Origin of the sequence: Halorubrum sp. AD140 (assembly GCF_034497445.1) — an archaeon.
Classification (GTDB): domain Archaea; phylum Halobacteriota; class Halobacteria; order Halobacteriales; family Haloferacaceae; genus Halorubrum.
On sequence record NZ_JAXRUU010000014.1, the window covers coordinates 1 to 53,553 of the forward strand.

Here is a 53,553-nt window from a genome sequence, read left to right on the forward strand (position 1 = left end):
GTTTTCGGTTCCGAGTTGAGTGTACTCAAAATCTCCTGTGCCGACCCGGATGAGAGGACCTGTAGTATCTCAGTTGGCTCGTCTCGGTTGACAACGATGTTCGTTTGTTCACGGGGAGCGTGGGTGACTGGGGGCTGGTGTGGGAAGGCGCTTGCCATAGATTTGATGAGGGTTTGACGGGGGAGTTTTGTTTGTTCGGTTCACTCCGAACAAACGAATCAAACGATTTAATACTTACGGATTTCATAACCAAAGTATGACTCAACAGAGTACCCAACACGTAGTATGGACACCATCCACCTATGAGTGAAGATGATCGCGCCGTTGCGCGCGAGCGGGTTATCGAGTCGATGGAGCAGTCGGCAGAAGTCTACGGTCTCAGCCGAAGTGCGGGCCGCATCTACGGTGTGTTATACTTCTCCGAAGACCCACTTTCAATCCCAGAGCTCGTCGACGAGACAGGCTACGCGAAATCAACGATCAGTAACGTCACTCGTACCTTGACGCGGATCGGGCTCATCCATCGTCGATCCTCGGCGGGCGGCGGACGACGCGTTAAGTATGCGGCTGAGCGAGAAATTTGGTTCATTCTACAAGACGTGTTCCAGCAGTACATCCAACGGGAGATCCAAACGACGTTACGAACAATTCAACGCGCACAAGCACAACTCCCTGACGAGAGCGAAACCGAGGCCGAACGGATCGAAGAGCTACGAGAGACGTACGAGGATCTCCAAGAGATAGCCTCCCTCGCGTCGGACTTCACCGCTGCAGAACTCCGAGATGCCCTCGAATCCTACGATCGATAGTCACCAGTACACGGTGTACGTACAGGTATCGTCCCCGTCACGACGACACGTGTCTCCAGTTTCCTCAATAAAGACGAACGCATCGACAGACGCGTACTGTCTAGCGACACCACGGATGAGTCCTCGGTCGAACGGACAAGGGTACGGATTGTAACACGTGAGCTCGCCCGCTCGATCCTCTATCTGCTCAAACTCGTAGGAGCCGATGTCGCCCCCACGATGATTCTGTTGATAGGCATCATCGATCGACTGGAGCCCCTTAGGAACGGTATCGAAGTCGTTCGGCCACGTGGCGACTTCCGGCAGCTGTTCGCCAAGGCGATCGAGGACATGCGGCTGTAGCTCCTCAGCAATCGTCTCAAAGGTATCCAGCCAGGTTTGCTGCGGATACCACTCTTCAGGATCCGGATCCGTGATTCCTTCCGCAGCAAGTGCTTGGAGTGCCCGCTCCTGATAGGTTTCAGAAAACCGTCCCATTGCCTTTTCGACGACTGTGAGGACCGTTTGACCGTTCACCTCTACGCCTTGGTCAAACGCTTCATAGGTGGCCATTATGCGTACCACCAACTGAATCAGGAAAGTAACTTCGATATGTGAGCGCGCTACGCGACAATTGAGGACGCTTTCAGGTCGTTTCAAGTCGAATATATACTCGCCCCCAGAGCGCCGCATCCATCCCGTACCAGTAAAAGTAGATCATCGGCCAGATGATGATCCATCCAACGATTGTTAATAGTGAAGCACCAAGCAGCAATATAGCCACGATGCCGCCGATCCCGTTGATGACGAGCACATAGAGGAGAAAGCCGTATAGATACGTGGTTGTCGTGAGCTGTTCAATGAGGATCGATGGGTTGTAGGCTGTTTTCCAGTCGTCGGTGACTGAATAGTTCATATAGATGCTGGGGTACACGTAGAAGCCAGCGAGAGCAACGAGGAACGCAAGCGCGTCATGAACTTCTGCGGCGAGGAATATAGCTAGTGCGTAGACGATTGTGGCAGGCAGCAAGACGAGAACCAGTTTCACGCCGTCTACAAGTAGTCCCCACCAGTCGTCGAATGCGGGTGGTTCGACATCGCCGCGACCTGCTGCTCGCGTTAGACGGAGGAAATATCCTGCGGCGATGAACAGCGGAATAATCAACCAGAGGAACAGGATCATGACTCCACCGACGAGTACTGTCTCCCACCCATCACGGCTAGGATAGAGCACAGAAAAACGAAGCAAGCCTTCGTCAGCAGTCGATGGATCTGGGGACTCCCCCGTAACGGTCTGTTCAGAACTCATAGGCAACCCAACGGTCCACGTGATAAAAACGGTCTCTGAAGTTCAAAATCAAATTGAATCAAGTTGTCCCTCATTATAGAACACTTGACTAGGAGTTGTGTCTACCTTTTTAACTAGGTTATCTAGTCCAACGAATCTGCAAGTGGTTCGGCTTTCCCGTGGAAATATTTTATACCAATCGAGATTTCTTTGACACATGATCCCCCCGCTCTCACCCGCTGCGCGACAATTCCTTGTATTCGTATTTGGAGGGATATACGCTCTGTTGAGCTTTTTTCGACTCAAGGGAGATGGTCTTATTCTATGGGGTCTATTGTGGGCACTGCAGTCGGTATCGCGCTCCTTGCCGGTCCGGTTGTCTGGGTTGTACGTGACCGATACTCGGAACAGCGCCGAGAGCGTTTGACATTGGTGGTGTTTGGTATCGCTATGATTGTCTTTCCTCTCACACTCGGGCTTTTGCTTGCGTTCGGAATCCCCCCATTTATATCGTCATTTGACGCCCTCATTGTTGGGAGTTATATTGGACTACTCTTTGCTCTCATAGCGGAACACACGGTCTTTCCTGAACGGTTACGAGCGGACAATTAGAAACTGGACTACTAATTCTACATGTACATACTGTCTTGACCGATCCCCGAGGAGCAACACAAGTGTGCTAACTTTTCTAGAACATCCTGTATATGAGTTAAAATCCGATATGACCCTTCCCCGTGTTTATGCTCTAATGGGACCGGAAACACGATATGACCCTCCAACTTGGGCGAGCGATTAGCGATGGGATCAAGCGAGTACTCACGCCAACCGGTGGGGTACTTCTCGTTGGGTTTCTCGCATTTCAGTTGTTGACACAGGCATCGATCAACACGGCAGTTATCAGCTTCTTTCCGGCTGGCCCGGCAGGCGAAATTGAAGCAGCCCTCGGAATGACACTCCCCGTCTCGGGTACTGTTGCTGGTGGCCTATTCGTCGCGGCCGTCATTCTCAGCTCCGCGTATTTCGTCGTCCTTTCTCGGGCATTCACTCGCCCCAAAGCGCAGTTATCAACCTTCCCGAGTGATCTCTACACGCGGCGCATGGGACGGGCCACGCTTTCGCTGTTCGTCGGCGGGCTCATTGTCGGCCCCGCTATTATGATCGGATTCGTATTGTTGTTCTTTCCCGGCATATTCCTCGCAGTCAGTTTCCTGTTCTTCACGTTCGCGATCGGCGTTGAGGATCGGGGAATCGTCAGTGGACTCAAACAGAGTTGGGGACTGTCACGCGGGAACCGATTGAAGCTCGCTGTCCTCGTCATCCTTGCTGGCGTCATCGGAGCCATCAGTGGTATCGTCGGAACTCTCTTCGACATTACCGACGCAGCGGTCGTCGGAGAACTCATCGTGAACACGCTCAATAGCATCCTCTTCGTCCTGCTGTACGGGATTATTGCTGCGGCCTATCTACAGGTACAAGGCGACAGCTCAGACCGAGTCGAGACGAATCGGGTTTCAGAATCGCTCGATAGCATCGGGAACTAATCAACAGTTCACTTCTACTACTATCCGATGAAGAAGCCGATAGCCGTCAACGAGAGTAGTTCTCTTGAGCGAGGATATAAAAGAATAAGATTAGGCACCTAATCGGACCATACATATGCCCTCCATCTTTGACAGTCCAGCCATTCGCTATGGCATTAGCTTCGTTAATGCCGCGGTCATCGCCATCATCGCGTTCCTCTTCCTCGAAGGCACGATTCGTTGGATCGCACTCGGGATTGCTGCGCTTGAGGTGATCGTCACCCCTCAAATACTGAAACACGCGGAGTAATCGCTCACAGAGATTCGACAGTAGAATCTCGTGTACGAAACGTTAGAGTGTTCGGATAGATGGAAGTCACGATATGAGGAGCTCCAGTTAGAATCACGAAAGGAACAGGTATTCTGGTCGGCATTTATCTCGCAGAAATCACATACGGCGGCTACGAGTATGAGCGATTATCCAGTACACCTACAGGTCAGGTTGACGGGTCATGTCCGTATACTTTTCGGGATCGACTCTGAAATCCTATTCATCAGACATATTTTCGCATAAAACCGCCGGTCGCTGAAGATTGTAGATGTACCACATCTTAGCCGTTATTCCCCTACCTATGCCACTCTTACGAAGATTTTATGCTGGCTCTCAGTTGTTTTGAGAATTGTATGTCCCCCTCGCTCCTCAACACTGTACCATCGGCGTGGCGAGTCGCGCTCATTGGCACGCTCTCATCGCTACCTGTTGCAGCCGTAATCAATCAGCTGCCACACTCGGAGGCAACACTCGGTGGCGGTATTATGATAATCGGTGCGTTTATTTCGGGAGTCATCGCCGTAATCCGTGCCACGGACCCGGGTGCTGCCGGACTCCGCACTGGCTTCATTGGAGGTGTCTTGGCGGTACTCACCTTCATCGTGACCGTAATCAGTACTCCGACCGGTAGCCCGATTGTAGTATGGCCGCTCTCTAGGGTTGTGTTCTGGGTCTTCGCTGTCGGACTGGGGTTGTGCATCGCCCCCGTCTTCGGTCTAGTCTGTGGCCGTGCCGGTGGGTGGGTGGCAAATACCGTTTGCTTGCAATTGAGGACCAGCGCGAATACGTCATAATCTACCGCAAACCGTGGCCCATACGCTCTTTATTGACCGGTTCACAAGTCCGCTATATTGACTGTAGCGGAGATTAATGTGTCATTTTAAATGAGTTTCACCGAATCGATCAGATCGGATCGTACCGCCGTTTTATATATTATCTTCGTGGTGATATGTAGTATGGCCCTCCTCAAGCCCTTCCGAGAAGCCGCGCGACTCCGCCGCAAGCAACCGATACTGTCCGTCCCGATACCGATCCTCGCCGTCCTCCAGGCCCGACAGCTGTGCTTCGCGGCACTCGATCCGGTACTCTCTCTCGGTGGGATAGCCGAAGAACGGTTCCAATCGGACGCGACGACAGCAGCCTGTCGCTCCAATGGGTTGGACAACCCACACCTCTCTCATTGATGTTGTACACGGTCGCCGGAATCGGATTCATCGCTCTCAGTCTTGCGATCGGCTGGTACGGACTCCGACCGCTCGTGGTCGTCCCGCGTGTCCTCCATGCCAACGTCCAAGACCCAAGCGAGGTGACGGACACCGGCTCCTTCGTCGTGTGCCGCGGCGTTGCGAACGAATCGAGCGAGATCCTCACGGCTCCATTCACGGGGTCTCGGTGTCTCGGCTTCGAGTTCGAGGTCACCGAACGGCAACCGTTCGGGATCGGGATCCCGTGGTTTCACGCTCATCTTGACGACGGCGTGGCGACGCGTCCGTTCACGCTCGACAGTCCGACCGGAACTCTCGGCGTCGTCCCGTCGGCCAAACGGTTCGCGCTTGATACGGAATCGACGGTTATCACCGTCAGTACCAGTGAAACACCACCCGAGCGTATCCAGCGGTTCGTCGACATCCGAGATGAACTCAAACCCGTTGCGAGATGGATACGGATTGTCCCGGGCCTCGGCACGCGGCGCTACGTCGAACGACGGATCGTCCCCGGCGAGGAATATCGTATTGCGGGAGTCACGGAACGCCGGCAGAACGAAATCGCCCTCGCGGGTGACCTCATCATCACTGATCGTTCCCCGAGACGGTTTGCGTTCGCACGTCTTCGGAAAGCCGTGTTCCCGACGGTGATCGCGCTGGCTTTCGTGGCTGTCGGATTCGGAGGCATCGTCTTGTGACCGACTGCAGTACGAAACCAACCACCTCACCCGTCCGATGACACGAAACACAGACGCCATCGAAACGCACGGACTGACGAAACGATTCGGGACCGAGGTCGCCGTCGACGGGCTCAATCTCACCGTCGAACGCGGCACAGTGTACGGCTTCCTCGGACCGAACGGCGCTGGAAAAACGACGACAATGCGGATGTTGACGTCGCTGACGCGGCCGACTGACGGCGAGGCGTGGATCAACGGGAATCCCGTCTCGGATCGTGATGCCATTAGAGCATCAATCGGCTATCTCCCCGAGGAACCGCCGGTTTTCGATGAGCTCACCGGACGTGAACAACTCGAATACTTCGGTCGGCTTCGTGATCTCTCCGCCGCCGAGATGGAGACTCGAATCGCGGACTGGTTGGATCGATTCGATCTCACTGACGATGCGGACAAGCGGATCGATGACTACTCGAAGGGGATGCGCCAGAAGATCGGGCTGATTCAGGCACTGTTACACGAACCCGATGTCGTGTTCCTTGACGAGCCGACCAGCGGCTTGGACCCGCGGGCGGCCCGGACCGTCCTCGACGTCATCGCGGACCTGACCGACGCCGGCCACACGGTGTTCCTCTCGACACACATCCTTTCGGTCGTCGAGGAGCTCGCGGATGTCGTCGGCGTCCTCTATGAGGGCGACCTCGTTACCGAGGGCTCACCCACGGCACTGACGGCGCGGATGGAAGCCGAGGAGGGAACGACCCTCGAAGACGTGTTCCTCTCGGTCACCGCCGAACGCGGACCGGCAGCTCCCGACTCGACTACCGGAGAGACCGGAGACGCTACGCCCCGACAAGACGTGCGCGTCGAGGACGACGAACCGGTCGGGGACCGATGACGCGGGCGCAACGTCCGCGGCTCATTGCTCGGATCGAACTCCGGCGTCGCTGGCGGACGATGAAAGCGAATACGACGCAGCTGTTGGCGCTCGCGTTCGCAGCGGTCATGCTGCTTCCGTTCTCGATTGGTGGGGTGTTCGGAGCGTACCTTGTCGGTGGGTTCGTTGCCGGAAGCGAGACTGAACCGCTCATCGAATGGGTGCGGATGGCGTTTGTCTATGGCTGGACCTTCGTGGTCGGGTTGGGGGGATATCGCGCGTACGCCGTGGCGCTTCGCCCAGACAACCTTGACGGCTTGTTGACGACGGTGTCACACCGGGACGTGATTGGTGGTCTCGTCCTCGCCGAGTTCATGCTTTGGGTGGCGTTCTTCCTCACAGTTGGAAGTGCCGTTACGGTCGCATTCGCTGTCGGTGCCGGCTCACTACTCACGATCCCCACCCTGTTGCTCACACTCTGTCTCATACTCGTGACCGGAATCCCGGCAGGCTTCCTCCTCGCGCTGAGCGTTCGGAACGCTGGTGTTCGCTCGCGGCTGCTCAGCCGCCTTCGTACGCTGTTTCTCCTGTTGGTCGGTATCGGGTACTTCGCGCTGATCTTCACGAACGCGTTCGCATCGGTTCTGGAACCGATCTATCGAGTACTCGCACCGACGCCGATCGACTGGTTCGGCGACCTCGCGGCATTGGGGCTCGGTATCGGGGCGTCACCGTTCAGAGCGATCGGCGCAGTGGGATTCACGGCAGTGTTTGTCGGTGTAGCGGGGTTGACCCTGTACCGACTCTCGGAGTGGCTCTGGTACGCTGACGGTGTTCACATCACCCATAAGCTCGAGCGGTCGGACGACGACGCTTCACAGTTCGACGGACTCGCACGAATTCTCTCACAGCCAGTGTTCGGTGTCGTCGCAGTCGACTGGAAACGTGCCCGCCGGTCACCGATCTCGCTGTCGTTCGCGTTGTATCCCCTGATCGTCCTCGCCGGCCCGATTGTCACGGCCGCCCAAACAGGGGAGATCGGAACCGGGCTTCCGTTGTGGATTATGTTCAGCGGTACGTGGGTTGCCGGGTCGTTGTTTGCACTTAACGTGGTGGGACAGGAGGGGGCAGCACTCCCTGTCACACTGCTCTCGGAGGCTCCCGAGCGCTCGCTCGTCGTCGGACACGTCCTCTCCGGTGCCCTCCTGATAGCGCCGATAACCGTCGCAGCGACCGTTATCGCGGGCCTTCTGAGTCCACATCCGGTCCCGGTTGTTGCGAGCCTCGCCGTGTCAGCGCTCGTCTTGTCGGCCGTGTCAGGTGCGATCGGCACCGGGATCGGTGTCGGATTTCCGCGTTTTGAGGCCGTCAGCGTCTCTCGAAGCACCAAAGCGATCGTGCCCAGCGCATTCGCGTTCGCAATCTACTCGGTCGCGGTGCTCGTCGTTGCACTCCCGACCATCATCGCTCACTCTGGAACTGCTGGCCACGCGATCGCCTCGGTCGTCGGCGTCGAGCGGTTCGTGATCGGTCTCGGTGGGACGCTCGTTTCGGCGGTACTCGCGTGTCTCGTCGGTATCGTCTCGATGTACGTCGCACGAGACCGTGTTCGAAACTATCGTCTCGGGTGAGCGACGAACGCATCAACTCTACCAGAGATAGCAGGGCGACGAGACCCCCAATCCCAATACCTTCCAGCTGAATATCTGTCCACGGATGGTCCCCTACTCCGTTCTTACAGCCGGCTTCCTCATCTGCGGTGCGTTCACCGTTGTCCTCGGAACCGTTCACTTCGCTATGCCGTGGCTACTGGACTTCGACGGCGCGATACCAACCGAGGGAGACTCATTGCGTCCGCTTACGCTGCTCGTCGTCACGTACCAGACGAAGCGATCGGATATCCGTGGCATCGCTCAGATCATGAACCACGCCGTCAGTTACACCCTGGTTTCGATCGGACTCGTCGATTTACTTGCCTCGCGCTGGCGTGCGGCGTGGTTCGCGCCGTACCTGCTCGCGTGGATCGCCGGCTGGTGGTTTCTCCGTGCGGCGACGCAGCGTCACATGGGCTCCCGACCGGGCGATTGGTTAGTCGCAGCGGGGTTCACGCTCATCGGCCTGTTCCATCTTGTGGTCGCCGTGCGTTAGAGAAGCCGGTCGCTGACGTCCTCGTTGGGTATCATACACTGGTCTTTCCGTTCGAACCAGTCGGTGCGATTGTTGGCGACAACGTCGTACAGAGAATCGCGGACCCTGCTCGGAATAAGCCGACTGATGCGTACTGCGCGATACGGGCAGCCGAGCAGTTCCGCAACGCGGATTGCGGCGTCCGATTTCGTATACAGTCGATCTCCTTCGACGAGCATGAACGAATCGAACCCCTCCGTCGGTAGGCCGTGCCGAGTCAACAGATCTTGTCCCGCGTCGGACTGTAGCGCGGCGAATCGAAGTCGCCCGTCAGAGTTCCGGGGAATCAGAAAGGCAACAAGCCCGTTACAGAGATTACAGACTCCGTCGAACAACACAACCGCCTCGTTCGACCCGACACCCGTCTCATCGTCCGTCTCAGTGGTCATCCCGTGTTCTCCCGCAACTGTTTGCTCCGAGATGCGACGACATTGAGCCCCGGGCTGTAGTAGTACACGGGCTCTTCGTCCGGACGCGCGAAGCCGTCGGCCCGCAACAGTGTATCGGTTTCGACAGTTGCGGCGGCCGGGTACAGCGTCCACGTGTCGTGATCGACATCGGTGTAGCGGATGGACCCGTCGGGCGCTTCGGTGTAGAACCGATAGCGCTCGACGAGGAACTCCGCCAATGAGTCCGTGGGGGCGTCGAAGGGTTCGCCGGTCGGCCAGTAGGTGGCTTCGTAGTGGCCGGGGCGGGCACCAGGATGGCGTCGCCGGCTGGTAAACCGGACCTGACCGTCGCTCATCTCAAGTGAAATCCGGGCGTAGTAGTACGGCAGGTGGTGGAACAGGCGCGCGCCGGTGACACTGGCGAGTCCCTGCGCGTCCAGGCTGAAGAAGTAGACGCTCGGCACACCCTCACGCGTGACGTACGTCCGGACGTTGATCTCCGGGAGTCGCACCCCCAGCGGTCGTGGGACCCCCTTCGGCCGGACAGCGACGTTCGTGAACGGGATCACCGAGAGCCACGCACTCCCGTCGTGACGATCCGCGCTGAGTGACCCGGGAAGATGGGCGTCCATCAGATCTGGATCGACCGGCCAGTTCTCGAACAGCAGGTGACGCCAGCCCATCTCCAGCGGGACAACCATACAGAGTGATTATATTCGCCAACAATAGTTCCTCTTGGTCCACTCGGCAGTACCACCGGAACTCACTCATCAAGTTCAACAAACCAACTCTTCGAAGATCAATAGTATTTCAAAAGATGGGTACATGATATTGAGATATGTATGACCTTACTGGGTTTCAGCGGGATCTGCTGTACGTACTTGCTGGCCTCAATGACCCACACGGTCTCGCAATCAAAGACGAACTCGAAAACTACTACGAAAAAGAAATTCACCACGGTAGACTATACCCAAATCTCGATACACTTGTCGAGAAGGGACTCATTGAGAAAAGCCAGCGCGATCGGCGAACCAACGAGTACACCACCACTCGCCGAGGGACCAGAGAGATCGAGGCACGGGCAGAGTGGGAACATCAGTATATCGACCACGACGACTGACTGAGCCATCCCAACCAAGATTAGAGGGCTCTGTGGCTCTGTTAAGACCCTGTTCTTCAGACGTAATGGTACATGAAACAGTTGGTCGCTGATGAGTACGTATCTGTCATGCGTCCTTGCCTAGGGACAAAGAGGATTGCTGTTTCAGACTACTCGTAGTAACTGAGGCGCTCGACAACTTCCGCGAAGGCGACATTCTCGCGCACATCGGTAATTTCGATAGTAACACGCTCAGTCTGTTTGGTGTCGGGAACAATCACGACGAACCCGCGCTCAACACGGGTGATACCGTCTCCTTGGTCGCCAATGTCTTCAATTTCGACGGTGCGTTGTTCGCCCTCCTTGACAGGGGGCGACTGTGGGGCTTGTTCGAGCTGTGGATCGGCGTCAGTATTGTTTGCATCGTTGGTTGCGGGTGCCGGCAGAACAGCCACACGATACGTCTCGTCTGCCTGTAGCTCGCCAAGTCGGAGCTCTTGCTCCGGTATCTTAATCACATATGACCCATCACACTCTTCGATCTTGCCCGAAAACAGACACTGAAGTTGCTCTGAAATCTCCATTTGAAGACCGTACACTGTAGACGCAATGAAGAGCACTTTACTCTGCTGTCTGCGCTACTCCGGGGCTACAACGTCACCACATGCCGGGCACTCGGTCCACACACCCTCTGAACCGTCGTTCTTTTCGTACTCAACAAGAATCCACGCTTCCAATATTTCCTCACCACATTCCGGACAGCGACCGAGCGACGATTCGTCAACGTTCATGGAAAGAGGTGGAAGGAGCGTGTGACAGTGTTCCTTGCAAGGGATTCTTAGCAGGCCTTGATTGTAAGGTTTTGGCGGCTTTGCGGCGAACACACCGGTTTTCCAGTAGATAGAGACCACCGGCTCTGTTGAAATACTTAAGCGATGATATGTTTTCGTGGTGGTGCTGAATATAGAGGATAGATCACTCAACTCACGTTCGGTCACGAGTACCGCACTCTGCGAACGACTCACGGTATGCTAATAGCGTCGACAGGTGGTCCGTATCGTGCACCGTAAGGTCGGCATCCGGAAGCGATTCACACAGTTCTCGGATGCCATCGACCGGGACGTTCTCGTCCCGCGTACCGTGCCACAGCTGCGTGGCGACGTCAACGTCGGTGAGGTCGAACGTCCAAGGGGTAGCCAGTAGCCGAGACTCCGTGACAGCACCGCTCCCCCCTCCCTTAACAGCCTCAATAAAATCACTTGTAACGAGATGAATGTCTGTATCTGAAATCCCTTGGGGGTCAATGGTGAACTGTGAGACGACGATGTTCGGCCACCAATTTGCGAGCCATGCTTGCGTGCGGAATAAGCCTCCAAGCAACCGTGGTGTTCGGCGAGCTAACGTGGCAAGACGTTGCTGTTTTGCCACCGGTTCTCCCATCTCTGGCGGTGTTGCCCCTGAGACGAGATGAACTTCGCGGACACGGTTTGAACGTGTTGCAGCGGCCGCAAGTGCGTGCGGCCCACCGCCGGAGAAGCCCACAAGCCGTGCGTCAGCGACTCCACATGCATCCAATATGTTCGCGACAATGATCCCAGCATCGGTCAACTTCCGCACCGGCCATGACGTTGACCGACCAAAGCCTGGGCGATCAGGCGCGATGATCCGACAGCCCACTCGTCGCGCGGTATCATTGAACAATCCGCTGAGCAGCCGCGATCCGGGTGTCCCGTGAAGAAACACGACCGGTTCTCCCTCAGGGTCGCCGTACTCGTTGAACGCAAGCGTCTGGCCCCGTATTGTCGTGGTTTTCGTCGGTTCGCCGGCCATTGGCGACGATTTCGTCGCCGTGGACCTGATGTTTCTCCCGGATCCATCCGGTAGTTGATATACTATCACCTGAGTAGACCAGCTATGCAACGAGTCACATTCCAGACGAAATATTCGGACCCAGTGCATCCAATCCAGGCGGCCGTTGGCGACACCGATATGACAACGCGATCTGATCTGGTGTGTTGGAGCCCGACACCGGATGGGACCGCGCTTGTATGGTTCGATGCAGATCGAGCAACGGTTGGAGGGCTACTGGACGGAGTCGACACAGTTGTTGGCGTGTCACTTCATGAGGATAAAACTGGTACATACGCGCTTATTGAGGAGCCTCAGCTCGAACTCCGGCAGGCATTACTGGACACAATCTCTGACGCGGCAGTTGCGTTTCCACCACCAGTCGTGTTCTACGGCAACGGGTCAGTCAGGTTCGACGCAGTCGGACCTTCGGCTGCACTGAGTGACCTCTACGGCCAGCTCCAGGAGTACACTACGGTTGATATTGAAACAGTCCGAGGGTACCGACCGGGGGTATCGTCGGGATTGCTCACCGACAGACAACGAGAGGCGTTAACGTCAGCTATCACTGTTGGCTACTACGAAATACCACGGAATGGAACCGTTGCAGACGTCGCCGACGCGATCGGCTGTTCACGTAGCACGGCCGGCGAACTGTTGCGAAAGGCTGAGCAATCGGTGATAACAGCAGTCATAGAATAATTCGTAATCTCGCTATGTGCTGTGCGTTCAGGTCGAGTTGTTCGAACTACTCATCTTCTGTCAGAAGTCGCGTGACCGACTCAGAGCATGTATGCGCACTGGTTATGAGTGTCTCGCTGACGGTTGGTAGGACCTTTTTTCGATGCGGCCAAATAATCGCCCATGTCACACTGTGCGTTTTGCTCCATCGTTGCCGAGGACTCGTCTGCACATCGGCTCTACGAGGACGACCATTCGTTTGCATTCCTCGATATCGAACCGGCGACTCGTGGACACACACTAGTCATTCCGAAGTCGCACTACGAAACCCTAACCGACATACCTACGTCCCTCGCTGGAGACGTATTTCAAACTGTTCACCGGGTGGCCAGTGCGCTCGAATCAGCCTACCAACTTGAGGGCTACAACATCGTCCAGTCAAATGGTGTCTCCGCAGGCCAAGATGTCTTCCATGCTCATATTCACGTCATTCCCCGATATGAAGAGGACACAGTAGCCTTGGGGTGGAATGGCGAGGAGTCTGATGAGACACGGCAACAGGAGATTGCGACCAAGATCCGGGACGAACTCTCTCCCCAGCCGTGACCGATATGCGCTGTGTATTGATCGCGGGAGGCTACGGGGCAAAGCGGTAACGGACAGGAGTAATTCTCCAACTTAGTAGAATTTCAATCGCTATTGCGTGACAGTCCTTTGTGGATATTCCACGCTCGATACGCCAGGAACACACCCAGTGGAAACCCAATAACAGAGAGTTTGCAAAAGAAGGAGGCGGTTATGTACAGGTCTCTCCGAGTCCGTTCGTCGTCGATGGAGGGCATTGATGGGAATACGCTACTACTCGCACGATACAGATTTATGGCTCTGTTGAAATCCTATTTTTCAGATATATTCTTTCCTGAAACACCTGGTCGCTGAAGAGTGCGCACCGTACATAGCTACTTCTATAAATTGCTCTTCGAACATCGAGACATGACCGAGGAGTTCGACAAACTGGTCAGAGACGAGATCCCCCGGATCATCGAAGAGAACGGAGAGACGCCGATCACACACACCGTCGAGGGAGACGAGTACTCCGAGCGACTAGACGAGAAATTGGCTGAAGAGGTGACGGAATACCTGGACAGCGGTGAGGTTGAGGAGTTGGCGGATGTCTTGGAGGTGCTCCACGCCATACGAAAGGAGCGAGGCGTTTCCCTCGAATCTCTACGGGATAAGCGGAGACGGAAAGCCGAACAGCGTGGTCGTTTTGATGAGGGGATCGTTCTCGAACGAGTCGAAAAGTGAGTATCCTGTATTGACCGCAACCGGAGTAGAATATGTCACCTGTTAAGGATTTCAACAGAGCCGAATTTTTGGCTTTGTTGAAATCCTCTGGACCTGATAGTTTTTCACCCCCAATCGCTCAGTACAGGGGGAGCCAGCTATCACTTCAAACGGAGGGAATACTTATTGTATGTTGTAGTGACAGTAGAGTGATGAGCGTTGGTCGATCGGCTAATAAAGTCTGGAACAATCCGATTGGGCGGCTCTTGACCCTGCTCGTTGGTGGGGGTCTCGTAGCTGGAGCGCTGACGATATATCCGCAGATTCTCCCCGTGGTCAGGTGGGCAATTCCAGTGTCTTTCGTTCTCTGGGGCGCATCTCGGCTCTATTTCTATGGAGTAGGAGACCCTCTGTCCTTGGCTACAGGTTGTCTGTTGATACTCGGTGGATTCACCTATGCCTCGTACTTGCTCATCTCAATGGACGAGTTTACCGGAACGATAGCTCAACTCACTCCAGCTGTCGGTATCTTTACAGAATTGTTCGCTGCCCATTACCGCAATCAAGACTGATTGCCGTACTTCGATACATTTTCACACTTCAGCGACTGGCTGTTTCTGGCAGTAATATGTCTGAAGAATAGGATTTCAACAGAGCCTACTTCTTTTGTATAGATGTTGAGAAGACATACGATAGTTTGAAAACAGATTGTAGGATCGATTTTTCCTCTTCCTCATCCTCCATCATATGCCAAGCTTCTACATAGCTCTGGTAACCAGCTCTACGTCTGTTCAAGCTTCTTGACAAACCGAGCCGGGTGTATTCTGATCCTAGTCTGACAATCGTGACTGTCGTCACAGAAGGTGACGTGACTGTCGTGTTCCAGCACCATCTGCGAGATCCATTTGAAGACGCCGAAATCCATCCGTCGAATCTCGAAGAGCCGTTTCTCGAAGTTGATGGGAACACTGAACAACGTCGTGTGTAAGCGTCGGTGTCAGTTGTCAATGTCTTCGTGGATAGCCTCGCCGTCGAAGAGTCGCACCGCAATCCTGACCGTTTGCTCGCGCTCGCGGCGAGTGGGGAAGTGAGCAGCCATATACCGTGCCGGCACGATCAGCGCCAGTCGTCGTTCCCAGTCGCTTTCGGCCAACTCGAACTGGCGGAAGCCAGCCTCGACGCTCTGCAGGGTGTGGAAGTTGGCGTCCTCTCGTAACAGGCCCTCGCCCAGTGTCTGTTTGAGTGCTGTGGGGTCGCCGTCGGCGTCGAAGTGCCCGGCGACGATCCGTGCCGCCTCGTCGACGCCGCCCTGCTCGTCGAAGGCCGCCAGCAGGCGGTTCCGGAGTTCGGCTGGGTTGCCGTCCGCGCCTGTCCCGGGGGTGGGAATGGTCGCCGGCGGCTGATTCAGGAACCGATCGAGATACACCGACATCGCGCCCTGCCAGCAGGCCTCGTAGATGTCTGGGGCGTCAGTGCGACGGGCGAGGTTGTCGACAGCGTTGGCAAACGAGAACGTGTGGTGGACCGTGTTCCAGTCGCTGAATTCGTTCCCGGTACCGAAGTGTGCGACTCGACGGAGTGCGGCGACCGCAATCGCGTGTGCGAGTTGCTCGGAACTCGCGCCGGCGGCGACGGCATCCCGCAGAGCGTCATCGATTTCGTGTGGGTCGCTCGACAGCAGCGTGTCGATAAAGTCGGTGGGGCGGTCCCACTCCTTGCCGGTCCCGGCGGCGACCATTTCGGGTAGGTCCTCGGCAGCGTCGAAACACAGCCCGGCCACATCAACCGGCCGGGTCCACGTGCTGGTTTCTTCGCCCCGTGAGGCGTCCGCGATGGCGTCGACTACGGTGGCGAGGACGGGTTCCCGGCGGTCCCAGCCAACGTGATCCAGTGCCTCGACGGCTTTGTTGAGGAAATCGATTGTGTGGCTGTTGTTCATATAGATATGGTCGGTGGCAGCGGCGACCAGGACTTCGACGAGGTCCTCACGGTTGAGGACGTTCGCCGCGGTGCGGAGACAGCGTTCGGCACCCGTACTGTCGCGGACATCACAGGTGTCGCGGAACCAAGATTTGAGCCGCTGCTTGGAGAGGTCGTCGTTGCCAAGCGCGTACTGTTCGAATCGGGGTGGTTCACCGTCGCAGTTGTCCGCGACCTCAGTGACACCAACGATCATCGCCCGCAATTTCTCGTCGTGGGCGAGAGCATCATAGAGGTTCGCCATCGCGCCGAGCGTCGTCATTCCCCGCCCCCAGCCGTCGGCGCGGTACTGCGTTCCGAAATCGACTGCGGTCTCCAGTGGTGTCGTGAATCCCTCGTCGTAGTGGTCAAGATGGATGACGGCCTTCGCGGCGACCAACGAGAGGTTTTCTGCCAGACCGTCGGCCAGTCTGTTGCGCCAGTGGGTCTCCGGGGGTACATCGGGGTCGGGATCTGGATCGACGTAGACGGAACCGTCCTGAACCTGGGTCGGGAACGTCTGGACATCGTCGGCCCAGATGTCCAGCGTGTCACCCTGCGCGAGCTCGAACCGTGCGTGGTGCCAGTCACAGGTCAACAGGCCGTCTTCGACGCTGCCTTTCGAGAGCGGGAATCCCATATGCGGACAGCGGTTATCAACTGCGTACACCTCACCCTCGTGATGAAAAAGCGCGACCGGGCGGCTGCCTGCCATCGTGACTGTCCGTCCGTCATCGCGGAGACTGTCGATGTCAGCGACCGCAATCATATCATGGTCCGTGGGGTCAGATGACATACATAGTGATCTCAGGGCGAGACAAATATGTGTTCGCCCGCGACTGCGTTCGACCCTTCACGTCAGGTTTGTCTTAACTGCCTGCGGCACGAGGTACTGTCTAAATAAGCCAGTTTGAAAAACGAGCCGATCTATGGATTAAATGTCTATGCTTAATCAAGATCTGCCCGAAGAAGCGTTAGATACGGCGAATCTTGAATGGTGGGAGCGTGCTCAATGCTGGGTATGTCGACACACTGCTGTCATACTAAGTCGATACGAAGGGATTGGACCGCGGGTACGTCCAGGTACTTCGGGGGAAGTACTTATGCGATGGAGACAGGTGAGTTCCTAACTAACGAACTGAATTCCGCGATTGAAACACACCTCTACAAGCGGTGTAAGGCGAGTGCCTCGGTGCCTGACCCCGAGGCAGTTCAAAAGCTTGTCCGTCGGCTATGCGAGTTCCAAACCGTCTGTCCTTGCTTGGGTATGGTCGATACCCTTGGTAACGTAGATTAGTCGCTATCGGGTTGTCGTGTCCCTTTCACGGTCACCAACAGCGGGATATCGATATCGGACTCAAAGTGCCAGGTTCCGTCCTCGGCTTGAACCATCTCGGGGGAGCGCTCAATTATTGAAAACGAGTGTTCGTGGATAAATTCGAGTTCGATTCCTGCTTCGATGAGCGCAGTCAAGATTTCACCCAGTCCGTGTGTCCATTTGTGCGGTGGCTCATCTGTTTGTGTGGCTGGCGTCTCTGTCGAGAAGTACGGGTTTTCGATCGCTATTGGGTCTCCGTCAGCACCGAGGCTATCCGAGAGTGCTGTCGCAATCGGGTGATGTTCTGCCAGATAGAATACACCGTCGGGTTTCAACAATTCAGCGACGACCGACGCCCATTCGTCGATATCTGGCAGCCAACAGAGGACACCGAAGTTCGTGACGACGATATCGTAGCGGTCGTCGTGTTCGGACGGAAGATCAAGCACGTTCGCTTGGATGAATGCTGCGCGATCAGCCAGTCCGGCTTCAGCAGCGAGTTCACGTGCGACAGCGATCGACTCGGCGGAGATATCAACACCAGTCACTGTGGCTCCTTCTCGGGCCCACGAGAGTGTTCGAATGCCAAGATGCGATTGTAAATCGATGAGTGATTTTCCTTCAACCGAGTCCAGCTCTTCATGCTGGACCGGGAGCAATTTTGAATCGCCGCTTAAAAACTCCGCTACGGGTTCAGCCGACTCAATGTCTGGATGGTCCGCTACCAATTGTTCCCAGTGTGTGCGATTCGCCTCGACATACTCCTCCTGCGGGGACCCAGTGTCTGTCATCAACCCACGATATACGAGAATCGGCTGATATACTTTCTGCCGGCTCTGTTGAAATCCTTAGAGAATGTTCAGAGTCAGTTAGCTCCCGTATTCGCTGCTCCGGTTGCTGACGCAGACTCCTCATTCTCACCGCTCTTATTCGTCGAACGAGACCTCGCTACGGCGGATCCCTGAATAGTGCCCGACGGTCCCCAGGAGGATACGAACCACACGACGACGCGAACAAGTGAATTGACGCGACGTTATTCCTGCCATACTCCGCGATATTTTTGAACCTAGTGAAATAAAACCCCTTAGAGTATGACTGATCAGGGCAATCGAAATAATTGAGTAGGTTCCTCGAAACTGGATTCTTATGCCCGTCTACGATAGGTCCTCCGCATCGGATGTTAAAGTAATCGACAGATGGGACGACGGATTCGGCTGGTTGGCCCATCCCGAGGAAGAAGGAAAACGTGCGAGTCATGCAGTCAAAGCAGATGACGGAGTCTGGGTCATTGATCCGGTTGACGCACCGAATATCGACGAGCTTCTCGATGAACTGGGTGACGTCACTGGTGTCGCCGTGCTTTGTAGCCACCACGCGAGGGATGCCGGAACGGTTGCCAATCGTTACGGCGTACCAGTGTATGTGCCACGCTGGATGAATCGCGTCGGTGAACGTGTTGATGCTCCCATTGAGCAGTATGACTCAGAGTTCGGAGACTCCGGATTCGAGGTCTATCGGTTCGAACCCCTCTCACTATGGCAGGAAGCTATTGCATACCGCGAAGCTGACGGTACACTGATCATCCCAGATTTACTTGCATCTGGTCCGGGATACACAGTGGGCAGTGAACGAGTTGGGGTTGTACTTTCACACCGGCTCTTTCCGCCAAGGGCGACTCTTGGTGATCTCGAACCCGAGCGTATTCTCTTCGGACATGGCGAAGGCGTTTTCGTGGACGCAACCGCAGCACTCGATACTGCTCTTTCGGGTGCGCGGAAGCGATTTCTTCCCGCACTCGTTACGCAACTCGGAACGAATCTTCGACTGTTCATTGCCGCAATGAATGACTGATACGCCCTTTTGCTACTCTAAGTGGCGTCCCGCCTACTGGCGAGGGCACGAGAAATCACGAAGCGGGTGTTACTACAGACCCTGATAAGCAGCAGGTGTGTTGTGTCAGGCAGTGAGGGTTCAACAGAGCCAGATAGGTCATCTATCGTCAGCAAGGAGCCCAAACAGATATGTATCGATGTATTCGCCGTTAACAAAATAATGATCTCGGAGGTAGCCTTCTTCTTTGAATCCCAATTTGTCAAGGACTCGTCTGGGGGCTGCATTTCCTTCGAAGGCGCGCGCTACAACCTTCTGTAACCCTCGTTCATCAAAAGCGTATTTCAGTGCGAGTTTTTTGGATTCGGTTGCGTATCCCTGTCCTTGTTCTTCGGGACAGATCCAATATCCAAGTTCACCCCGAGCGGCAATATCGTCGATGTGAAATAGCCAGATGAAGCCGATGGGATCACCAATTCCAATGTTTCTGAATGAATTCCTTGTCTTCGGATTCGACAGTCCGAAGTTCCAACCGTCCACCTTCGAGATAAACTGGCCCAGTCATATTACAAATAATGAATAACCGTTCTAATTATAAGATTAGATTTTTCACCAGATTATTACCTTGACCCACGATCTCTGCTGCTCACCAGTTTCGAAATCAAGGTCGATTATGAAATTTCGCCCAACCGCATTGATGACGCACCTCCAATCGCAAGTAAAGGACTCCAATGGGTTATTTAACATAAAGAATTTGAACTAATTTAATTGTGTAGTATGATAATTAACGATTCGGCTTTGTTGAAATACTCATTATTCGACATTTCCGCCACTGAACTACCACTCGGTGGGAGTCTCAATGAAGCAAATTGATACAGTTAGTTCACAAACGACGAGCGAGTGATGTCGGGAGAAGAATAGCGAAGATCACAAGCGTGATTTCTTCTATAGTTAGACCAGATTGTGTGAAGCCGGCATAAAAATAGAGTGCACCGGTGGCGATCACGCTAACGATAGCTGCAACGTAGAGGAGTCAGTCCATGAGGACGGGAACTCAGTGTTGGACATCTACCCATACTACTCTCAATCGTCTGAGAAGTGTACCTCCGTATTGACTGCTCAGAGTGATCGGTCGATGTTGTGAATGAGACAAGCAATAGTGAGTTCACAGAACTGCTTCCACCAGCGTCGGGAGCGGACAAACGCACCGTATTTCCGTTTGAGCGTTGAGTTGACCGTTTCTGATTGACTCCGTTGTCCGTAGAGATCAGCGTTCAACCGTGCGTTCCGTGCCTTGTGGAGCAGTGTGAACTCACGATGCTTGAACAGCGGGCGAACCTCGTAGTAACGAGCAAGTCGTCTGATCTTCTGGTCGACGTACACCTTGTCACCGAGCAAAATCTCACTACTCTCGGGATTACACTTGATCAACGACGGGGCGATTTAGCTATCGTGTTTTCGTGTAGTCGTTACGTGTAGATCGAGGATTACATGCACTTTCGTATCCACCAATAGTGTCACTTTGGGCTGCTGAATCGTGAGTTCAGCTCGTTTCGTGTAGTGTTTTGAGGCGTGACTCCGGTCGAACCCTGACGCATCAACTCCAACGACGCCGCTCGTCGGAAGTAACGCCGTTGAGAGAGTCAGGCTCTGTCGAAATCATATTCTTCAGACATATTACTGCCAGAAACAGCCAGTCGCTGAAGAGTGCGTGTTGACTCTCCGATGACCCTTTAAACTGCTCTCAATCATTATTCTCTATGCTGTTTCCGAGAAAGATCGAGACGGAAAATCTCCATCTACAGCAGCTCTGTCATGAGAACGTCGATGTCTTCGACTATTACGAACTGTGTTCCCGCCACGAGCCGTCCATTGAAGAGATCACCGAATACCTTCCGTGGGACCCACACGAAACAGTGAAGCAAACGGTCGATTACCTCGACGAACTCGAAGACAAATGGGATGACGGAACGCGAGCAGCGTATATCATTCGCCCTAAAGAGGGCGAACCAGGGGCGGGGAAGATCGTGGGATCGGGTGGTCTCATTATCGACTGGGAGACAGGGACGGGTAAGCCTGCGATCTGGCTTCGCAAACAGTTCTGGGGTAACGGTTACTCCGGCGAACGGGCTGATGCGATGTTTGAATTGGCTTTCGAGGGTTTAGATCTTGACCTCATCGCCGTGCCCGTACAGGACGGCAACGACAGGTCTCGGAGGGCCGTTGAAAAGTACATCTCTTCACACGGTGGTCAGTACGACGGGATCATTCGTAACTCGACGACTCGACCTGACGGGACGATAATCGACCATCACCGTTACACGCTTACTCAAAAGCAGTATCGAGAATCGATGCGTGAGACATAGTTACCCCGTACTGAGCGATTGGGGGTGAAAAACTATCAGGTCCTGAGGATTTCAATAGAGCCCTCAAAACTTAATTCGATAAACGCACCGCCTCACCTTTCAACAGGCCGTAATTTTATGAATACAGGTAGGACTAAGAGATTGTATGAATGCTCACGTGAGCGGACTGGTGAAGGCAGTTGGAGTATTCCTTGTTTTACTCGGAATTATCTTAACTCTCTCTGGGTTGTCCGCTGGTGGTGCCGAATTCGGGACAACAGCAGGACCTGTTGCTATCATTGTAGGAATTCTAAATATAATATTCGGGTATATAGGGGAAAGCGAGTACAACGAGAGCATCGATACTGACCGATGAACTATCTGTATTTAGCCTCTACTGGCTCTGTTGAAATCCTCAGAAGATGATATCTGCTGGTTTGGTTCGCTCAATACAGGAGACCTATCGAGAAACGACCCTGAAGAGATGCCGGTCAATTTACCACTCCACAGCGAGGCTCAAGAAAATGGCCAACACGCCAAGCCAATTGAATGGTGGCGGCTGAGTGAGCGCGAGTTTGACATCCTCCCCGCCCTGAAGGGCGAGGATTCCCAAGCGTTGGGATATTACGGTTCGCAACTCACCTGTTCCATCGGGTGGAACGCCCCAGAGGTTTGATCGAACAGGTAAGCTACTGGCCGTGCCAAACGACCGTTACTCATATCCTCCGTCGGAGGATTCTGAGTTATCTTTCTGCAAATATTCACCGCACCATTTATGTCCGCGTTCATGGTCGCTCCACACGACTCACAGACGTACAACCCACGCTCCACGCGGTTCGCATCACGTTTTCGACCACAACACGAACACGTCTTCGACGTGTCTCGCTCGCTTTTTCGGTCGACGAGGATACCGTGGTCTTCTGCCTTGTATTCAAGTAACGTTGTGAAGCGGTCGAACTCCCAGCCGTGGAGTTTTTTGTTTCCACTCCGACCCCAATTCCGTGAGTCACCGCTCCCGTCTTCACGAATCTGGCTTAACTCACCGATGGCGATACGACCAACCTTTGGTAGCGTGACTCGGATCTACTAGTAGCTAATTTGATTTACAAGACAGAGAACAGGTTACAAGATCTGTTACAGTACTCCGAACCCGTTGCCCTTTGCGGGTCTGACTTGTATACGATTACCTTTCCAAATGCAGGTGAGTCCTATGGAGCACTCTCTTCAGTGAGTGGCCGACCAGTTCACTACTATCAGTAGTTGGTAGCACGGTATCTTTATTCAGTGGACGGCCTGAAATACGCGTTCAGTAGAGGAGACTCACGGATCGCTCAAAACAGAGGATTCAGCTACCAGTCGATATTAAAATCCAACGTTTCCACCCCCGTCGTTACATCCTCGTACTCACTCCGCACAATCGTGAACCGATGCTGGTCAGTCACCTCATCATTTGGATGTGGTGAATGTTGTCGCAACAACCCTTCGTGGCGACCACCATACTTCTCGACGTATTTCTCAATCATGCGCCGGGATGGGTCGTTATTAACAGCACAGGTTGTATAGTACGCGTCGAGGTCATATCGTTCGAACGTCAATTCGATAAACGCTGATGCTCGCTCGACACCATATTCCCGGCCCCAGTACTGTTTAGCAAGCACGACACCTGACCCCGCCCTCCGTGTGTCCCACTCTGGTCCGTAGGCTGTAGTTCCGATAAGTTCACCCTCCTCGTCTTTTGGGCGTAAGAGGTATCGAGCAGTTGTATGGTCGGCCCATTGCTGTTCGGCCCTGTCGATGAAGTCGGTAACTTGGTCAAGTCGCTGGAACCGAAACCATGGCATGTGTTCGGCTGTAGCACTCTGCCAATCATCTCGGGTTACGAACTCGTAGAACTCGAATGGGTCTATTGTCTCGTGACTCACACGTTCGAAGACAAGTCGCCTTGTCTCAATCTGTTTGGGAAATAGGTTATGTACCATTGAAATCCCGGTTATTTATTGAATCTATGAGGTACAAGGCCTGACGATACTGTTTAGAAATACCGCAAGAGGTAAACGTATTTTATTCATAGTATGAATTGAGATTCTGAACAGCGGTTTAGGTTAGATCTCCATCGGTGGATACGCAAGGGAGATCTTATGGCTGTTTCAGATGTGAATATATCTGAAGAAGACAACAAAGCCGAGGATTTCTCTACTAGTGAACAGCGAACTGTCGACGATGTGAGTAATTTAGCAGACCCTTGGCACGCAAAATAAATATTCTCAGACGATGTTAACAGGGCCAAAATTCGGTAGATGGCCCGTGACAATTCGATTCGTCCTCTGAACAAACACCGTGAGCTCTCATCACTACAGAAAGCGTGGAACGCTCGATTAGATACAAAACTCAACCGCCAACGGAGCCAAAGCGAGACAGTGAACTCGGGTATTAAGCGGAAATTCGGTGTATCTATCCGGTCACGCCGCTGGTGAAGGCAGTTTCGTGAACTCGCCATTGCCTGTATTGTCACAATCTTGACCGAGCTCTCCGAAATCAGTATAGATGGAGGATTTAGGTCGTAGAGGATACTTTCTCGTTGTTGCCCTCCTTGTTTTGTTTAAGTTTCCGTGCCACGATAAGAAACCACACACCAGCGAGAGCCTCGCCTACGGCCATAATATAGTATGGCTCTGACTCATACGTCTCGCCGACAGCTATCACGAAAAGCAGTCCAGCAGCGATAACCGCGAAGGGGTAACTCACCATTTTTTCATTAAATTCCGGGCGGACAATATTCAGTCCACCGTACGTGGCGAAGAAAACGTATCCGGCTGTGAATCCTGCTATAATTAGGCCTCCAACGAGGTCATACGGTAAGGCTCCGGTCGGAAGTAGAATCAGAATACTGATGAATTGACCTATTCCCGCGCCAAGAACAGTTGATCGATACATGAGTTTACGTTGTCGGCTATCTAATGGATGTTCCTTGGTCGCTCTGAATACAAGGATGAAAGCGGTTCCTGCTGGAATCAACCAAAACAGTAGTGCCGTAATTATACCGCCCCGGTCGTAGAACGGGAGAAGTAACTCGGCACCAGCATCAATGAACTGGTATAGTAGAGTGGCCAGAAATACCGACACTGCGGCCCTCTTATTCATAAGGAACAGTATATTTCGCCACAGTATATAATTTCGGCTCCGTCAAACATCAATTTTGAGGAATTCCAACAGAGCCTCAATATTCAATAGAGAGCTTCTAACGTATTATAAATAAATGGCTCTGATGAAATGCACAGCCGTTGATAGTTTATCGAAGCGTACCACGAGGGAACCTACGACGGGAGCTATCAGAACAGGGGCGTTGACTGATCAGTCCTGTCCGCGGCGGTCCCGTTCAGTCATCTTCCCGCACGTCTATGAGCCGTTTTCTGAGACGCGGCCCGATGAAGAATGCGGCAAGCAGAGCAGAGCCGATCCCGATACCGAACCCAACTGTTTCACCGAACAATGCACTGCCGACGAACAACGTCCCGAAGAACACGAATGCTCCAATTAGCACGACCACCCAATCAATCACCCAATCGATCACAATCACGAGAATCCCTGGTTTTATCCACGCTACAAGTTTTCTGAGGAGACCCATATTTTTCACTCGAACTGACAATTTAACATTCTTTTGGCTCTGGTGCATCGCCAGAAGGCGTTTGATTTCACGGTGTCACGGCTCGCTTGGTGTTGTAGACCGCACACATCACGCCGATTTGGCGGAAGTCGCGGTACCATTCTCGGGAACGTACTGCGTGGCCGGGCGTCCGCTTGATCGTCAAGAAGACAGCCTCAGACAGCGCTCGTTTACCGTATAGTGACTCATCGATTCGCGCATGACGCGCGCATCAATGCCTTCTGGAGCGATATGACCGCATGATGCTTGGTCATTCAGAATTTCTAGAAATTGGATAGTGTTCCATCAGTTGAGGTCGGTGGCGAACAGTTATTGACGCTCTGTACGACTTTATCGGGGCGGTTGCTTGGAGGCACCTTCGAGGACAATTCCTCGACTGAACCACATGTCGCCGATTCCGTTACTGGGACGGTGACTCCCGACACTGAGAGTTCTTCGCAGGGGGCAATTCTCAGACACTGTCGGGTTCTACTGCGCTCCATACGCCGTACGCGAACACGGCAAATCCTGTAATACGGCTCTGTTGAAATCCTTAGGAAGTGATACATTCAGACTGGGTGTGGTCGGTATATTTGAAGTATGGATCGCTCAATACAGGAGACACATCGATTGGCAGGGAGTCAAACTATCGGGACCATGTCAGCGAAGCCTTGCGATAGCCAGACCGTGGATTCAGCAGTAAATATCGAAGAGTAGATACTCTGTCGATATATCCCACACCTGTTAAGTAACTACTCCGCTGTTGGGCTTGGTATCGGTCGGACTGACGGTCACGAGCATCGATACTCGTCCGCTGGAGGCGTGGGCAACACCAGCGCGCGGCTGAAGGTGTATCCCACGACCGACCAGGCCCAGACGCTCGCGTATAGATAGCCGACTCCGAGGCCGGCCAATCCGACGAAGGAGAGCGCGATGGCCGAGAGGGCAATCGCCCACGACTTCAGATACCGCCGCCCCCCTTCCATGGCGCGCCGGAAAGCCTTGTCCGGTCGGTAGAGATAGCTCATGTCGCGACGGGCCGCGTTTATCGTCATCCCACCGGGGAGCGTGAAGATGGCCAATGCGAAAAGCAGGGCACTGACCCCAGCGAACCCCCATGCGACCGTATCACCACCTGCTACGTACCAGCGCGAGAGAGCTGCGATGCCGACAATCCCAGAGGGGGACAGATAGACGACAATAGCCAAAAAAGCGCGGAGTCCGCGCTGGAAGGTCCGCGTCCACGGTTTGAAACCTCGAAAATAGGGCGGCGAGTCCTCAGCGAGCCGATAGACGACATCGAGGCGATGCCCGAGGTTCAAAATCCAGCCGACGGGTGGAATGAGCAGAACGGTCCCTCCAACCAAGATGTCGCGACGGCGCGAGGCGTTCGCGATCGGAAATCGAAACGCCTCGCGCCAGGTGACCGGGTGCCACGATTCCGGGGAATTGGCAGCATCGCCTCGGTCAGTCATGGACTTGCGATAGCGTACGTTTCCGAGATTGTTCGTCCCACGTTCGGATTACTCCCGGAAACATTGCTTCTAGCGTTTTTATACCCAGTATGTCGTTAAGAACTCACCGATTGAGCAAACGGGTTACGCTGTGTCTCTCACACGGCTATCAGACAGATCTTTGAACTGGCAGAATCTCTGGCAGTCAATACGCAGTTCCCATCGACCGGCTGTTTCAGGAAAGAACAAATCTGAAGAAGAGGATTTCAATAAAGCCTGTAATACCGACATAGCTGAACAGAGCCACCGAGATACCAAGAGAGATGAATATCGCGGCTTTTCCACCGAGATCGCACACTTACCACTGTCCTGCCGGGAGTTTAATACAGCTATCTGTGAAAAAGCCTCGTATGCCCGAGTCATCTACCATCGACCCTGACACTGCCGACTGGTTAACCCTTGACGAGGATGAAGAGATCGTTTGGTCTGGGAAACCACACGAGAGTAGCTTGATCCCGGCGCTTGTCGTTGGACTGCCCCTTTCTATCATCCTCATTGGGTTATTCATCATCGCCGGGTCCTATCTACAACGCGAGAATACGCAGTACATTGTGACGACCGATGGGCTATACAAGAAGACGGGAATCCTTTCACGTGACGTCCAGCGCATCGACTTCGGAAAGGTCCAGAACACCTCCTACAGCCAAGATTTCTTCGGCTCTCGGTTCGGCTATGGAAACGTCGATATTTCGACCGCTGGCGGCTCCGGGATCGAGATGCAGTTCCGGTCAGTCCCCGACCCGCGCGAGGTTCAGGAACTTATCAACAAACGCGTGAAGGGCAGCCGTGGTCAATCGAAGACCGAATCGGGTGAAACCAAGCGGGACGTCCTTGACGAGATCCTCGTCGAACTCAGAGCGATCCGCTCTACTCTCGACACACAACAGGAGCCGACAGGAAACACCGCAGCCACGACATCCAACACCGACACTGCGGTGGGCGAACAATCCGCTGGAGAGGACACCACCAGTCAGAATGAGTTCGTGAGTAGCAACCAGACAATCGAGGATTCTCCTGCTGACCAAGAGTCGGCAGATGAACGGTAGCCAGCCATGACGGATTCGATCGATCCGGCGATCCCGCTCGACGCAAACGAATCGGTCGAATGGTCCGGTCGCCCGCGGATCACGACCATTCTTCCAGCAGTCGTAATCGGCGTTCTCCTCCTCGTCTCCGGGATCGTGGGCAGTGTTACGAGAGGGACCCCGATTTTCCTCGCAATCGTCCCACTCGGAGTGGCGGTCCCGCTCTGGAAGTACTTCTCTCTTCAAGGCGTCCAGTACGTGATCACGGACGAAGCACTCTACGTGAAACGCGGCGTGTTGACCCGGTCTGTCACGCAGGCGAACCTCGAAACCGTTCAGAACAGCTCTTTTGGGCAGGACATCACGGGGTCGATCTTCGGATACGGCTCAGTGACGTTCGAAATCGCAGGTGGGGACGACCTCTCGTTTCGGGCGATCGAAGACCCTCGTACAATCCGGGCGCTCGTCGATCGAACAGCATCGAACGACGATGGTCTCGGTGGGAACGATCGACGAGACTCCGGTATCCCTGGAGATCTGACGCAGTGGCAGCAGATCCGTGACGAGATCCGAGCGATTCGCAGCTCTCTCCAAGAGTGACATCCGTCCCGTCGTGAACGACGGGTTTCCCGTACCGCAGGTGGTCCATTCCACGGTCAGTACGAGGCCAGTGTTATCACCAGTGCGTTCCATCTTTGACTATTGTGGCACCACGAGTATCCGAAATTGAAGAAACATTCTGGAACCGTCATTCGAATCCGAAGAGTGGATGGAGTCGAACGATACTGCTTTCGGCGATCCTCTATGCGATCTACCATCGCAATTAGAAGGTAGCGGCAGTAGCCGTGATATTCACCGTCGTTAACCCGGTACTGTTCGATCCACCTGAAAACAACGACGCGTGGATGACGCGTGTGGTCCTCGCTGAGCAATGGTGGAAAAACGAAGATCGTAGATTCATCGGTCTGTCGTATCCAAACGTTCTTACTGTCGTGAATATCCCAACGACGATCTACGCAATCATAGCGGCATACCGCAAGCAACCTGTTCGGTCAGCACTTGCTGGAGCAGTGTCTATGCTCCTGAAATTCTGGTATGTAGCCGAACTTGTGCGCGAGTATGAAGCCGAGAACGAACACTGATGCCTCTGTCGAAATCCTACTCCTCAGGTATATTCTCGCCTGAAACAGCCGGTCGAGGGACCTGCGAACCTACCGATTACTCACAGATACATTCCGAGGTGACGGCCGGGTTCACACCTTGAGCCATGAGACCAGTCAGTGCTCGTCTGTCGGGTCTGATGTCGCCTCGTCCACGGGTTCCTTCGATCGCCGATAACTTCGGATGAACGCATAGGCTAGTCCCAGTACTGCTCCGATACTTAAGACGCCTGGACCGACGGCAAGAGAGATCTCGGTGGGCGTCGAAACGAACGAGAATAGGTACGTGAACGTTCCTTCGGTTCCGACCGTAAGCGACTCGACGCCGAGAAAATCCAGGATGAGCGGGCCACTAACTGCGAGGAGGATGAACACCACAACGGTGGCGACAGCGGCACCCGAGAGGGCGTCCCAGACGAGTGCAGTCACCGAAATCCGGCGCGGGCGATCGCTCGCCCGTCCGTAAATCCGGACGCCCTTCGGATGATCCTGCAGTCTGGCGTCGGCAGGCACGCCGAGCAGCGTCATCGTCATCCAGAGGTCAGCGATCGCTCCGGCGGCGTTCGCCGAGAGCGGCACGATGAGCCACCCCCACTCGAAGATGAGCATTACCGGTACGCCGACGGCGGTCATCACGACCAGCGGCGTCAAGAGTAAGACGATGAACTGGTTACGGGTGAACTCGTGGTCGGTCGTCGCGTAGGCGTACGGCAGGATGAAGTGTGCGACCCCGACGCCGTATTTCGGCTCACCGCCGTAGTAGCGGATAGCGAGCCCGTGCAGCCACTCATGCGGGATGAGGATGATCGTGCCGAGAACCAAAATCACGAGCACATCCAGCGCGCTCGTCCACCATTCAACTCCGGCAGGTGCAAACTGGAAGGTCGCCGGGGAGCCGGTAACCGTCTGATAGAGTCCACCGAAAAGCGTCGCCGCGACGAATAGTCCGAGCGTGCCGAGACACGTCATCTGGATGGTGAGCCCCCGCGTCAGTTCAAGTTCCGCGAGCAGCGTCTCTCGTTCGGAGTGGGCAGCGGTGACCATAACGTCCGGTCTGTTGGGCTACTGAAATAACTGCCCTTGACCACCACCATCTCAGCGACAACTCAAGGCGTTTGTCGGTTTCGTGCACGCATGAGGTTGTACTGACCGTAACATGAGAGAATATCCTATTTTCCAACCCGCTGGGAGACCGTTTCGGCGACGACCCCCGTGAGCTACTGCGCACAACTGAATCCGGCTAGAACAGTAGCATTCCCACCGCGGACACTCCGACGAGGACGACGTGAAACGCGGCGTGTGCGACTATCGCCGTCTCCAGCGACCGCCGCCAGAACAGCCAGCCGAGCGCTACCCCCACCACCGCGTTCAACAGGACGGTTCGGAGGACCAGCGCGGTCGTGAGATCGACTGTCGACGCGAGCGCAGGCAGGTGGCCGGCGCCAAACGCGACCGCGCTAGCGACGAATGCGACCCACATCACCGCCGCGGGCGGCGTTTTCGTGCGCTCACGGAGTCGGTTCCGAAGCCGCCAGCAGACGAATGCGATCGGGGCCATGACGCCCCATCGGAGCAGGATTTCCTCCGTGATTCCGCCGTAGAGGAGCCGCATCGGAACCGACGTGAGCAGCTCCTCCATCCCCGCCGCATTCTCGACTGGTTCGAGTGACGCGACTCCCGTAAGCGGGGCGAACAGTGCGTCGAGGACGGCGACGAGAACGAACAGGGCCGCACCTATTCCGAGCGCGAGGGGGCAGTGATCGTCGAAACGCGTCCCAGTCCGGAGTACCGCCGGACGCCCACGCGAAGACGTGTGGGTGTAGTCCCGTCCGAGGAGCGGTTACCGTGCCGAGAGCCACGAACACGCCAAGGAGTACCGTTGAGTTCGCGGCTGCGACCAGCATGAGCATCGGATACGACAGGATCGCCAGCTCTGGGATCGCCCGAAGGGTTGGGACGGAGTAGATCGCAAGCGCGGCGACGCCGACCAGCCCGCGTACGAATAACGCGACTGTGTCCCGGACGGCGGAACCCCACGTCGGCGCTCCGTCGCTCATGGGTCTCTTCTCGACGGGTGACTGTTTGATACGACATCGAACGAATCGTCGATGTTGCCGAGCACGAGCAGTGCGTAGTACCGAAGATACGTGACGACGGGGACCTGTGCGAGCGTCCCGATAACAAGCATCGACAGTCCGAAGAGGAGTGCGAGTGCAACGAGGACGACGAAGCCGACAGTCGACGACAACGACACCGTCACGTGCATGATCGCGGCGACCATGAGCATGGGGATGAGCAACACAAGTGCGATGATACCGACGACGATCGAGGTGATGATCCCTGCCGCGACCGCCAACAGGAATGCGATGACGACGTACGCCACGTACTGTTTCCACGCGGTCTTGACCGACCCCCAGAGACGACGCCATGCCGCGAGGACCCCTGAGTCTGCCTGAATCATGAGCGGCACGACGAACACGGTCGTGAACCCCGACACCAACGCATACAGGACGCCGATGAGAAACACCACCGGGATCCCGACGAGGAACGCCGTGGCAGGAATCGTCGGATCGCGTCCGGTCACGATCGGAACGATGAGCAGTGCGAGCCAGCCGGCGAACAGCGCGAACATTGGGAGCCCGATCACGATCCGGAACCCGAACAGACGGATCCCCTGTCGCCAGCGCCGCCGCCAGTGCCGTCGGAGTGACACCTCGCCCGTACGGAGCGATTCGATCAGGACGAACTCCATGATCGCTCCGATCAGCGCGAACAGCCCGCCGAGGAGGAGTCCGGCGGCGACGAGTACGACGGCAAGCGTACCCACGTCGGGCGGAAGGCTAAACGGGATCTCACCGGTAGGGACGTCTCCCGGTGGCGTCGACGTGTTGAACTGTGCCGACGGGAAGCTCACGCCGCTCCCGACGAAGAATACGATAAGCGCGAGTTTTAGCCACCGACGCAGGTCAAAAGGTGTCAGAAACTCCCGTGTGATGCCGAACGCTTCCTCAACGTGTTCGACTGCATGGAGGGACATGGGCCGAGATACTCAAACAGCATAGTTATCGCTTCTGGTGGTGGCTTACGGGGACTCCTCTTACGGAGAATCGAGGAGAAAGCCTCGCGCTTCAGCGCGGGAAGAATGTCAACGGGCCTCGCTATTCTCTGAAGATTGGTTTCTATTCCGGAGCTGACGTTCGACGTAGCCGCTGCTCACTGCGATGATAAGTAACAGTGGCCAGCAGATGAGGTAAATATCCAGAGGGGTCCCTGGTTGGAGCGGATTCGGTGATCGAAGGGTCTGCCACATTAGATACATCGCCACTCCGTAGACCAATACCACACCGAGCAGCGGCGAAATGAGTTCGTATCGGATAACTAGCACTGTCAGCACACTCCCGATAACAACCCCTCCGAGGAGCGCCCACCAAAGCCACGGTCCGATTTGAACGCTCGTCAATGCATCCAACACGTTTGCCACACCGTACGACCACATCAACGTCATGAGCAAGACGAGGGCATATCCGAGCCCCCCAACAAGCGCTGCTCGTCGTGTCTTCCGTGAAACGGTGGAAAGGCGGGGAGGGATCGATATCATAGTCTGCGATAGAATGGAAGAAACATAAGAGGAGGGCCTGCTGAACAGCTATCGAATACAGATGCGATTTTGAGCGATGCGCACGTTCGCTTTTCGAACAGTTCAGGAGAGCAGATCTGGAAATAAAGAGACGTACTACGATGGATGTATCCTCTATAGTCAGCACGCACTCCAAAACTTATCACCACTCAATGATTTCAACAGAGCCACTAATCAATATCTCACAACAGATTGACCGGAGTTCTGGTACGACATCGCGGAGATTGTCGGGAGTGCTCCACGCAAGACATCGGCTGTTGAGTTCGAAAAGCCTGAATTCGTTGAGATACACCCAACTGTATGAAACTGGGAACGTCTTCGCCGTGGTCTCGATCTTTCAGTCGCTCTCTGATGTCTAATGTCGAAATATCAATCTCGTTCTTGTTCGCCGCTGTGACGAGCGAGTCGAGCTCTTCTTCGCTGGTAGCTTCGTCGAGATCGTCGGAGAAGTAGATAGTCGCGACAGCCGCGATGACGTCTGCTTCCGTAGCGAGCTTCTGTGCGGTCATCCACGCGTAGTCCCGCGGCAGTTCATATGATTTAGCGAAGTATGGTCTTGTGCTGATCTTTCTGAGTCCGATGATTTCGCCGCCGGCGTCCTGTTCATACACGGCGACAATGCTGTCAGTACAGAGAGTTACCGACGTCGAGCCAGAACGGAAATAGTCGGAGCTGGCGAAGCCTTTATACATGTATCGGGAATTCCACCCGGTATCCAACCGATGGAGTCAGCACAATTCTGGATTGTCCTCGTCGCAGTCTTCGGGAGTATCTGCGGGGCCGCAGTCGTCTGGCAGTTCACTACTGCGGACAGGCTCAGCTACAGAGCGTTCGCTGGCGTCTGGGTGGCCATCGCGGGTCTGTTTGAACTCGGGATGGCCAACGGGTATCTCCCCCAATCAAGGTTCTTCTCAATTTCCAGTGGCCTCAGTACCGTTATCGCAATCGGACTCGTGTTACCTTGGCTCTGGAGAGTGAACCCCGAACGGACGAACCACGGAACTGACGCGCAATAACCAATTCTTATCGACCGTCTGTTTTATGATATTGTCCTTACTGGCACGGTTACGCTTGTTGACCCGTCGGATGAGACGGTGTTGTCGGAATCGTTTGAATTGCCGCCGGAGACCGAGGATGAAGATACTGATGAAGAAAAGAACGAAGACGTGTAGACTGATTCTGGCACCTATGACGCAAGCGTGGAACTGGGTGAGTCCGAGGTCCAAAGGGAATCGACTGCTTCAGCCTCGATTTCGATCGACGACACGAGCAAAGAGATGATTGCGATCGCGTTCGGTGCAGACGAGTTCGACGATGCGATCGGCTTCAAAGTCGGTGAGTCGCTAAGCGAATTCGCACAGGCGTGATCGACACTGTCTGTTTCACCGGCAACGCCCTGCAAAAAGACTCTACTCGATCACATTCAAACTGATTTTGACTCTTCCAAGTTTTTATACGTACTATTATTGAGTTCCTCATACATATGCTCTCCATCACACGGCGAAAGACGATTATCCTGCTCACAGGGTGTGTTGCACTCGGAGCAATAGGCGGTGCCGTTGCACAGACGACACAGAAGAACGCACCACATCTGATCGTGAATAATCAAACTGAAAGGGAACTGGACATCACGACGGTCATCTATACCGCTGAAGATGCTGAGGAACTCGTCAACGACACGACATCCATTCCAGTGAACAGGGACCACGGATACACCGGCCTAGCTGCCAACGAACCGCTTGACGTGACGATTCGGACGGACACTGGGTTGGAGAACTCGTACCGGTGGGAGCGAACCGATCCGGAGAACGCACTGTCGATCGGTGTCTCGACGGACGAGATCGGGTTCGTCGTTGCAACGCCGCCCTAACGTGGTGATTCAGGATGGCCTCGAAATATCGACGCGGGTTCGACATTACCCGTGACAGCCTGCGCGTATTCACGCGAGAACCGAGTCTACTGCTTCTTCCAGTATTGAGTCTCCTCGCTGTCGGGAGCGCCTTTGCTGTTCTGGCAGCGATCCTCTTCCAACAGGGACTCGTCGCGTCGCTCGTCACCAATGACCTCTACCAGTACGGTGTGTTGTTCTGTGCGATTGCAATTTCTTCGAGTGTAGCGACGTTTTTCAATGCTGCTGTAGTGCACTGTGCGGCACAGCTGTTCGATGGCAATTCAACGTCCGTTCGAGATGGGCTCGCCGCAGCATGGCGTGCCCGCCGTCAGATTGCCGCGTGGGCCGTTGTCTCCGCGACGCTTGGCACGGTTCTGTACATCCTCGACGAGAAGTTTGGTGTCGTCGGAGGCTTGACGCGGGCAGTGTTCAATCTGGCGTGGGCGCTCCTAACATTCTTTATTGTGCCAGTTATCGTCCTTGATCAGCGACGGGATCTTCGTAGCCAGCTCCGGCAAAGCGGGTCGTTGTTCCGAGACACGTGGGGTGAAAGCGTCTCCGCCACACTCGGCGTGAGTTTCATCTTCCTACTGGTTGCGCTACAAGGTATTGGACTAGGTTCGGTGGGATACTTCATCCTCGATGGCGTGTTCGCTACTGGAGCGCTCGTCGGTGGTGGCGTGATCGTCGTCGCTGCCATCGTGGGATCGCAGACCGCCTCTGCGATCGTTCGGACCGCGTTGTATCGATACGCGACGACGGGTGAACAGGTCGGCCCGTTTGACGGTCGGGACCCGGATACGGTGTTCCCCGAGAGCTGACGATAGCGATTTACGACCGCCAGCCCTCTTCGACGTACGAAATCGTCGACCGGTACGAGACCGGGCTCGGCTGGCATACACATCCCAACGAAGCCGGTCGTCGGATGAGTCACGCTGTGGTTGGAGCTGATGGTGGCGTGTGGCTTATCGATCCGCTCGACTCGCCGGCGATCGACGGGGCACTTGCGACGCCTGGGGACGTACGCGGCGTGATCGTTTGCTCGAACTACCACGTCCGTGACGCCGAAATTCTCGCGATGCGTCACGATGTCCCAGTATACTGTCCCCCGTGGCTCACCCGGGCGGCATCTCAGCTCGACGCTCCGATCGAACCGGAGACGAATACAGTCGGTACGTCCGGATTTGAGTTACATCGTTGCCGCCCGTTCCCGGGGTGGTCTGAAGCGATTGCCTACCGTGCGACTGATCGAACGCTGTATGTTCCTGACGTACTCGGGACTGCACCGCTGTTCACCGTGGGTGAGGAGCGACTCGGGATGGACCTGCTGTGTCGGTTCACACCACCCCACCAGGTGTTCGAGGGGCTGTCTCCACAACAAATCCTCGTCGGCCACGGACCCGGAATCTTTGAGAACGCCTCGGCTGCCCTGCGGACAGCACTTGATGGAGCACGTCGCCGCTTGCCAGCAGCACTCCGATACAACGGGTGGGGACAATTTCGGGCGCTGACAGCGGCGCTCAGGAATCGAAGGTAGAGCGGATTAAATTGTTGAAATCCCACTAACGATCGAAAAACACTAACACGTACTCAAGATTAGTGTGATGAGATGGATCGAACAGAACTGTTTCTCGCCCTAATCGTGTTTCTTTTAGCGGCACTCATATACGAAACGGGAGATGGGAATACACCCGAATTTATCGTAATCCCCATTCTCTTGATCATTTTCTTGCTTCCAATTTACCTCATCGGTACGTTCATCATTGAAAACGTCATAAATGGATGATTTCCTTGTGCGGATCGCAACTGAGTCAAAAACTATCAAATAGTGTGGCTTTTACTCACGGATAGACGGCTAACTCGAATTCGTACCAACTCTCGTCGTAGATCGCATACAGATTCGGAAACGTCGTATACTCCGCATACTCGCTGTGTTCGCGTACGTGGTCGGCAGCGTTGAGCTGTGTGAGGACTACATCGAGTCCGTCCGACATCGGTGGCGACTCTTCGTAGAATCCCGAGACTGGTCGCCCATCTGTTGCCGTGTCGAGTACGTCCGTCGCCTTACTTGAGAGCGAGACCGTCGAAAAGTCGACTTCGAGAACAGTGTCGTGGACGTGTTGCTCGTATTCAGATTGAGAGTCACCGATCTGCTCGGCGGTGAACGTCCGTTCGGTGACGGAGATGGTATCCTGCTCAGCCCGGGCTTGAAACAGATGGTCGTTGTGTTGGAGATATTCGAACGGGGGTGATGGGACGAGATCGCTTTTGTCGGCATCGAGGTGGTCGTGATATGTGACACCGCGTGAACCGGGGTCCTGATCACCGACATCGATCGCGGGGTCTCGATCCGCAGCGGCGGCTTCCATCGCGTGCTCCAGTATCTGCTGATCACGATCGGACAGTGACGTGATCGGTACCGTTGCTGGATCGGCACCGTCGGACGATTCTGTATCCTGAAGATCAAGATAGAATTCCCACCAGTCACGTTCGACAGTTCGAACTGTATCAACGTGGATCCGGTAATACTGATCACCGTCTGTCGTGAACTGTGGCTGTTCCCGTTGTTCCGAGCCGAACTCGTACTCGTAGGTTAGTTCGTAGTTCAGCACCGTTACGGAGCCACTCGCAAACAGTTCCTCATAGACGGTGCGCTTGTACTCGTCGGGATAATCGATAGCGAACTGCGCTCGCTGTGCCGTCAGATCTGTCCGCAGGAACTTCTCGTATGGATTCTCTACTGGATAAGCACTCAACCGAAAACGACTATTCCCCGATGAAAGACAGCCAGCGACACTCGTGACGCCCATCGCCCCGAGTGTCGTCAACAGCGCCCGTCGAGTATATCCCGCACTCATCTGCTACGTCTGCCGGTTACCGGTGGGATTCGGAATGGCTTTCTCTCACAGAACTGTTCGAGCACTATCCGATACTGACGTGTTCTCACGAGTATCCAGGTATCGCTTGGCAGAGTGTTTTAATATCTCGATAGCTCAAATCGAATTTGTCCTTTGCGTCGTGTGTGCGAAACAGGCGTTACAAGGCCTCAAAATGGTTAAATCTGGCTCTGTTGAAATCCTCAAGTGATGATATATTTCTGCCGTCGTGCTACATACAGAGATTCTATACAGTAGACCGCTGATACTACCAGACGGGCTATTCCAATATTCACCTTATTTATAAGAACAACTGTGAAAGTTGAGAACCATTATGTTTTATGTATTCAGTTACTACATTCATTATGCCCTCCCTACCACCACACAGCGAGAGCAATTTCACCCTGTTACAACCATACTCAATCAGTAGTACCGGAAAAAAGGGTGAAGCAGTGATAGACGCATTCCAAGCTGCTAACATCGACGTGTTCGAGAAACCCACGACACTCTACGACTGGGTCAATGTTGATGCGTTAGAGAACCTCCGATGGACAGCTGGTCGTCCATATCTAGGCACACAAATCTGGGACCATCACGTCCTCATCACTACCGACGAAATACGAATTTATACTCCCACCGACAGCTGTGTCTGAAGAGCCTCAGCAGATACTGTTTACTCGGATTTACCCTACGTCGATACAAGATTCGCGCAGTCTATTCAGCACAGGGTTCCTGTCAGGGCTGAAGGATTTCAACAGAGCCTTAAATCTGGTTTTGATACTCCGTTCGACCTAAGATGTGGCCGTGGGAAGCAGTGGATGCGATGGTCATAGTCTCCGCATTCAAAGACGGATTTACCGCCCTTCGCGCAAATCCAATCCTGCTCGTCGCCGGTCTCCTCGTCGGGGGCGGCAGCCAACTACAATACCTCGATTACCTGATCGAATCACCATTCATCTCGGCAGGCACGTCACTCGCGTGGCTGCTCGTCTTCCCATTCGTTCTCGGCGGGTTTATCGGCACTGCCCAGGCTGCGATCGACGGCACAGACGCGTCGCTCACCGGCTTTTTCACTGCCGCTCGAACACATTACATTCGACTTCTCCTTGCAACTGTCTTGTTCGTACTGATCGTCTTTGGGACCGCTATCGGACTTGGATTCGTCGGGTTCGTCCTCGGAATCGGAACGATGGCGCTTGCCGCGATTCACGAGATGGCTGCGTTCGCTGCGGGCGTCGCCTCGTTGCTGCTCTGGCTGGTGTCGATCCTCGTCGTCATTATGTTCGTGCAGTTTTACGACGCCGCGATCGTCATTGAAAACGAGAGCGTTACTGACGCGTTCCGGAGAAGCATCGGACTCGTCCGCTCAAACCTCAAAAGCGTCGCCGGATTCTCGGTCGCATGGCTCGTCCTGCTGAACGTCTTCTTCATCCCCGAATACTTGCTTCAGTTGACGATGACGGACACTGGGCCGACTGGCGTAGTACCGATCGACCTTGGCATTCCGATCGCTTTCCTACTCCCGATCGGGATCGTCCTTTCGACGGTCGGATTTGCGTACTTCTATACGGTGTACACAGCCTACTATATGCGGTTGATCGCGCTCTCGCCCGCTGCCCCGGAATCAACATAACCACCGACCAATAAGTAGGAACGACAGTTTCGAACAGCCCACAGCCGAACTACACCCCCGCAACCGACATCCACAGAAGCTACCCACACCTATGGCACGACTCTTCCCGACACAAACGGACGCCGCCGTCGAACGAAGTGACAATCCTGCCGTACTGAGTCTCGACGATGACGCGACACGCGACGTGATCGAAGCGTTATCCTCGGATACCGCTTACGAGATCTTCGGTCTGCTCAACGAGACACCGGCGACCCCCTCGCGGATCGCTGATCAACTCGACCAGAGCGTCCAGAACGTCCACTACCACTTGGAGAACCTCGAATCGGCCGGTGTGATCGAAGTCACGGACACCTGCTACTCGGAGAAAGGCCGTGAAATGAGCGTGTACGTCGTCTCGGAAGACCCAACGCTGCTCTTTCTCGGCACCGAGGATGATCGACCGAGTCTCAAACGGGCGTTCAAATCCTTTGCCTCGCTACTCGGTCCCCCATCCATCCTGCTTGCCGCCGGCGAATCCATCTCCCAGTTCGTCACCGCCGAATGAGTGAACATACCGACACACCGGTTCGGAGCACTTCTACCGGTGACGACACGACTATGTGTGACGTGACACCGACGATTAAGGCTCGGGATGATGTCGATGGTTGCGGGTGTCTCGAATGCCGCAACATCGAGACGACCACAACCAATCGAACCGTCCTCGACGCGCTCGTCTGGTCGGTTCGCCTGTTTCAGTCCTATCCGTCGATCCTCGTCTTTGCCGGCGTGGTTATCCTGGTCAACCGGCTGCTCGAAACGGACATTATCACCGTGCTCCCAATGCCCGTAATCGGCGTGGTCGAGGCCGTGACGGCGTTCGCGTTCATCATCTCGATCCGCGCCTACATAGGAACGATCGTCGCCGGCGAACTGACCGGCAACCCCATCACGAGACGTGAAGGATTGCGTCGAAGCATCGCCCGCACACCAGCGTTAGTGGGCGTTATCCTTCTCGTCGTGTTTTCGGTAATGACAATGCCGTTCTTCGTGTCAGCGCCGCTAATCCTGTTGATCGGCGTACTCCCGGGGACGCCGGTGGAGATGGTAGGTTTCCCCGTCGCTGCAGCGGTCGGCGGGATCGTGTTCGCCGTACCGCTTCTGTTTCTCCTGTTCAAGTTCTGGTTTGCACCTGAGGCATGTGTCATCGGCCAGTACGGCCCTCTCAAATCCTTACGGGTGAGCTGGCGTATCACGACGCACTACCGACGAAAGTTCATGCTTATCGCAGTGATCGCTATTGGAAGTGCAGTCAGTCTCTATCTCCCAACAGTTCTTCCCCAGCCCGAAACAGGACTAACGTTTGTGTATCCCGTGTTGAGTATGATCTCGTCCAGTGTCGGTGAACTACTCTCGATCGTGTGGGCAAGCGCGTACGCACACATCTACGTCCAAGGAATCCTTTCGTGAACTGGGAGTCGTGATAAGGATTCAGTTTCCTTGAATCGCATCGATGATGATCACTCCGCTCACGACCGGCTCTGTCGGGACCGAACCGCTATCGGTCAGTTTGACATCCTCCCCGGGTGGAAGGGCGAGGCTTTCTCCTCGACTCTCCGTAAATAATGTAGCCGGTGTCCACGCAGTTCGGTCCGGAAACACTACTGGTCAGTTGTCCGCGAACCAGACGAGCGGTTGTGTGCGGCCGTGGACGGATTCGGCGACTGGCACGTTCCCGACGGTCTCCCAGGTGCCGTCCTCACCGCACTTTCGGAGTAGCGTCCCACGGTTCGTGACGGCATACGCGTCGGAGCCGTGAGTACACCAGCCGACTGCGACTTCGCTGGGCGTCGGCGATGTCACCGACCTGAAAGTGTTGCCATCGACCGATTCGAACAACGCGTGGTCACGGTCGTTCAGCCAGCCGCCGGGTGGCGACGGTGAGCCGCCAGCGTACAGGTGATCATCGTGTGCGAGGGATTCTCGGAAGTACGTCTGTCGGTGGCCGGCGTCCAGTCGAGTCCACGACTGGCCGGCGTCCGTTGTGCGGTAGAGTCCACTCCCAGTCGCCGCGATCCAGACATCCGAGCCCGCAACTTCGATGTGGTGGACGTCGTCGAGATGGGGCGCGTCAAATCCCGTGACGCGTCGATCCTTCCACGTTTCGCCGCTGTCGTTACTGACGTAGACGCCGCCGACTTCCACGGCGACGACGAGGCGGTCAGAGACACCGGTTGAAGCGCGAACGTCCCGGACTTGCGCGACGCCGTCGTGTCGATCGGTGCCCCAGTCGTCACGGTCGTCGAGTGCCGTGAACGCGTCCAGTTCCTGCCACACCACGTCCTCACCGAGGCCGCCATTCGGCGGGAGATCGGCCGCGTAGAGGCGCGCCGGCCGCGTTCCGGCGTAGAGCCGGTCGGTGCTCGCTCCGACGCTGTACACCTCACCCGCGGGAACGTCCAGATCGATCCACTCGGAGCCGTCGAGAGAGTAGTACAGGCCTGTCGTGGTCGCAGCGAGTACACCATCGACCGCGTCAACCGTCTCAACTCGCATCACTTGTCCCCCTTCTTGGACCTGTGCGACATCCGGATTGCTGCTCTGGATGTCGGTTACGGCATGGACGCCGTCGTCACTGCCGACGAGAAGCATATCCCGACGCATTGACTGGCAAAAAAAAGCTCTTCGGCTTTGTTGAAATACTCAGCAGTTGATAGTTTTACACCCCCCGATTGCTCAGTAGAGGAGACTCACGGATTGCTCAACACAGGGAAGTCCTGTCAGAACTAGTGGAACGGGTAACGATGCTCAACTTGGTGTCTGACTCTGGTCCTCGTCGTCTCTGAATAGCCAATACAGTCCCAAACCCAGTACTGCTTCGAGTGGGCCGAGAAACACTGCTACGAGTAAAAAGAGGAAGTAAACGAGCATACCGAATATGCTCTCAGGGGAGGGGCTGGTATCCATATCTACTACTCTGATTGGTTTGATAATAGAACCTTCGGGACAATAGATTCGCAGCTCTCATTGATCGGCTGTTTCAGGCGAGAATATGTTTGAAGAATAGGATTTCAACAGAGCCAGCTCTTCCGGTCCTGTTGAACGAAGCCCAAACTTTTGATAACAGCTTCAAATACCGTTAGCACGCCGGTCGAACACATCGAGGATCGATTTCGGGTTATGGATATGTGGGATCCAAAGTTCTTGATCAGCACATTCGATGACGACCGTCGACGTGTCAAGCCACCTGTGGAGCCGATTCCGTTCGACACGCAAGCCGTGTTCGTCCCACGATTCGATCCGCCACAGTCGCGTCCGGAACAGTCGATCGTACGCGACAATCGCGTCTCTGTTTTCGGACACGCGGTATTCAACGCCGCCGTACCGCAACCCGTAGTCAATCGTGAGAAGCCCAACTGGAGTGACGAGACTGACACCGACGAGCGCGAGAACAATATCCCAGGCGCGACCCATAGCGAAGAGCAACGAAATCAGCAGGATGAATCCGCCGACGGCCAACGAACCTGGATGGCATCGAACGTTTGCGGGTGAAAGGCCACCGAACAGTCTGCCGAGAACCGACGGCCGCACTCGCTCGGCCACTCTCTCCACCGATTCGATCGAATTGTGAGTCGGTGGCTCGTAAGCCCAGCCAAGTTCGAACGAAGTCGATTCGTCGAAGGCGGCGAGTCGGTCGCGGTACAGCCCACCGAGATCGAAGCTGAATTTCACGAAAACGATTCCAACCAGGATTGGGAGACCAACAACTGTCGGATCGACAGCCGTAATCGGATCATCACCCGAAACCGAATCCGTGGTGAGTCCAATGAACGTCGCCGTGAGTAGCCCGCCGATTCCGATCACCGCACCCCGCATAAAGATGCCTTGGATCGCCGTCTGGGCACTGTGATCACGGTATCCTTCTCGGTGAAAATATTCAACGAGTGTCGATGCTCCTTCGCTGAGAAAGATACCGAACGAAGAAAGCACTACCAGCTCCAGCGCGCTCGGATCAAGCGTTTCAGAACCGATCACACCAACGGTCGTGACTCCTACAAAGAACCAGACGAGTGCGAGGATAGGGGCGGCGACGACGAGGACTGGTAGCGTGGAAAGTCGAATCCCGAGATCGGTAAACGGAATCGAGATTGCCGTCCGCTTGCTTGCCAGCGCTCCACCGATCAGCGGATCAGAATCAAATTCCGACGGTCGACCGGCAAACAGCGCTTTCACTAGTACCCAAAATGAAACGATCCCGAGCTCAAACCAGTAGAGAAAGACGAGTGCTGCGAGATTCCACCCCAGAGCAACCACGCCAACGAGCGGCAGTGCATTCGCAACGATGACCGCGATCGTCTTAGACGGTGGACGATCGTCCTGTAGGGTTTCACGCGAGATCATGAGTAGTCCAATCGAGTGAGTGTTTCTACGGAACGCCTTTTGCGCGTTCGTGATACCAGCCGCCGAACATTCCGAGGGGAACCACAAGCCACCCGGCTGCAATAACGGCGAACAGGGATCCAGCAGGGAGGAGTAACACGAAAAAGACCAATCCCTCACCCACTGCCATATCGCCGCTGGTTACGTTTGAGACCGCAAGTAATAACGCTGGGGCAAGAGCTCCAACGCAAAGACTACTGAGGGCTGTAAACCCGCCATACAGGGAGCCGTAGACACGCCTGTTTTCTTCTGGATAGTACTTGCCCCAGAGAACGAACCCGAGAATAAACGAGGTTAGAATCACAAGCGGAAGAAACAGTAGGCCGACGCTGAAGAAAAATCCAAGCGTTCCAGTACCGACTCCAGCAGCGAGCAGAATTCCACCCCCACTGAACCACAAAACTGCTGCCAAAAGCCCAGTCGCGGCCATCGCAATTCCACCGCCAACATCACGACGAGAAGCGTACGGCAGAGCACCAGGACCGTATCGATGACAGAGACCCCGAGTCATATGCTGACATTCCCCGAGAGATTATGTAAACTACCGGATTTATTAAGCGATAGAGGATGTAAGTTAGTCGCGTAGTAACCACAAAAAATAGTTTCGTTCATAGTGGCTTTCACTCCTGCTGATACACGTATTGGGACAGAACGAATACGAACGCTGTTGAAAAGAACACAGCCATCATCTCTACAGAGAGCTCCCCAACCGACCAATACTGATACGACAGAACGCTGAACCCAGTAACCAAGGCTGCTGTAAACCCATTTCGATAGCTCTTTGCTTTTGTTTCGGACAACTCCGAATCCAGAATGTGATCTATTAGTGCGGCCATGGATCCGAAACCTCTGCTGGAACAGTTAAACAATTCGTAAGATCAAACGCAGATTGTCCCTATGACTCCCTTCAGTACAACATGAATCTGGCACGTACATCGCTTTCAGCGTTCCGCTGTTTTTCACCCATTAGATCCGAAGCGTGACTACGTCATCGTGCGCAATCGTTGCCCGATCTGCAGCCGGCGAAGCCCGACCTCGATACCTGTCACAACGAGAAGCAGACCGAGGTAGAGAAACCACGCACCGAAGTACAGTGCGTGGGGGTCATCGGGACTGGCTGTGAACTCCGCCTGTACGGTGAGCAGCATGAACACGGTGAGGACTGTCGCTGGCGCAACCACAAGATGGCGAACTAAGAGATACAGTGGAACAGCAGCGAGTACCCACATCCCAAGGGTACTACTGATGTACATGAGCCAGCTGAACTCACCCGAAACGGTGAGACCAAGTCGGAGTGCAAACCACAGCATCACGGCTGCGTGGAGTACGCCACCAACCGTAGCGACGCGTACCGCCTGCCCCCGTGACGCAGGGATCGAAATTAGTGCAGGCAGTGATGGTACTGCTGGAAGCCGCTTCCACCCGGTACGAACAGTGTATTCCACCAGACCGAGAAACAAGAATCCAACCAGCCAGATAGAGGCATTCAGCATATACCGGACGATATACAGCCCGTTCTCGACGACGATGATACCGGTCGGTTCAGCAAGGCGTTCCAACTCTGCGACATCACTGAAGGTCGGCCCTGGTGGCGTGAGTTCCATCCCGAGCACGTAGCCAGTGGTTAGCGTGAGGGCGAGCAGTGGGGCGAAAATTCGATACCGGAGCACAAGCCACACTGGAGCAGCAGCCATGACAACGAGACCACCATAGCGCCACCCCATCCCGAGACTTGTGTACTCCGATGGGCCGATTGAATAACCGAGTGCCAGTGCCACAACGATGAGGGTTCCCGCGTGGACGAGACCAATGAGAAGGCTGACTAGAATGGATCGGATGGAGGGCATCACATTTCCGTTCGTATCCCAGTCGTAATTATCTGGTTCTGTTGAAACCCTCTTTTCAGACACAAAATGAGGGTAACGCTGGTTGTACAAAGGACGGGTGATGTGAACTGGCCGAACGAGTTCTCTTCGAGTTGATCCTAACCCCGATATATAAAGTACACCCAAGCGGTGCAGACGGATATGGTTGAAGCGGTGAGGACTATTATCGGGATAATTCTACTTGCTAGCTCTTTGTGGTTTGGATACCAAGCTATCACCGCCAGAATACTCTGCCGATCAGTGTCGGCATCTGAAGACGAAAGTCCACCAACGCTCGTCGATGGCGAGACCATCGCTATAGAGGGGACGATTCACGTCAGGGACTCTCCGCCACTAAGCAACTCTTTCCCGATCGATGACGCGGAGTCGATTGGTGCGTACGTGTGGCGGCTCAAGGAATCTGAGTCACATAACTACAATCTTGATGCCGAAGAGCCCGGAGCGGATATGAATATGATTACGTATGCATCCGGGATCGAGTCCGGGACGTTTTTGATTGACGACGGTCGGCGCGAGATTCGTATCGACACAGACTGGTTGGTCGAGACCCACGACAGCACCGATATTACAACAGTGTCTCCGGATTGGACCGTATCAACCTCTCTGTCGAAGCGTAGCTGGAGATCAAAGTACATCCATCTGAAGGAAAACTGGGCTGTCAACCCCATTCCCACTATGAAGTACATCTTCGATGTAGATGCCTCCGAAGAGATCCCTGACGGCGAGTATTTCGAGGCAAGAACCATCCTCGACGGCGAGGTCCTGGCCGTCTACGGAGAAGTCACGATGGATCAGGACACCCCCGTACTCCGGGGAAGCGACGAGACGCCGCTAGTACTCTCTGATCAAGGGTTTGATGACTTCAGCAGTAGGCTTCGGCGGCAATCCGTAAAGAATGGACTGGCCTCAAGTGGATTTGCGGTTATCGCCAGCCTCACACTAGCAAACGGACTGGGAATTGTATGAGATGCGCCGCTGTCGGTTGGTCAGCGAGTGACAGTGACAAAGCAGCCCCGCGCGCGGGTGATACATAGGCGGCTGCTACTGGGACTGATTTATACGCGGCTGCTACTGGGACTAATTTTTTCTCTCACGATTGTACCACCGTCACACTCCGCGCCGATTCTTGGATGTAGGTGAAATCCTCGAGCACGAGAACCGGCGTCTCGACTGACTCAGCGTACTCCACCATCTCCCTGGTGACGGTGTGGAGGATATCGTCTATTTGCGCCCACGACTCGTCGCCAAAGATATCTGCAATTCGTTCGCTCTCGCGACTTTGGAGTCGCCACATCGTGGTGAAGTAGCGCTTGCGGAGTAGACGTACCGTCTTTCCCTCATCCGTCCAAAGTTCAGGGTTTGTCGGGGAACCATGCTCGTCGCGGTGACACACCGTGACGAGACTTGCTTCTCCAATATCGACGCCGATGGGGGTGCCTTCTTCGGCAGAAACTTCTGAGCTGAGCGGGACGTCGCGGCTCGCGGTGAGATGGAAATACCACGTCCCATCCCGCTGGATCAAGCGACCTTCCCCCACGTCTGCGTCACCAGCAATCACGACTTCAAGCCAGTCCCGTTGCTCAGGGTTCGCCTGTGCTGGTACCCAGAGATGGTAGTCCTCGTGGTGTGGGATTTTGACGTACCACTCTATCGCGTTTTCGGGCTTGTGGTCGATTTTCACTCCCTCGTTCGTGAAGCGAACAGGATGATGGTCACTGAGTTCACCTGCCCCATAGGTCGTCGTTAGCTGTGGGACATACCGATTCAGGGCGTTCTTCGCGTAACTGCTCAGTTGGTAATCAACCACGATGTCGTTCGCTTCCGATAGTGTGGTACAGCTCGCGTCGAAGGCCTCTTGAAGCGCCTGCTGGTAGGCCGCCCGCATCTCACGGAGCTTCTCCCGCTTGTGTGCGTTCGGGTCTACCAGTTTCAATTCCAGCGTTTTTGTGAGTTCAGTCACGGCTCATCACCTTCTGATACCGACTGGTTGTCTTAGAGGGCCCACCAGGTCGCTATCGAACTTGCCTGCATCTGTTTTCCCCCACGGAGACCATCCGGGACTGGTCTGCCCCACCCCTTCTTGGGGGCGATACACATTCTCCGAAGCGATCTAGCCAAATCCTCGTTGCGACGCCGCTCAGGACTCGACTTGTGTATCGACGTCCCCACTGTGTTGCGGGTGTGAGAGCAGACTCACGTTCTGGAGAAGGATCCTCGCTGCCTCGTTTCGCTCTTGATCTGCGTCGTCGAGTCCGGCAGTCTCGATCCAGTTGAGATTGCTGAGCACACAGTGCAGCCGATATCCTTGTTCGACATCTGGATTCATTGGAAGCGCCTCACTCCCCGCCGGTCTGGATAGACATCACACGATAACTCTCGTCGGACTCGAGGGATCTGTCCTCGTCTCGTCAGGAGCATCTGACGTGTCCTGAACTGACGATCTGTTTCCGTCTTTTCTGCACCTATGTCTCGAGAGCTCCAATTCGGCCTATTCGCGGATAATCTCTGTTTTTAGGTGGATTGACGGCCAAACTCCTCTCTGCGACAGATATTCGTACGTGGGGGCCTGATTTTCTAGGTAGATATGGTCGGAGGGGAAATTTCTGGTCCGAATGGACCTAGCGGTCCCGATAAACGTAATGATCCCTTCCAGTCGTTTTCATCTGTCCAAGATCAGTTTGAGGCTGCTGTCAAGGCCTCGTTTGATGATCCGGACGTATTCCTCGAAACCGTCATCGACGATGTCCTCGCCATGCCACCGGAAGAGCGCTTCGAGGAATCAGTCACCGTAATTGAAGAGCACTACAAAGATGAGTTTGGCCAAGCAGATACTCTTGCGGCTCTGTTACCGTTTGGTCAACAGTGGATCGAAAGCTATCTTACCGAACTCTTTTCGCAGGTAATGACCAAGGTAGCGAAAACTGCCTTCCATACTCGTGAAGGTGGAGACTGGCTTATTGTTCTCCCAGTTCTCCAAGCTTGTAACGTCGCATTTGAGGATGTTACTGAGGACAGTATTGAGCATTCAGAGAAGAGTAAACTCTTTTCAGCACTCACCGCGCTCTTCTTCCGCCTGTATCGAGAAGTGAAACAGGAGAAGAACGACGGGACCGGTGATTTTGAACTCGTTGCGATGGATCTCATCCGGGCTCTCGAAGTGATTGTCCCCATCACCGAGAGCGGGGCACAAGTTCTATCTGCTGACGAGGTAACCGCCTCAGAGGCATATGACATCGCTCGTCAAGAGGGAGCGATGCTCTGTTATGTCTACGCCGATATCTCTATCGGTCGGGGTGCTGAACTAGCAGGACTCTCCCAAGTCGAATTCAAGCAGCTATTGGAGAGTTATGATATCACCCCTCGCTACGGGCCTCAATCTGTCAGTGATCTCCACTCCGGCGTGGATCTGAACGATGGATAGGCCTTGGCTCGTATTGGACAATTCCGTCCTCTCCGCATTTGCGAACGCTGGATGGTTCCACGGCCCCGAAGTGTGGGACGTGGACTACCAATTGGTTACGAGCCGGCGAATCTGGGAGCAAGAATTTCTTCCGTACCATCCTGTTGAAAACACTCCTGAGTGGCTTTCAGTACACAAAATTGATTTGGAAGATGCTCGCGCTAAGATTCCAAATAAGTTAAGCGTACACGATTGGACTGGAGTCATCGCAGCAGAACGATCAGAACGGTCAGTGTTGACCACGAACGACTTCGCCATGAAAAAGACTGCAGAGGGGAGAGATGTTGAGACACTTTGGGGAACTGCATTCGCTATTCAAACCTATCAGAAGTGTGGGATTTCAATCAACGAATTTGACATCGGCGTTAATGATTATATTTCTGATGTAACGTTAGGGCCAGATATTGCAGCGGAACTCCGAAACACCCAGAAAGAGCCGTAGACCTACGTAGCGGACTTCCCCGTCGCGAACGACGTACCGATTCGCCAGCACAAGGAAGCGGCACGTCGTGAACCCCGCTGTCTGGATATCGAGTTCCTCGTTGGCTTCGATATGGTCGGCGAGTTTTCGCAAGAACTCGTGGGTTACGATGCCACCCTCGTAGTCCGGGAGGCCGTTCTCCCGCGCCTTGTACACCTCGAAGTCGTCATACCCCCAGATGGTGAGTTCCCCGTCTTCGGTAACCTCCCAGTCGAGGGTCCCGAAGCAGTAGCTCTCACAGAGCTCACGGACTGCCTGCGGATCCGATACCACCGCGCCAGTCGACGTCGTTGCAGCTTGTAGTGTCGCCATATCTGGACGTCACGGGGTCGCCTTCGCACCCCTGTCGGGGGCGATAAACCAACATGAGAGGTGCCACCTTGGGCGTGGTCGGCGATTCCAGTTAGGAATCTGCGTGCGCGTCCGCCCCGGCTCCGTCGCCCGGCCGCGTGAGAAGGCTCACCTCTTCCAGGAGGTCTCTCGCGGTCTCGACTCGCTCTCGATCCGCGTCGTCCAATCGGTCGACGTCGAGTCGGTTGAGATTACTGAGTATACGATGCATCCGGTAGCCCTGTTTGAACTCTTGCTCCATCGGAAGCGCCTCACCGCTCGCCGGCGCGGAAAGACTCGCCATCGAGACCGGCGTCGGGCTTGCAGGATATCACGACCTTAACCAACGAACCTCGACGGTACTCCCAGACTGTTGGTTAACCGACGCCCAGCACTGGCCCTACTCGGGACGGGGTCCGTAGCGAGCCGAGCCACACACCCGGCATTCCCAGATCGGTTGCCCCGTCCACGCCTCATGCGGGACCGACTCGTGGGTCTTGAACCGATGGTCGGTCCTCCGTCCACAGGTTTGACAGTCGAGTTCCTGAGTTGTCGGTACCGACGACACCTGGCGATCAGCCGCAGCCTCGCCAGCGGATTTGGTTAGCGCCATCGCTGGAACCAGCCACACCGCGTCGTCGTCGTCGTCGAGGACCTCAGTGAGCCGTGACGTGTCGCGGATGCCGTTCCCTCGCTGGTCGAAGAGCCGCGTCGGGGCCTGTTCCTGACGCTCCGACGCTTCCTGCCCGTGCCACCCTGTCCGTGCACGGGCGGCACTGAGAAGCTCCTCTCCTGCCGCTGACGACGCCTGTACCGCGCCGGGGAGCGAGGGCCATTGCTCGGCCAGCTGGCGCGCCGGCGCCTCGTCGAGGTCGTAGATGAGTGTGTAGTCGTCGACGGCCGGCTCCGCCTCGTTGGCAGAGAGGAGGTTCGCCGCGGCGCCGCCCTTCGCTATGGCGCCGTAGAACGTGGTCGACTCGACGACTAGGTGGACGATGCCGAGGAATGTCGTCGACGCTGGCTCGTTCGTGCTAGTCGCGTCACTCCCGAGATGGTTGGTGAGACAGAACCGGCATTTCGTCTGGCCGTCCGGGACTGACGTCCCACAGGACCGACACTCGCCGTCGGTGGTCGTCGGCGCATCGGGGTAGCCACCAGCGCTCGTCGCGACGCGTTGCCGCCGGGGGGCACCTTCACACCCATCGCCAGCCTCGTGTCCGGAATGTGGGACGCCTCGCCGGTCGGCCGCAGTTCCTCGAAGTCAGAATATCGGTTGTGGATTGGTTAGCTCATAGCTTCTGTCGGCTTCACTTTTGAACGTCCGGACGACCGTCGCTTAATCAAGCACGCGTTGGCACTCTACTCGGATGTCGAAGCCGCTCACGAACAGAGGATCGATGTGGTTGACCGAACCACGCGATAATGCTGCCTCACGGCGGGTTTGAGGCGCTATTCAGCTGGTCGATATCGTCGTTCTCGTACGCTGCCCGCCACATCGCATGCACGGCACGCGTCACGAGTGACACCTCGGTCACGTCGATACAGGACGGTTCGGCGTCAGCTGTCGCGGCTTCAGGCGGCCGGTGGAAATGAATCTCGGGAGAGTGTGTGTTCGGGTGGCGATCGAAGCGCCAATTGACGTGCTCGCTATCGACGTAGTGGAACGAATACATCCCCAGTTCGCTCCACTGGATATCGAGCCGAGCGCTGTCGGCGTCGCCGAGCCCATCACTGAGACTGATCTGTAGTTCCGTGGGGGCGACGACGTCGTCGTACGCCGTGGCGTCGACCAACGGCTCGAGTTCGAGCCAGAGATCACGAATCCGCTGGAGCGCCGGCAGATAGGTCGCCCCGAACTCGCCGGCGCGGTCGTCCTCACTCATACGGCGAGCTGATGGCTGGCCTCGTCGTAGGCGAGTGCGGCTTGCACGACGGCGAGATTCTGCCGCGTCGTGCGCCATGCTGCCAGGTCGTCCCATCCTTCCGTCTCGTCGGCGTCGAGTTGTTGGGCGAGTTCCTCCGGCGACACCACGTCGTAGCGGTCCTCGTAGCGACGTATCTCGGCCTTCATCTCTTTGATGCTGTCGAGCAACTCCGGTCGATCGACATCCTCACGCAGCTCGCGGATCCGGGACATCAAGATCCGGTCGCTGTTGCGCTTGTATATCGTTGTTTGGCCCTCCTGTTCCGTCTCGGCGAACCCGGTGTTCACGAGGGTCTTGCAGTGTCGACGTGCGGTTGGCTCGCTCACGAGGGCACGGTCGGCAATCTCGGCCGCCGACTGCCCGTCGTGGGTCTGTTCGACAATTTCGTACACCCGCTCGAACGGTGTGGTGTCGTCTTTCCAGTCCGCTTTGACTTGCTCATTGACGTCGTCCCACGTTTCGGTCATACTGGGTGTTACGCAGTCGAGGAACAAATAGTTTCCTGGGGAAATTATCTCGTGGTAGTACTTGTAGATGAGCGTTGTCAGGTTTATATTATTACCTCACATAGCTGCGAGGATGTTCTCCTCGAAATCTCGCTGTTGGATTTCAAAACTATGAGTACGGTTGTGGCTGCCGGCCGACCAGAGGGAGGCCGGGAGCGGAGGGTGGGGAGGCGGGGTCTGGGTCGGTCCGGCACACAGCAAAAAAGAAAGTCCCGCTGATCGGCTACTCCCACCACTGACCGCGCTCTGGGAACATGACGGTGCTCCACCCGGTCAGCGCCACCGAGACGCGTCCGTCGTACCAGTTCTTCGCCGCTCCGTGAATACGAACGCGCTCGCCTTCTTCGATCCAGGGTTGGTCACTCGCGACCCACGACGTTAGCTTCGTTTTCCCACTCTCGTCTTCGATGAGTCCAACTTGTTGAATGGCTGGACTCGACGGTTCCCAAAGCACGCTCACACGACCCTCGATGCTCACCTCTTTACGATCGACGTCTTCGAGTTTTCCGATGGGCACGGTGCCACCCGGGGCTGTCTGCAACTCCTCGAACACCCGCACGACCGCACTCGTCATATCCGTGCCCTCGACGACCGCTTCGGCTAGCCGTCGACTGATCGCCGCCCGCGCCCAGCCATCCAACCGCGTCGCGAGTCGGTCTGCCTCCATGTTCACCGTCGCCAGTTCATCCTGTGAGAGTTCCGCTCTGGGATCATCCTGTTCGGGGTCAGCCATCGGGTCCACGCTCGCGGCACGTTTCTGGAACTCCTGCTGGCGTTCCTTGCTCCCTTGGGCGGCGACCTCTCGCGTGCGTTGCTCCCGACCGTCCTGCGTCCCGAGTTCGGCCTGGGCCCTGATGTGCTCCAGTTCGGCATCTCGCGCTCGAATGCGCTCTTCCTGTTCGAGAGTGACACCGTGAATCCGCTCGTCGCTCGTGTCTGCGATCCCGTACGGGTGATTCGCATCCACCTTTGCCTGCGTTTCCTGCTCGACCGCGGCCTCGAACGTCGGCGTCTCATCGACGACCGGGAAGCCGTCTTCATCGACTGCCTGCTCACCCGCATTCTCGAATGCCTGTTCATCCACCGTAACGACCTTGCGACTCGAGTTGGTACTAGACATTGGATCTCACTGATCCGAAGGCGCTCACGGGCCACCCCCGCGATGCTCTTACATCGCGGGTTTCCTCGACGACACCGACCGACAGATCCATCTGCGCGCGCTCGCTCGCGCCATCGCGAGCGCCCTCCCGGGCGCGAGCGAGTGCGCGCCCGCCTGCGGTGCCCCCAACCAGCACCGCGCGCCGACCCGCCCGAAGCGAGCGGCCAGCGCATTCCCCGTTCGCCGCGACGCAACCACGTCCGTCGCGGTCGGCGTTGCCGAGGTCCGCAGGACCCGAACGGGTGAAGCGCTGGCGCCGAGGGCACATTCACTTTAGCCCGGCAGTCCGCCCGCTACTGTAGGCAGACCGCCCGGAATGGTCGGTCGCGAGCGACGCGGAGGGCGGAATGCGGCGAGCGGTGCGAGCCGTATCGTACACACC

The 53,553-nt window shown here is 55.4% G+C and carries 62 protein-coding genes and 6 pseudogenes; 32 read left to right on the top strand and 36 right to left on the bottom strand.

The features are described 5' to 3' along the window. Positions 1–302 precede the first annotated feature (302 nt). Positions 303–809 carry a MarR family transcriptional regulator gene (locus tag U4E84_RS05305; protein WP_322531059.1) on the top strand — a complete coding sequence of 169 codons (507 nt, stop codon included), beginning with the start codon at positions 303–305 and terminating at the stop codon, positions 807–809. On the opposite strand, the gene U4E84_RS05310 is transcribed toward U4E84_RS05305, so the two are convergent. Together U4E84_RS05310 and U4E84_RS05315 are read right to left on the bottom strand one after the other, a co-directional pair. Further along, positions 810–1,361 (bottom strand): hypothetical protein, encoded by a 552-nt coding sequence (locus U4E84_RS05310; RefSeq protein WP_322531060.1) that lies wholly within the window; start codon positions 1,359–1,361, stop codon positions 810–812. Positions 1,362–1,434: 73 nt separating this feature from the next. Beyond that, a complete protein-coding gene (locus U4E84_RS05315) occupies positions 1,435–2,097 on the bottom strand; it encodes a DUF4013 domain-containing protein (RefSeq protein WP_322531061.1) in 663 nt (220 codons plus the stop codon). 746 nt (positions 2,098–2,843) lie between these two features. On the opposite strand from U4E84_RS05315, the gene U4E84_RS05320 reads away from it, so the two are divergent. From U4E84_RS05320 to U4E84_RS05355, 8 genes are all read left to right on the top strand, one after another. Further along, positions 2,844–3,617 (top strand): hypothetical protein, encoded by a 774-nt coding sequence (locus tag U4E84_RS05320; protein ID WP_322531062.1) that lies wholly within the window; start codon positions 2,844–2,846, stop codon positions 3,615–3,617. 115 nt (positions 3,618–3,732) lie between these two features. Beyond that, on the top strand, positions 3,733–3,906 hold the full coding sequence (locus tag U4E84_RS05325; protein ID WP_322531063.1) for a hypothetical protein: 174 nt from the start codon (positions 3,733–3,735) through the stop codon (positions 3,904–3,906). 374 nt (positions 3,907–4,280) lie between these two features. Next, entirely contained in the window at positions 4,281–4,721 is a 441-nt protein-coding gene (locus U4E84_RS05330) for a DUF5518 domain-containing protein (protein ID WP_322531064.1), read from the top strand. Positions 4,722–4,883: 162 nt separating this feature from the next. After that, positions 4,884–5,111, top strand: a complete 228-nt coding sequence (locus U4E84_RS05335) for a hypothetical protein (RefSeq protein WP_322531065.1) — start codon at positions 4,884–4,886, stop codon at positions 5,109–5,111. After that, the gene (locus tag U4E84_RS05340) at positions 5,111–5,830 is read left to right on the top strand and encodes a hypothetical protein (RefSeq protein WP_322531066.1); all 720 of its coding nucleotides are present in this window, start codon (positions 5,111–5,113) and stop codon (positions 5,828–5,830) included. Before U4E84_RS05335 ends, U4E84_RS05340 begins: the two co-directional genes overlap by 1 nt. Before the next feature lie 37 nt (positions 5,831–5,867). Continuing rightward, positions 5,868–6,707 carry an ABC transporter ATP-binding protein gene (locus U4E84_RS05345; protein ID WP_322531067.1) on the top strand — a complete coding sequence of 280 codons (840 nt, stop codon included), beginning with the start codon at positions 5,868–5,870 and terminating at the stop codon, positions 6,705–6,707. 59 nt (positions 6,708–6,766) lie between these two features. Next, a complete protein-coding gene (locus U4E84_RS05350) occupies positions 6,767–8,317 on the top strand; it encodes a hypothetical protein (RefSeq protein ID WP_322531068.1) in 1,551 nt (516 codons plus the stop codon). 85 nt (positions 8,318–8,402) lie between these two features. Further along, positions 8,403–8,834, top strand: coding sequence for a hypothetical protein (locus U4E84_RS05355; protein ID WP_322531069.1), 432 nt, complete (start codon positions 8,403–8,405; stop codon positions 8,832–8,834). Here the strand turns inward: U4E84_RS05355 and U4E84_RS05360 are convergent. Together U4E84_RS05360 and U4E84_RS05365 are read right to left on the bottom strand one after the other, a co-directional pair. Then, the gene (locus U4E84_RS05360) at positions 8,831–9,262 is read right to left on the bottom strand and encodes a thiol-disulfide oxidoreductase DCC family protein (RefSeq protein WP_322531070.1); all 432 of its coding nucleotides are present in this window, start codon (positions 9,260–9,262) and stop codon (positions 8,831–8,833) included. The two genes, U4E84_RS05355 and U4E84_RS05360, sit on opposite strands and share 4 nt — an antisense overlap. Continuing rightward, positions 9,259–9,963 carry a DUF2071 domain-containing protein gene (locus U4E84_RS05365; protein ID WP_322531071.1) on the bottom strand — a complete coding sequence of 235 codons (705 nt, stop codon included), beginning with the start codon at positions 9,961–9,963 and terminating at the stop codon, positions 9,259–9,261. The genes U4E84_RS05360 and U4E84_RS05365 overlap by 4 nt, the downstream gene beginning before the upstream one ends. A 137-nt stretch (positions 9,964–10,100) precedes the next feature. Between U4E84_RS05365 and U4E84_RS05370 the strand changes: the two genes are divergently transcribed. Then, positions 10,101–10,382: a helix-turn-helix transcriptional regulator gene (locus U4E84_RS05370; protein WP_322531072.1), complete on the top strand. Its 282-nt coding sequence runs from the start codon at positions 10,101–10,103 to the stop codon at positions 10,380–10,382. Positions 10,383–10,531: 149 nt separating this feature from the next. Here U4E84_RS05370 and U4E84_RS05375 read toward each other — a convergent pair whose 3' ends face one another. The 3 genes from U4E84_RS05375 to U4E84_RS05385 form a co-directional block, all read right to left on the bottom strand. After that, the gene (locus U4E84_RS05375) at positions 10,532–10,945 is read right to left on the bottom strand and encodes a TRAM domain-containing protein (RefSeq protein WP_322531073.1); all 414 of its coding nucleotides are present in this window, start codon (positions 10,943–10,945) and stop codon (positions 10,532–10,534) included. Between the two features lie 54 nt (positions 10,946–10,999). Further along, positions 11,000–11,152 carry a phage terminase large subunit family protein gene (locus tag U4E84_RS05380; RefSeq protein ID WP_322531120.1) on the bottom strand — a complete coding sequence of 51 codons (153 nt, stop codon included), beginning with the start codon at positions 11,150–11,152 and terminating at the stop codon, positions 11,000–11,002. A 193-nt stretch (positions 11,153–11,345) separates the two neighbouring features. Further along, entirely contained in the window at positions 11,346–12,191 is an 846-nt protein-coding gene (locus U4E84_RS05385) for an alpha/beta hydrolase (protein WP_322531074.1), read from the bottom strand. An 84-nt stretch (positions 12,192–12,275) separates the two neighbouring features. Here U4E84_RS05385 and U4E84_RS05390 point away from each other — a divergent pair, with 84 nt between their 5' ends. The 4 genes from U4E84_RS05390 (at position 12,276) to U4E84_RS05405 (ending at position 14,749) form a co-directional block, all read left to right on the top strand. Beyond that, positions 12,276–12,911 (top strand): helix-turn-helix domain-containing protein, encoded by a 636-nt coding sequence (locus tag U4E84_RS05390; RefSeq protein WP_322531075.1) that lies wholly within the window; start codon positions 12,276–12,278, stop codon positions 12,909–12,911. Between the two features lie 162 nt (positions 12,912–13,073). Further along, positions 13,074–13,496 carry an HIT family protein gene (locus U4E84_RS05395; protein WP_322531076.1) on the top strand — a complete coding sequence of 141 codons (423 nt, stop codon included), beginning with the start codon at positions 13,074–13,076 and terminating at the stop codon, positions 13,494–13,496. A 387-nt stretch (positions 13,497–13,883) separates the two neighbouring features. Beyond that, positions 13,884–14,198 (top strand): nucleoside triphosphate pyrophosphohydrolase, encoded by a 315-nt coding sequence (locus tag U4E84_RS05400; RefSeq protein ID WP_322531077.1) that lies wholly within the window; start codon positions 13,884–13,886, stop codon positions 14,196–14,198. 191 nt (positions 14,199–14,389) lie between these two features. Beyond that, positions 14,390–14,749: a hypothetical protein gene (locus U4E84_RS05405; RefSeq protein ID WP_322531078.1), complete on the top strand. Its 360-nt coding sequence runs from the start codon at positions 14,390–14,392 to the stop codon at positions 14,747–14,749. A 425-nt stretch (positions 14,750–15,174) separates the two neighbouring features. Here U4E84_RS05405 and U4E84_RS05410 read toward each other — a convergent pair whose 3' ends face one another. Then, a complete protein-coding gene (locus U4E84_RS05410) occupies positions 15,175–16,932 on the bottom strand; it encodes a Rieske (2Fe-2S) protein (protein ID WP_322531079.1) in 1,758 nt (585 codons plus the stop codon). Between the two features lie 497 nt (positions 16,933–17,429). After that, complete coding sequence (locus U4E84_RS05415; RefSeq protein WP_322531080.1) at positions 17,430–18,245, bottom strand: class I SAM-dependent methyltransferase; 816 nt, start codon at positions 18,243–18,245, stop codon at positions 17,430–17,432. Positions 18,246–18,600: 355 nt separating this feature from the next. On the opposite strand from U4E84_RS05415, the gene U4E84_RS05420 reads away from it, so the two are divergent. Beyond that, entirely contained in the window at positions 18,601–19,305 is a 705-nt protein-coding gene (locus tag U4E84_RS05420) for a hypothetical protein (RefSeq protein WP_322531081.1), read from the top strand. Positions 19,306–19,443: 138 nt separating this feature from the next. Here the strand turns inward: U4E84_RS05420 and U4E84_RS05425 are convergent, their stop codons facing one another. Together U4E84_RS05425 and U4E84_RS05430 are read right to left on the bottom strand one after the other, a co-directional pair. Beyond that, positions 19,444–19,824: a GNAT family protein gene (locus U4E84_RS05425; protein ID WP_322531082.1), complete on the bottom strand. Its 381-nt coding sequence runs from the start codon at positions 19,822–19,824 to the stop codon at positions 19,444–19,446. A 579-nt stretch (positions 19,825–20,403) separates the two neighbouring features. Continuing rightward, positions 20,404–20,931 (bottom strand): annotated as a pseudogene (locus U4E84_RS05430) (transposase); the annotation flags it as partial. A 113-nt stretch (positions 20,932–21,044) separates the two neighbouring features. Between U4E84_RS05430 and U4E84_RS05435 the strand changes: the two are divergent. From U4E84_RS05435 to U4E84_RS05445, 3 genes are all read left to right on the top strand, one after another. After that, positions 21,045–21,650 (top strand): GNAT family protein, encoded by a 606-nt coding sequence (locus U4E84_RS05435; RefSeq protein WP_322531083.1) that lies wholly within the window; start codon positions 21,045–21,047, stop codon positions 21,648–21,650. A 145-nt stretch (positions 21,651–21,795) separates the two neighbouring features. Beyond that, the gene (locus tag U4E84_RS05440; protein WP_322531084.1) at positions 21,796–22,005 is read left to right on the top strand and encodes a hypothetical protein; all 210 of its coding nucleotides are present in this window, start codon (positions 21,796–21,798) and stop codon (positions 22,003–22,005) included. Positions 22,006–22,035: 30 nt separating this feature from the next. Next, on the top strand, positions 22,036–22,305 hold the full coding sequence (locus tag U4E84_RS05445) for a hypothetical protein (RefSeq protein WP_322531085.1): 270 nt from the start codon (positions 22,036–22,038) through the stop codon (positions 22,303–22,305). Here U4E84_RS05445 and U4E84_RS05450 read toward each other — a convergent pair. Beyond that, positions 22,254–22,694: pseudogene (locus U4E84_RS05450) on the bottom strand (zinc ribbon domain-containing protein); the annotation flags it as partial. The gene U4E84_RS05445 and the pseudogene U4E84_RS05450 overlap by 52 nt on opposite strands. A 284-nt stretch (positions 22,695–22,978) precedes the next feature. Then, entirely contained in the window at positions 22,979–23,608 is a 630-nt protein-coding gene (locus U4E84_RS05455) for a GNAT family protein (RefSeq protein ID WP_322530944.1), read from the bottom strand. A gap of 306 nt (positions 23,609–23,914) precedes the next feature. Here U4E84_RS05455 and U4E84_RS05460 point away from each other — a divergent pair. Further along, positions 23,915–24,103 (top strand): annotated as a pseudogene (locus tag U4E84_RS05460) (IS5/IS1182 family transposase); the annotation flags it as partial. Positions 24,104–24,182: 79 nt separating this feature from the next. On the opposite strand, the gene U4E84_RS05465 reads toward U4E84_RS05460, so the two are convergent. The 4 genes and pseudogenes from U4E84_RS05465 to U4E84_RS05480 all read right to left on the bottom strand — a co-directional run bounded on the left by U4E84_RS05465 (position 24,183) and on the right by U4E84_RS05480 (position 26,747). After that, complete coding sequence (locus tag U4E84_RS05465; RefSeq protein ID WP_322531086.1) at positions 24,183–24,770, bottom strand: hypothetical protein; 588 nt, start codon at positions 24,768–24,770, stop codon at positions 24,183–24,185. 235 nt (positions 24,771–25,005) lie between these two features. After that, positions 25,006–25,254, bottom strand: a complete 249-nt coding sequence (locus tag U4E84_RS05470; protein WP_322531087.1) for a hypothetical protein — start codon at positions 25,252–25,254, stop codon at positions 25,006–25,008. Between the two features lie 67 nt (positions 25,255–25,321). Next, a pseudogene (locus U4E84_RS05475) lies at positions 25,322–25,504 on the bottom strand (IS5/IS1182 family transposase); the annotation flags it as partial. 559 nt (positions 25,505–26,063) lie between these two features. Beyond that, positions 26,064–26,747 carry a DUF4013 domain-containing protein gene (locus tag U4E84_RS05480; protein WP_322531088.1) on the bottom strand — a complete coding sequence of 228 codons (684 nt, stop codon included), beginning with the start codon at positions 26,745–26,747 and terminating at the stop codon, positions 26,064–26,066. A gap of 389 nt (positions 26,748–27,136) precedes the next feature. Here U4E84_RS05480 and U4E84_RS05485 point away from each other — a divergent pair, with 389 nt between their 5' ends. The 3 genes from U4E84_RS05485 to U4E84_RS05495 all read left to right on the top strand — a co-directional run bounded on the left by U4E84_RS05485 (position 27,137) and on the right by U4E84_RS05495 (position 28,953). Continuing rightward, positions 27,137–27,832, top strand: a complete 696-nt coding sequence (locus tag U4E84_RS05485) for a PH domain-containing protein (protein ID WP_322531089.1) — start codon at positions 27,137–27,139, stop codon at positions 27,830–27,832. Positions 27,833–27,838: 6 nt separating this feature from the next. Next, positions 27,839–28,411, top strand: coding sequence for a PH domain-containing protein (locus U4E84_RS05490; RefSeq protein ID WP_322531090.1), 573 nt, complete (start codon positions 27,839–27,841; stop codon positions 28,409–28,411). A gap of 245 nt (positions 28,412–28,656) precedes the next feature. After that, on the top strand, positions 28,657–28,953 hold the full coding sequence (locus U4E84_RS05495; RefSeq protein ID WP_322531091.1) for a DUF6653 family protein: 297 nt from the start codon (positions 28,657–28,659) through the stop codon (positions 28,951–28,953). A 135-nt stretch (positions 28,954–29,088) separates the two neighbouring features. On the opposite strand, the gene U4E84_RS05500 is transcribed toward U4E84_RS05495, so the two are convergent. From U4E84_RS05500 to U4E84_RS05515, 4 genes are all read right to left on the bottom strand, one after another. Further along, positions 29,089–30,015, bottom strand: coding sequence for a DUF3267 domain-containing protein (locus U4E84_RS05500; protein ID WP_322531092.1), 927 nt, complete (start codon positions 30,013–30,015; stop codon positions 29,089–29,091). A 196-nt stretch (positions 30,016–30,211) separates the two neighbouring features. Further along, the gene (locus U4E84_RS05505; protein WP_322531093.1) at positions 30,212–30,610 is read right to left on the bottom strand and encodes a CPBP family intramembrane glutamic endopeptidase; all 399 of its coding nucleotides are present in this window, start codon (positions 30,608–30,610) and stop codon (positions 30,212–30,214) included. A gap of 414 nt (positions 30,611–31,024) precedes the next feature. Further along, the gene (locus tag U4E84_RS05510; protein ID WP_322531094.1) at positions 31,025–32,008 is read right to left on the bottom strand and encodes a hypothetical protein; all 984 of its coding nucleotides are present in this window, start codon (positions 32,006–32,008) and stop codon (positions 31,025–31,027) included. A 782-nt stretch (positions 32,009–32,790) separates the two neighbouring features. Further along, complete coding sequence (locus U4E84_RS05515; protein ID WP_322531095.1) at positions 32,791–33,300, bottom strand: hypothetical protein; 510 nt, start codon at positions 33,298–33,300, stop codon at positions 32,791–32,793. Between the two features lie 30 nt (positions 33,301–33,330). Between U4E84_RS05515 and U4E84_RS05520 the strand changes: the two genes are divergently transcribed. From U4E84_RS05520 to U4E84_RS05535, 4 genes are all read left to right on the top strand, one after another. Next, entirely contained in the window at positions 33,331–33,624 is a 294-nt protein-coding gene (locus tag U4E84_RS05520) for a hypothetical protein (RefSeq protein WP_322531096.1), read from the top strand. Between the two features lie 183 nt (positions 33,625–33,807). Further along, a complete protein-coding gene (locus U4E84_RS05525) occupies positions 33,808–33,975 on the top strand; it encodes a hypothetical protein (protein ID WP_322531097.1) in 168 nt (55 codons plus the stop codon). Between the two features lie 116 nt (positions 33,976–34,091). Then, complete coding sequence (locus U4E84_RS05530) at positions 34,092–34,478, top strand: hypothetical protein (protein ID WP_322531098.1); 387 nt, start codon at positions 34,092–34,094, stop codon at positions 34,476–34,478. A 14-nt stretch (positions 34,479–34,492) separates the two neighbouring features. After that, the gene (locus tag U4E84_RS05535) at positions 34,493–35,320 is read left to right on the top strand and encodes a DUF6159 family protein (RefSeq protein WP_322531099.1); all 828 of its coding nucleotides are present in this window, start codon (positions 34,493–34,495) and stop codon (positions 35,318–35,320) included. A gap of 1,020 nt (positions 35,321–36,340) precedes the next feature. Here U4E84_RS05535 and U4E84_RS05540 read toward each other — a convergent pair. Next, positions 36,341–37,327 carry a hypothetical protein gene (locus U4E84_RS05540; protein WP_322531100.1) on the bottom strand — a complete coding sequence of 329 codons (987 nt, stop codon included), beginning with the start codon at positions 37,325–37,327 and terminating at the stop codon, positions 36,341–36,343. 871 nt (positions 37,328–38,198) lie between these two features. Here U4E84_RS05540 and U4E84_RS05545 point away from each other — a divergent pair. From U4E84_RS05545 to U4E84_RS05555, 3 genes are all read left to right on the top strand, one after another. Further along, entirely contained in the window at positions 38,199–39,008 is an 810-nt protein-coding gene (locus U4E84_RS05545; RefSeq protein ID WP_345785501.1) for a hypothetical protein, read from the top strand. A gap of 91 nt (positions 39,009–39,099) precedes the next feature. Next, entirely contained in the window at positions 39,100–39,552 is a 453-nt protein-coding gene (locus U4E84_RS05550; RefSeq protein WP_322531102.1) for a helix-turn-helix domain-containing protein, read from the top strand. 53 nt (positions 39,553–39,605) lie between these two features. After that, positions 39,606–40,454: a hypothetical protein gene (locus U4E84_RS05555; RefSeq protein WP_322531103.1), complete on the top strand. Its 849-nt coding sequence runs from the start codon at positions 39,606–39,608 to the stop codon at positions 40,452–40,454. 198 nt (positions 40,455–40,652) lie between these two features. Here U4E84_RS05555 and U4E84_RS05560 read toward each other — a convergent pair whose 3' ends face one another. From U4E84_RS05560 to U4E84_RS05585, 6 genes are all read right to left on the bottom strand, one after another. Continuing rightward, a complete protein-coding gene (locus tag U4E84_RS05560) occupies positions 40,653–41,636 on the bottom strand; it encodes a hypothetical protein (RefSeq protein ID WP_322531104.1) in 984 nt (327 codons plus the stop codon). A gap of 156 nt (positions 41,637–41,792) precedes the next feature. Next, positions 41,793–41,951, bottom strand: a complete 159-nt coding sequence (locus tag U4E84_RS05565) for a hypothetical protein (RefSeq protein WP_322531105.1) — start codon at positions 41,949–41,951, stop codon at positions 41,793–41,795. Between the two features lie 162 nt (positions 41,952–42,113). Beyond that, positions 42,114–43,385: a DUF6498-containing protein gene (locus tag U4E84_RS05570; protein WP_322531106.1), complete on the bottom strand. Its 1,272-nt coding sequence runs from the start codon at positions 43,383–43,385 to the stop codon at positions 42,114–42,116. A 25-nt stretch (positions 43,386–43,410) separates the two neighbouring features. Continuing rightward, positions 43,411–43,854 (bottom strand): hypothetical protein, encoded by a 444-nt coding sequence (locus tag U4E84_RS05575; protein ID WP_322531107.1) that lies wholly within the window; start codon positions 43,852–43,854, stop codon positions 43,411–43,413. Positions 43,855–44,044: 190 nt separating this feature from the next. Continuing rightward, a complete protein-coding gene (locus U4E84_RS05580) occupies positions 44,045–44,260 on the bottom strand; it encodes a hypothetical protein (RefSeq protein ID WP_322531108.1) in 216 nt (71 codons plus the stop codon). 147 nt (positions 44,261–44,407) lie between these two features. Then, positions 44,408–45,271 carry a hypothetical protein gene (locus tag U4E84_RS05585; RefSeq protein ID WP_322531109.1) on the bottom strand — a complete coding sequence of 288 codons (864 nt, stop codon included), beginning with the start codon at positions 45,269–45,271 and terminating at the stop codon, positions 44,408–44,410. Positions 45,272–45,451: 180 nt separating this feature from the next. On the opposite strand from U4E84_RS05585, the gene U4E84_RS05590 reads away from it, so the two are divergent. Beyond that, positions 45,452–46,276: a hypothetical protein gene (locus tag U4E84_RS05590; protein WP_322531110.1), complete on the top strand. Its 825-nt coding sequence runs from the start codon at positions 45,452–45,454 to the stop codon at positions 46,274–46,276. A 157-nt stretch (positions 46,277–46,433) separates the two neighbouring features. Here the strand turns inward: U4E84_RS05590 and U4E84_RS05595 are convergent. Further along, positions 46,434–47,270: pseudogene (locus U4E84_RS05595) on the bottom strand (RNA-guided endonuclease TnpB family protein); the annotation flags it as partial. Positions 47,271–47,447: 177 nt separating this feature from the next. Further along, complete coding sequence (locus tag U4E84_RS05600; protein WP_322531111.1) at positions 47,448–47,636, bottom strand: hypothetical protein; 189 nt, start codon at positions 47,634–47,636, stop codon at positions 47,448–47,450. A gap of 258 nt (positions 47,637–47,894) precedes the next feature. Between U4E84_RS05600 and U4E84_RS05605 the strand changes: the two genes are divergently transcribed. After that, positions 47,895–48,731 (top strand): UPF0175 family protein, encoded by an 837-nt coding sequence (locus tag U4E84_RS05605; RefSeq protein ID WP_322531112.1) that lies wholly within the window; start codon positions 47,895–47,897, stop codon positions 48,729–48,731. Further along, positions 48,724–49,212 carry a hypothetical protein gene (locus U4E84_RS05610; RefSeq protein ID WP_322531113.1) on the top strand — a complete coding sequence of 163 codons (489 nt, stop codon included), beginning with the start codon at positions 48,724–48,726 and terminating at the stop codon, positions 49,210–49,212. Before U4E84_RS05605 ends, U4E84_RS05610 begins: the two co-directional genes overlap by 8 nt. Here U4E84_RS05610 and U4E84_RS05615 read toward each other — a convergent pair. From U4E84_RS05615 to U4E84_RS05640, 6 genes and pseudogenes are all read right to left on the bottom strand, one after another. Then, on the bottom strand, positions 49,162–49,563 hold the full coding sequence (locus U4E84_RS05615) for a hypothetical protein (protein ID WP_322531114.1): 402 nt from the start codon (positions 49,561–49,563) through the stop codon (positions 49,162–49,164). The genes U4E84_RS05610 and U4E84_RS05615 overlap by 51 nt on opposite strands. Positions 49,564–49,654: 91 nt before the next feature. Then, on the bottom strand, positions 49,655–49,843 hold the full coding sequence (locus U4E84_RS05620) for a hypothetical protein (protein ID WP_049908471.1): 189 nt from the start codon (positions 49,841–49,843) through the stop codon (positions 49,655–49,657). A 138-nt stretch (positions 49,844–49,981) separates the two neighbouring features. After that, a pseudogene (locus U4E84_RS05625) lies at positions 49,982–50,862 on the bottom strand (hypothetical protein). 149 nt (positions 50,863–51,011) lie between these two features. Beyond that, on the bottom strand, positions 51,012–51,464 hold the full coding sequence (locus tag U4E84_RS05630; RefSeq protein WP_322531115.1) for a hypothetical protein: 453 nt from the start codon (positions 51,462–51,464) through the stop codon (positions 51,012–51,014). Next, on the bottom strand, positions 51,461–51,973 hold the full coding sequence (locus U4E84_RS05635) for a winged helix-turn-helix domain-containing protein (protein ID WP_322531116.1): 513 nt from the start codon (positions 51,971–51,973) through the stop codon (positions 51,461–51,463). Before U4E84_RS05635 ends, U4E84_RS05630 begins: the two co-directional genes overlap by 4 nt. Before the next feature lie 262 nt (positions 51,974–52,235). Next, on the bottom strand, positions 52,236–53,132 hold the full coding sequence (locus tag U4E84_RS05640) for a DNA-binding protein (protein WP_322531117.1): 897 nt from the start codon (positions 53,130–53,132) through the stop codon (positions 52,236–52,238). Positions 53,133–53,553 lie beyond the last annotated feature (421 nt).

What these genes read in the sequence shown, in the direction of transcription:
- U4E84_RS05305 (WP_322531059.1), top strand. Translation starts at nt 303, where the DNA reads ATGAGTGAAGATGATCGCGCCGTTGCGCGCGAGCGGGTTATCGAGTCG.
- U4E84_RS05310 (WP_322531060.1), bottom strand. Translation starts at nt 1,361, where the DNA reads ATGGCCACCTATGAAGCGTTTGACCAAGGCGTAGAGGTGAACGGTCAA.
- U4E84_RS05315 (WP_322531061.1), bottom strand. Translation starts at nt 2,097, where the DNA reads ATGAGTTCTGAACAGACCGTTACGGGGGAGTCCCCAGATCCATCGACT.
- U4E84_RS05320 (WP_322531062.1), top strand. Translation starts at nt 2,844, where the DNA reads ATGACCCTCCAACTTGGGCGAGCGATTAGCGATGGGATCAAGCGAGTA.
- U4E84_RS05325 (WP_322531063.1), top strand. Translation starts at nt 3,733, where the DNA reads ATGCCCTCCATCTTTGACAGTCCAGCCATTCGCTATGGCATTAGCTTC.
- U4E84_RS05330 (WP_322531064.1), top strand. Translation starts at nt 4,281, where the DNA reads ATGTCCCCCTCGCTCCTCAACACTGTACCATCGGCGTGGCGAGTCGCG.
- U4E84_RS05335 (WP_322531065.1), top strand. Translation starts at nt 4,884, where the DNA reads ATGGCCCTCCTCAAGCCCTTCCGAGAAGCCGCGCGACTCCGCCGCAAG.
- U4E84_RS05340 (WP_322531066.1), top strand. Translation starts at nt 5,111, where the DNA reads ATGTTGTACACGGTCGCCGGAATCGGATTCATCGCTCTCAGTCTTGCG.
- U4E84_RS05345 (WP_322531067.1), top strand. Translation starts at nt 5,868, where the DNA reads ATGACACGAAACACAGACGCCATCGAAACGCACGGACTGACGAAACGA.
- U4E84_RS05350 (WP_322531068.1), top strand. Translation starts at nt 6,767, where the DNA reads ATGAAAGCGAATACGACGCAGCTGTTGGCGCTCGCGTTCGCAGCGGTC.
- U4E84_RS05355 (WP_322531069.1), top strand. Translation starts at nt 8,403, where the DNA reads ATGGTCCCCTACTCCGTTCTTACAGCCGGCTTCCTCATCTGCGGTGCG.
- U4E84_RS05360 (WP_322531070.1), bottom strand. Translation starts at nt 9,262, where the DNA reads ATGACCACTGAGACGGACGATGAGACGGGTGTCGGGTCGAACGAGGCG.
- U4E84_RS05365 (WP_322531071.1), bottom strand. Translation starts at nt 9,963, where the DNA reads ATGGTTGTCCCGCTGGAGATGGGCTGGCGTCACCTGCTGTTCGAGAAC.
- U4E84_RS05370 (WP_322531072.1), top strand. Translation starts at nt 10,101, where the DNA reads ATGTATGACCTTACTGGGTTTCAGCGGGATCTGCTGTACGTACTTGCT.
- U4E84_RS05375 (WP_322531073.1), bottom strand. Translation starts at nt 10,945, where the DNA reads ATGGAGATTTCAGAGCAACTTCAGTGTCTGTTTTCGGGCAAGATCGAA.
- U4E84_RS05380 (WP_322531120.1), bottom strand. Translation starts at nt 11,152, where the DNA reads ATGAACGTTGACGAATCGTCGCTCGGTCGCTGTCCGGAATGTGGTGAG.
- U4E84_RS05385 (WP_322531074.1), bottom strand. Translation starts at nt 12,191, where the DNA reads ATGGCCGGCGAACCGACGAAAACCACGACAATACGGGGCCAGACGCTT.
- U4E84_RS05390 (WP_322531075.1), top strand. Translation starts at nt 12,276, where the DNA reads ATGCAACGAGTCACATTCCAGACGAAATATTCGGACCCAGTGCATCCA.
- U4E84_RS05395 (WP_322531076.1), top strand. Translation starts at nt 13,074, where the DNA reads ATGTCACACTGTGCGTTTTGCTCCATCGTTGCCGAGGACTCGTCTGCA.
- U4E84_RS05400 (WP_322531077.1), top strand. Translation starts at nt 13,884, where the DNA reads ATGACCGAGGAGTTCGACAAACTGGTCAGAGACGAGATCCCCCGGATC.
- U4E84_RS05405 (WP_322531078.1), top strand. Translation starts at nt 14,390, where the DNA reads ATGAGCGTTGGTCGATCGGCTAATAAAGTCTGGAACAATCCGATTGGG.
- U4E84_RS05410 (WP_322531079.1), bottom strand. Translation starts at nt 16,932, where the DNA reads ATGTCATCTGACCCCACGGACCATGATATGATTGCGGTCGCTGACATC.
- U4E84_RS05415 (WP_322531080.1), bottom strand. Translation starts at nt 18,245, where the DNA reads ATGACAGACACTGGGTCCCCGCAGGAGGAGTATGTCGAGGCGAATCGC.
- U4E84_RS05420 (WP_322531081.1), top strand. Translation starts at nt 18,601, where the DNA reads ATGCCCGTCTACGATAGGTCCTCCGCATCGGATGTTAAAGTAATCGAC.
- U4E84_RS05435 (WP_322531083.1), top strand. Translation starts at nt 21,045, where the DNA reads ATGCTGTTTCCGAGAAAGATCGAGACGGAAAATCTCCATCTACAGCAG.
- U4E84_RS05440 (WP_322531084.1), top strand. Translation starts at nt 21,796, where the DNA reads ATGAATGCTCACGTGAGCGGACTGGTGAAGGCAGTTGGAGTATTCCTT.
- U4E84_RS05455 (WP_322530944.1), bottom strand. Translation starts at nt 23,608, where the DNA reads ATGGTACATAACCTATTTCCCAAACAGATTGAGACAAGGCGACTTGTC.
- U4E84_RS05465 (WP_322531086.1), bottom strand. Translation starts at nt 24,770, where the DNA reads ATGAATAAGAGGGCCGCAGTGTCGGTATTTCTGGCCACTCTACTATAC.
- U4E84_RS05470 (WP_322531087.1), bottom strand. Translation starts at nt 25,254, where the DNA reads ATGGGTCTCCTCAGAAAACTTGTAGCGTGGATAAAACCAGGGATTCTC.
- U4E84_RS05480 (WP_322531088.1), bottom strand. Translation starts at nt 26,747, where the DNA reads ATGACTGACCGAGGCGATGCTGCCAATTCCCCGGAATCGTGGCACCCG.
- U4E84_RS05485 (WP_322531089.1), top strand. Translation starts at nt 27,137, where the DNA reads ATGCCCGAGTCATCTACCATCGACCCTGACACTGCCGACTGGTTAACC.
- U4E84_RS05490 (WP_322531090.1), top strand. Translation starts at nt 27,839, where the DNA reads ATGACGGATTCGATCGATCCGGCGATCCCGCTCGACGCAAACGAATCG.
- U4E84_RS05500 (WP_322531092.1), bottom strand. Translation starts at nt 30,015, where the DNA reads ATGGTCACCGCTGCCCACTCCGAACGAGAGACGCTGCTCGCGGAACTT.
- U4E84_RS05505 (WP_322531093.1), bottom strand. Translation starts at nt 30,610, where the DNA reads ATGGAGGAGCTGCTCACGTCGGTTCCGATGCGGCTCCTCTACGGCGGA.
- U4E84_RS05510 (WP_322531094.1), bottom strand. Translation starts at nt 32,008, where the DNA reads ATGTCCCTCCATGCAGTCGAACACGTTGAGGAAGCGTTCGGCATCACA.
- U4E84_RS05515 (WP_322531095.1), bottom strand. Translation starts at nt 33,300, where the DNA reads ATGTATAAAGGCTTCGCCAGCTCCGACTATTTCCGTTCTGGCTCGACG.
- U4E84_RS05520 (WP_322531096.1), top strand. Translation starts at nt 33,331, where the DNA reads ATGGAGTCAGCACAATTCTGGATTGTCCTCGTCGCAGTCTTCGGGAGT.
- U4E84_RS05530 (WP_322531098.1), top strand. Translation starts at nt 34,092, where the DNA reads ATGCTCTCCATCACACGGCGAAAGACGATTATCCTGCTCACAGGGTGT.
- U4E84_RS05535 (WP_322531099.1), top strand. Translation starts at nt 34,493, where the DNA reads ATGGCCTCGAAATATCGACGCGGGTTCGACATTACCCGTGACAGCCTG.
- U4E84_RS05545 (WP_345785501.1), top strand. Translation starts at nt 38,199, where the DNA reads ATGGTCATAGTCTCCGCATTCAAAGACGGATTTACCGCCCTTCGCGCA.
- U4E84_RS05550 (WP_322531102.1), top strand. Translation starts at nt 39,100, where the DNA reads ATGGCACGACTCTTCCCGACACAAACGGACGCCGCCGTCGAACGAAGT.
- U4E84_RS05555 (WP_322531103.1), top strand. Translation starts at nt 39,606, where the DNA reads ATGTGTGACGTGACACCGACGATTAAGGCTCGGGATGATGTCGATGGT.
- U4E84_RS05560 (WP_322531104.1), bottom strand. Translation starts at nt 41,636, where the DNA reads ATGCTTCTCGTCGGCAGTGACGACGGCGTCCATGCCGTAACCGACATC.
- U4E84_RS05565 (WP_322531105.1), bottom strand. Translation starts at nt 41,951, where the DNA reads ATGGATACCAGCCCCTCCCCTGAGAGCATATTCGGTATGCTCGTTTAC.
- U4E84_RS05570 (WP_322531106.1), bottom strand. Translation starts at nt 43,385, where the DNA reads ATGATCTCGCGTGAAACCCTACAGGACGATCGTCCACCGTCTAAGACG.
- U4E84_RS05575 (WP_322531107.1), bottom strand. Translation starts at nt 43,854, where the DNA reads ATGGCCGCGACTGGGCTTTTGGCAGCAGTTTTGTGGTTCAGTGGGGGT.
- U4E84_RS05580 (WP_322531108.1), bottom strand. Translation starts at nt 44,260, where the DNA reads ATGGCCGCACTAATAGATCACATTCTGGATTCGGAGTTGTCCGAAACA.
- U4E84_RS05585 (WP_322531109.1), bottom strand. Translation starts at nt 45,271, where the DNA reads ATGCCCTCCATCCGATCCATTCTAGTCAGCCTTCTCATTGGTCTCGTC.
- U4E84_RS05590 (WP_322531110.1), top strand. Translation starts at nt 45,452, where the DNA reads ATGGTTGAAGCGGTGAGGACTATTATCGGGATAATTCTACTTGCTAGC.
- U4E84_RS05600 (WP_322531111.1), bottom strand. Translation starts at nt 47,636, where the DNA reads ATGAATCCAGATGTCGAACAAGGATATCGGCTGCACTGTGTGCTCAGC.
- U4E84_RS05605 (WP_322531112.1), top strand. Translation starts at nt 47,895, where the DNA reads ATGGTCGGAGGGGAAATTTCTGGTCCGAATGGACCTAGCGGTCCCGAT.
- U4E84_RS05610 (WP_322531113.1), top strand. Translation starts at nt 48,724, where the DNA reads ATGGATAGGCCTTGGCTCGTATTGGACAATTCCGTCCTCTCCGCATTT.
- U4E84_RS05615 (WP_322531114.1), bottom strand. Translation starts at nt 49,563, where the DNA reads ATGGCGACACTACAAGCTGCAACGACGTCGACTGGCGCGGTGGTATCG.
- U4E84_RS05620 (WP_049908471.1), bottom strand. Translation starts at nt 49,843, where the DNA reads ATGGAGCAAGAGTTCAAACAGGGCTACCGGATGCATCGTATACTCAGT.
- U4E84_RS05630 (WP_322531115.1), bottom strand. Translation starts at nt 51,464, where the DNA reads ATGAGTGAGGACGACCGCGCCGGCGAGTTCGGGGCGACCTATCTGCCG.
- U4E84_RS05635 (WP_322531116.1), bottom strand. Translation starts at nt 51,973, where the DNA reads ATGACCGAAACGTGGGACGACGTCAATGAGCAAGTCAAAGCGGACTGG.
- U4E84_RS05640 (WP_322531117.1), bottom strand. Translation starts at nt 53,132, where the DNA reads ATGTCTAGTACCAACTCGAGTCGCAAGGTCGTTACGGTGGATGAACAG.